This window comes from Streptomyces sp. NPDC032126 (assembly GCF_055580085.1).
This window is the reverse complement of the sequence record NZ_JBVIMA010000004.1, coordinates 640,974-698,644: the sequence shown is the minus strand read 5'-3', so window position 1 is coordinate 698,644 and position 57,671 is coordinate 640,974. Positions and strand designations below refer to the sequence as shown.

At 71.3% G+C, this 57,671-nt stretch carries 43 protein-coding genes (2 of these 43 cut by a window edge); 12 read left to right on the top strand and 31 right to left on the bottom strand.

Features of this window, described 5'->3' with window-relative positions; translation table 11 throughout:
• From infB to rimP, 4 genes are all read right to left on the bottom strand, one after another.
• Nucleotides 1-319 carry the 5' end (the start) of a translation initiation factor IF-2 gene (gene infB, locus ACZ5NW_RS19500; RefSeq protein WP_468745063.1) on the bottom strand. The gene continues 2,762 nt to the left of window position 1, outside the view, so 319 of the gene's 3,081 nt are visible here — the first part of the coding sequence; its start codon is at nt 317-319; the stop codon falls past the left edge of the window.
• A gap of 146 nt (nt 320-465) precedes the next feature.
• On the bottom strand, nt 466-762 hold the full coding sequence (locus ACZ5NW_RS19495) for a YlxR family protein (protein WP_468745062.1): 297 nt from the start codon (nt 760-762) through the stop codon (nt 466-468).
• A 90-nt stretch (nt 763-852) separates the two neighbouring features.
• Nucleotides 853-1,863: a transcription termination factor NusA gene (gene nusA, locus ACZ5NW_RS19490; RefSeq protein WP_468745061.1), complete on the bottom strand. Its 1,011-nt coding sequence runs from the start codon at nt 1,861-1,863 to the stop codon at nt 853-855.
• Nucleotides 1,864-1,865: 2 nt separating this feature from the next.
• Entirely contained in the window at nt 1,866-2,372 is a 507-nt protein-coding gene (rimP, locus tag ACZ5NW_RS19485; protein ID WP_468745060.1) for a ribosome maturation factor RimP, read from the bottom strand.
• 224 nt (nt 2,373-2,596) lie between these two features.
• Between rimP and ACZ5NW_RS19480 the strand changes: the two genes are divergently transcribed.
• The 3 genes from ACZ5NW_RS19480 to ACZ5NW_RS19470 are packed head-to-tail and all read left to right on the top strand — an operon-like array spanning nt 2,597 to nt 4,741.
• Nucleotides 2,597-3,331, top strand: a complete 735-nt coding sequence (locus ACZ5NW_RS19480) for a hypothetical protein (RefSeq protein ID WP_468745059.1) — start codon at nt 2,597-2,599, stop codon at nt 3,329-3,331.
• Complete coding sequence (locus ACZ5NW_RS19475) at nt 3,328-3,813, top strand: ferritin-like domain-containing protein (protein ID WP_468745058.1); 486 nt, start codon at nt 3,328-3,330, stop codon at nt 3,811-3,813. Before ACZ5NW_RS19480 ends, ACZ5NW_RS19475 begins: the two co-directional genes overlap by 4 nt.
• A 28-nt stretch (nt 3,814-3,841) precedes the next feature.
• Nucleotides 3,842-4,741 (top strand): aminoglycoside phosphotransferase family protein, encoded by a 900-nt coding sequence (locus ACZ5NW_RS19470; protein WP_468745057.1) that lies wholly within the window; start codon nt 3,842-3,844, stop codon nt 4,739-4,741.
• A 147-nt stretch (nt 4,742-4,888) separates the two neighbouring features.
• On the opposite strand, the gene ACZ5NW_RS19465 is transcribed toward ACZ5NW_RS19470, so the two are convergent.
• The 7 genes from ACZ5NW_RS19465 to ACZ5NW_RS19435 all read right to left on the bottom strand — a co-directional run bounded on the left by ACZ5NW_RS19465 (nt 4,889) and on the right by ACZ5NW_RS19435 (nt 14,366).
• Nucleotides 4,889-6,592 carry a proline--tRNA ligase gene (locus ACZ5NW_RS19465; protein WP_468745056.1) on the bottom strand — a complete coding sequence of 568 codons (1,704 nt, stop codon included), beginning with the start codon at nt 6,590-6,592 and terminating at the stop codon, nt 4,889-4,891.
• A 72-nt stretch (nt 6,593-6,664) separates the two neighbouring features.
• The gene (locus ACZ5NW_RS19460) at nt 6,665-7,198 is read right to left on the bottom strand and encodes a GNAT family N-acetyltransferase (protein ID WP_468745055.1); all 534 of its coding nucleotides are present in this window, start codon (nt 7,196-7,198) and stop codon (nt 6,665-6,667) included.
• Nucleotides 7,199-7,218: 20 nt separating this feature from the next.
• Entirely contained in the window at nt 7,219-8,067 is an 849-nt protein-coding gene (locus ACZ5NW_RS19455) for a GNAT family N-acetyltransferase (protein ID WP_468745054.1), read from the bottom strand.
• A 177-nt stretch (nt 8,068-8,244) separates the two neighbouring features.
• Nucleotides 8,245-9,402 carry a flavodoxin-dependent (E)-4-hydroxy-3-methylbut-2-enyl-diphosphate synthase gene (ispG, locus tag ACZ5NW_RS19450; RefSeq protein WP_468745053.1) on the bottom strand — a complete coding sequence of 386 codons (1,158 nt, stop codon included), beginning with the start codon at nt 9,400-9,402 and terminating at the stop codon, nt 8,245-8,247.
• A gap of 170 nt (nt 9,403-9,572) precedes the next feature.
• Complete coding sequence (locus ACZ5NW_RS19445; protein ID WP_468745111.1) at nt 9,573-10,865, bottom strand: M50 family metallopeptidase; 1,293 nt, start codon at nt 10,863-10,865, stop codon at nt 9,573-9,575.
• An 8-nt stretch (nt 10,866-10,873) separates the two neighbouring features.
• Nucleotides 10,874-12,307, bottom strand: a complete 1,434-nt coding sequence (dxr, locus tag ACZ5NW_RS19440; protein WP_468745052.1) for a 1-deoxy-D-xylulose-5-phosphate reductoisomerase — start codon at nt 12,305-12,307, stop codon at nt 10,874-10,876.
• A 118-nt stretch (nt 12,308-12,425) separates the two neighbouring features.
• Nucleotides 12,426-14,366 carry an acyl-CoA dehydrogenase family protein gene (locus tag ACZ5NW_RS19435; protein ID WP_468745051.1) on the bottom strand — a complete coding sequence of 647 codons (1,941 nt, stop codon included), beginning with the start codon at nt 14,364-14,366 and terminating at the stop codon, nt 12,426-12,428.
• A 356-nt stretch (nt 14,367-14,722) separates the two neighbouring features.
• Between ACZ5NW_RS19435 and ACZ5NW_RS19430 the strand changes: the two genes are divergently transcribed.
• Together ACZ5NW_RS19430 and ACZ5NW_RS19425 are read left to right on the top strand one after the other, a co-directional pair.
• Nucleotides 14,723-15,739 (top strand): LacI family DNA-binding transcriptional regulator, encoded by a 1,017-nt coding sequence (locus ACZ5NW_RS19430; protein WP_468745050.1) that lies wholly within the window; start codon nt 14,723-14,725, stop codon nt 15,737-15,739.
• 52 nt (nt 15,740-15,791) lie between these two features.
• The gene (locus ACZ5NW_RS19425; RefSeq protein WP_468745049.1) at nt 15,792-17,849 is read left to right on the top strand and encodes a glycoside hydrolase family 31 protein; all 2,058 of its coding nucleotides are present in this window, start codon (nt 15,792-15,794) and stop codon (nt 17,847-17,849) included.
• 45 nt (nt 17,850-17,894) lie between these two features.
• Here the strand turns inward: ACZ5NW_RS19425 and ACZ5NW_RS19420 are convergent, their stop codons facing one another.
• The 6 genes from ACZ5NW_RS19420 to ACZ5NW_RS19395 all read right to left on the bottom strand — a co-directional run bounded on the left by ACZ5NW_RS19420 (nt 17,895) and on the right by ACZ5NW_RS19395 (nt 26,770).
• Complete coding sequence (locus tag ACZ5NW_RS19420; protein WP_468745048.1) at nt 17,895-18,608, bottom strand: glycoside hydrolase family 12 protein; 714 nt, start codon at nt 18,606-18,608, stop codon at nt 17,895-17,897.
• A gap of 37 nt (nt 18,609-18,645) precedes the next feature.
• The gene (locus tag ACZ5NW_RS19415) at nt 18,646-20,850 is read right to left on the bottom strand and encodes a glycosyl hydrolase family 95 catalytic domain-containing protein (protein ID WP_468745047.1); all 2,205 of its coding nucleotides are present in this window, start codon (nt 20,848-20,850) and stop codon (nt 18,646-18,648) included.
• On the bottom strand, nt 20,847-22,838 hold the full coding sequence (locus tag ACZ5NW_RS19410; RefSeq protein ID WP_468745046.1) for a beta-galactosidase: 1,992 nt from the start codon (nt 22,836-22,838) through the stop codon (nt 20,847-20,849). Before ACZ5NW_RS19410 ends, ACZ5NW_RS19415 begins: the two co-directional genes overlap by 4 nt.
• A gap of 243 nt (nt 22,839-23,081) precedes the next feature.
• Nucleotides 23,082-24,017 carry a carbohydrate ABC transporter permease gene (locus ACZ5NW_RS19405; protein WP_468745045.1) on the bottom strand — a complete coding sequence of 312 codons (936 nt, stop codon included), beginning with the start codon at nt 24,015-24,017 and terminating at the stop codon, nt 23,082-23,084.
• Entirely contained in the window at nt 24,014-25,048 is a 1,035-nt protein-coding gene (locus ACZ5NW_RS19400; RefSeq protein WP_468745044.1) for an ABC transporter permease, read from the bottom strand. Before ACZ5NW_RS19400 ends, ACZ5NW_RS19405 begins: the two co-directional genes overlap by 4 nt.
• Before the next feature lie 27 nt (nt 25,049-25,075).
• A complete protein-coding gene (locus tag ACZ5NW_RS19395; protein ID WP_468745043.1) occupies nt 25,076-26,770 on the bottom strand; it encodes an extracellular solute-binding protein in 1,695 nt (564 codons plus the stop codon).
• Nucleotides 26,771-27,093: 323 nt separating this feature from the next.
• Here ACZ5NW_RS19395 and ACZ5NW_RS19390 point away from each other — a divergent pair, with 323 nt between their 5' ends.
• Nucleotides 27,094-29,925, top strand: coding sequence for a glycoside hydrolase family 3 C-terminal domain-containing protein (locus ACZ5NW_RS19390; protein ID WP_468745042.1), 2,832 nt, complete (start codon nt 27,094-27,096; stop codon nt 29,923-29,925).
• 134 nt (nt 29,926-30,059) lie between these two features.
• On the opposite strand, the gene ACZ5NW_RS19385 is transcribed toward ACZ5NW_RS19390, so the two are convergent.
• The 3 genes from ACZ5NW_RS19385 to gabT form a co-directional block, all read right to left on the bottom strand.
• Nucleotides 30,060-31,505, bottom strand: coding sequence for an aldehyde dehydrogenase family protein (locus ACZ5NW_RS19385; RefSeq protein ID WP_468745041.1), 1,446 nt, complete (start codon nt 31,503-31,505; stop codon nt 30,060-30,062).
• 17 nt (nt 31,506-31,522) lie between these two features.
• Nucleotides 31,523-32,209, bottom strand: coding sequence for a phosphatase PAP2 family protein (locus ACZ5NW_RS19380; protein WP_468745040.1), 687 nt, complete (start codon nt 32,207-32,209; stop codon nt 31,523-31,525).
• 426 nt (nt 32,210-32,635) lie between these two features.
• Nucleotides 32,636-33,970 (bottom strand): 4-aminobutyrate--2-oxoglutarate transaminase, encoded by a 1,335-nt coding sequence (gene gabT, locus ACZ5NW_RS19375; protein ID WP_468745039.1) that lies wholly within the window; start codon nt 33,968-33,970, stop codon nt 32,636-32,638.
• 253 nt (nt 33,971-34,223) lie between these two features.
• On the opposite strand from gabT, the gene ACZ5NW_RS19370 reads away from it, so the two are divergent.
• Together ACZ5NW_RS19370 and ACZ5NW_RS19365 are read left to right on the top strand one after the other, a co-directional pair.
• Nucleotides 34,224-36,587: a type IV secretory system conjugative DNA transfer family protein gene (locus ACZ5NW_RS19370; RefSeq protein WP_468745038.1), complete on the top strand. Its 2,364-nt coding sequence runs from the start codon at nt 34,224-34,226 to the stop codon at nt 36,585-36,587.
• A gap of 105 nt (nt 36,588-36,692) precedes the next feature.
• Nucleotides 36,693-38,351, top strand: coding sequence for a PucR family transcriptional regulator (locus ACZ5NW_RS19365; protein WP_468745037.1), 1,659 nt, complete (start codon nt 36,693-36,695; stop codon nt 38,349-38,351).
• Nucleotides 38,352-38,440: 89 nt separating this feature from the next.
• Here ACZ5NW_RS19365 and ACZ5NW_RS19360 read toward each other — a convergent pair whose 3' ends face one another.
• The 7 genes from ACZ5NW_RS19360 to ACZ5NW_RS19330 form a co-directional block, all read right to left on the bottom strand.
• Nucleotides 38,441-38,905 carry a bifunctional DNA primase/polymerase gene (locus ACZ5NW_RS19360; protein ID WP_468745036.1) on the bottom strand — a complete coding sequence of 155 codons (465 nt, stop codon included), beginning with the start codon at nt 38,903-38,905 and terminating at the stop codon, nt 38,441-38,443.
• 116 nt (nt 38,906-39,021) lie between these two features.
• Nucleotides 39,022-40,449, bottom strand: coding sequence for an NAD(P)/FAD-dependent oxidoreductase (locus ACZ5NW_RS19355; RefSeq protein ID WP_468745035.1), 1,428 nt, complete (start codon nt 40,447-40,449; stop codon nt 39,022-39,024).
• Between the two features lie 36 nt (nt 40,450-40,485).
• Nucleotides 40,486-41,286, bottom strand: coding sequence for an ABC transporter permease (locus ACZ5NW_RS19350; protein WP_468745034.1), 801 nt, complete (start codon nt 41,284-41,286; stop codon nt 40,486-40,488).
• Nucleotides 41,287-42,216, bottom strand: a complete 930-nt coding sequence (locus ACZ5NW_RS19345) for an ABC transporter permease (RefSeq protein ID WP_468745033.1) — start codon at nt 42,214-42,216, stop codon at nt 41,287-41,289.
• Nucleotides 42,216-43,364, bottom strand: a complete 1,149-nt coding sequence (locus tag ACZ5NW_RS19340; RefSeq protein WP_468745032.1) for an ABC transporter ATP-binding protein — start codon at nt 43,362-43,364, stop codon at nt 42,216-42,218. The genes ACZ5NW_RS19345 and ACZ5NW_RS19340 overlap by 1 nt, the downstream gene beginning before the upstream one ends.
• 4 nt (nt 43,365-43,368) lie before the next feature.
• Complete coding sequence (locus ACZ5NW_RS19335; protein WP_468745031.1) at nt 43,369-44,619, bottom strand: polyamine ABC transporter substrate-binding protein; 1,251 nt, start codon at nt 44,617-44,619, stop codon at nt 43,369-43,371.
• Nucleotides 44,620-44,672: 53 nt separating this feature from the next.
• A complete protein-coding gene (locus ACZ5NW_RS19330; RefSeq protein ID WP_468745030.1) occupies nt 44,673-46,214 on the bottom strand; it encodes a gamma-aminobutyraldehyde dehydrogenase in 1,542 nt (513 codons plus the stop codon).
• 211 nt (nt 46,215-46,425) lie between these two features.
• On the opposite strand from ACZ5NW_RS19330, the gene ACZ5NW_RS19325 reads away from it, so the two are divergent.
• Nucleotides 46,426-46,995 (top strand): NADAR family protein, encoded by a 570-nt coding sequence (locus tag ACZ5NW_RS19325; protein ID WP_468745029.1) that lies wholly within the window; start codon nt 46,426-46,428, stop codon nt 46,993-46,995.
• Between the two features lie 38 nt (nt 46,996-47,033).
• Here the strand turns inward: ACZ5NW_RS19325 and ACZ5NW_RS19320 are convergent, their stop codons facing one another.
• Complete coding sequence (locus ACZ5NW_RS19320) at nt 47,034-47,729, bottom strand: DUF4190 domain-containing protein (protein WP_468745028.1); 696 nt, start codon at nt 47,727-47,729, stop codon at nt 47,034-47,036.
• A 256-nt stretch (nt 47,730-47,985) separates the two neighbouring features.
• Between ACZ5NW_RS19320 and ACZ5NW_RS19315 the strand changes: the two genes are divergently transcribed.
• The 3 genes from ACZ5NW_RS19315 (at nt 47,986) to ACZ5NW_RS19305 (ending at nt 51,034) form a co-directional block, all read left to right on the top strand.
• Nucleotides 47,986-49,008, top strand: a complete 1,023-nt coding sequence (locus ACZ5NW_RS19315; protein WP_468745110.1) for an adenosine deaminase — start codon at nt 47,986-47,988, stop codon at nt 49,006-49,008.
• Between the two features lie 23 nt (nt 49,009-49,031).
• A complete protein-coding gene (locus ACZ5NW_RS19310; protein ID WP_468745027.1) occupies nt 49,032-49,715 on the top strand; it encodes a glycerophosphodiester phosphodiesterase in 684 nt (227 codons plus the stop codon).
• A 155-nt stretch (nt 49,716-49,870) separates the two neighbouring features.
• Nucleotides 49,871-51,034 (top strand): serine hydrolase domain-containing protein, encoded by a 1,164-nt coding sequence (locus ACZ5NW_RS19305; protein WP_468745026.1) that lies wholly within the window; start codon nt 49,871-49,873, stop codon nt 51,032-51,034.
• Here the strand turns inward: ACZ5NW_RS19305 and ACZ5NW_RS19300 are convergent.
• The 3 genes from ACZ5NW_RS19300 to ACZ5NW_RS19290 all read right to left on the bottom strand — a co-directional run.
• Nucleotides 51,027-51,548 (bottom strand): hypothetical protein, encoded by a 522-nt coding sequence (locus ACZ5NW_RS19300; RefSeq protein ID WP_468745025.1) that lies wholly within the window; start codon nt 51,546-51,548, stop codon nt 51,027-51,029. The genes ACZ5NW_RS19305 and ACZ5NW_RS19300 overlap by 8 nt on opposite strands.
• Before the next feature lie 67 nt (nt 51,549-51,615).
• The gene (locus tag ACZ5NW_RS19295) at nt 51,616-51,939 is read right to left on the bottom strand and encodes a hypothetical protein (RefSeq protein ID WP_468745024.1); all 324 of its coding nucleotides are present in this window, start codon (nt 51,937-51,939) and stop codon (nt 51,616-51,618) included.
• Nucleotides 51,940-52,117: 178 nt separating this feature from the next.
• Nucleotides 52,118-57,671, bottom strand: partial view of an RHS repeat-associated core domain-containing protein gene (locus ACZ5NW_RS19290; protein ID WP_468745023.1) — the 3' portion only. The gene runs 836 nt beyond the window's last position; 5,554 of the gene's 6,390 nt are visible here — the last part of the coding sequence; the start codon falls outside the window, past its right edge — the gene reads right to left on this strand; its stop codon occupies nt 52,118-52,120.

Below are 57,671 nucleotides of genomic sequence, written 5' to 3'. Positions count from 1 at the left end.
GTGCGGCGGGAGCCGCCGGGGCCGGGGCCTCGGGCGTCTGGGCCGCGGGGGGCTTGGGGGCAGCCGGCCGCGGCGCGGCCGGACGGGCCGCCTGCGCCGGGGACGGCGCCGCGGGCCTGGGGGCGGCCTTGCGCGGGGCGGGCTTGGCGGACTTGCCGCCGCCGCCCTGGAAGGCGTCAGTCAGTTTGCGGACTACGGGCGCTTCGATGGTTGAAGACGCCGAACGGACGAATTCACCGAGTTCCTGGAGCTTGGCCATGACGACCTTGCTCTCCACACCGAACTCCTTGGCGAGTTCGTATACCCGGACCTTAGCCACTTCGCTCCTTTTAGGTCCGGGTTGCGTCCGGACCGTCGCTACTTCATGGGCGTACTCATCGCGTGCTCATCGAGTGCTCATCGCAATCTCGACCTACTTCCAACTCGCGGGGTACCTAGCCGCGCGGACGTTCCGCGTGACGCTCCTTACGGTGTTGCCTGTTCAGCAACTGTCGTCTGCTCGACGTACTGGCGCAACGCCTTTGTGTCGAGCGCTCCCGGGGCACGGAGTGCCCGCGTGAACGCCCGGCGGCGCACCGCCTGGTCGAGACAGACCGAGGCGGGGTGCACGTAGGCACCCCGGCCGGGCAGCGTACCGCGAGGATCGGGGACGCAGGCGTCCTCGATCGCCACGATGCGCAGCAGATCGCTCTTGGCCGCTCGCTCCCGGCACCCCACACAGGTGCGTTCAGGGCATGCTCCGGCGTGCGTCCGGCCAGACACGGTTAAGTCTACCTCCCCGTACCGACCTCACCCGTTTGGGTAAGGAATCGAACGGTTGTTGTCGTGATCTCAGCGACCCGCGGCTTGGATCTATTCCCCCGGCTGGGCGCCGGCGGGCTCCGCGGCCTGCTCGGTGTCGGGCCGGATGTCGATGCGCCAGCCGGTCAGACGGGCGGCGAGGCGGGCGTTCTGGCCCTCCTTGCCGATCGCCAGGGACAGCTGGTAGTCGGGGACCGTCACCCGGGCGGACCGGGAGGCCATGTCCACGACCTCGACCTTGGACACCCGTGCGGGTGACAGGGCGTTCGCCACCATCTCCGCCGGGTCGTCCGACCAGTCGACGATGTCGATCTTCTCGCCGTTCAGCTCGCCCATGACGTTGCGCACCCGGCCACCCATCGGGCCGATGCAGGCGCCCTTGGCGTTCAGGCCCGAACGGGTGGATCGTACGGCGATCTTGGTGCGGTGACCTGCCTCACGGGCGATCGCGGCGATCTCCACGGACCCGTCGGCGATCTCCGGCACCTCCAGGGCGAAGAGCTTCTTCACCAGATTGGGGTGCGTACGGGAGAGGGTGACGGACGGACCGCGGACACCCTTGGCCACCCGGACGACATACGAGCGCAGCCGCATGCCGTGCGGGTAGGTCTCGCCGGGCACCTGCTCCTGCACCGGCAGGATGGCCTCCAGCTTGCCGATGTCCACGAGCACGTTCTTGGGGTCGCGGCCCTGCTGGACCACGCCGGTGACGATGTCGCCCTCGCGGCCGGCGTACTCGCCGAGCGTCGCGTCGTCCTCGGCGTCGCGCAGGCGCTGCAGAATCACCTGCTTGGCCGTGGTGGCGGCGATACGGCCGAAGCCGGACGGGGTGTCGTCGAACTCGCGGGGCTCCTGGCCCTCTTCGAGGTCCTCGGGGTCCTCCTTCGCCCACACGGTCACATGCCCGGTCTCCCGGTTGAGCTCCACGCGCGCGTGTCGGCGGCTTCCCTCGGTGCGGTGGTAGGCGATGAGGAGGGCCGACTCGATCGCCTCGACCAGCAGGTCGAAGGAGATCTCCTTCTCCCGTACCAAGCCCCGCAGGGCACTCATGTCGATGTCCACGGCTACGCCTCCTCTGCTTCCTCTTCGTGCTTGTCCTTGCGATTGAACTCGACCTGCACGCGTGCCTTGGCGATGTCCGAGAAGGCGAGTCTGCGTGCGGTGGGCTTGCGGCCCTTGACCCCGGGCACCTCCAGGTCGACGCCTTCGTCGTCGACCTTCAGGATCCGGGCCACCAGGTCGCCGCCCTCGGTGAGCTGGAACCTCACCAGGCGGTCGACCGCGCGCACGTAGTGCCGGTGCTCCGTCAGGGCGCGCTCGGCGCCGGGCGTGCCGACCTCCAGGTCGTACGCCGCCGTTCCCATCACGTCCGTCTCGTCGAGCTTCGCCGAGAGCGCGCGGCTCACATCGGCGATCTGGTCCAGGTCCGCCCCGGTGTCGGAGTCGACGACGACGCGCAGCACTCGCTTGCGTCCGACGGAGTCCACTGCGATCTCTTCGAGATCCAGGCCCTGGGAGGCGACGAGCGGTTCCAGGAGCTCTCGCAGCCTCTCGCTCTGGGTGGTGCTCATCCGGGTGACTCCTCGGCCGCGTGTGCTGTTGTGGGATGGGTCGCGTGTCTGGTCAAAGGGTATCCGGTCGCGGGGTGTGTTGCCGTCCACCTGTGTACGGACGGTGCCGGAGCGTGGCCCTCGGCGGTGCCGGTGAGTGGTCCCGGGCGGGGGCGCGGGTACCGTGATCACGGGCCCGCGGCCCGCCTTCCCTTCTTCGTACGAGACCCCCGAGGACGTCTGCAGTGCCGTACCCCCCGCCGCCGCGCACCCCCTCGGGGCCGCGCAGAAGATCCCTGCTCGCCTCGGCCGCCGGGGCCGCCCTGCTCGTGGGCTGCTCGTCCGGGGGCGACGGCTCGACCCAGGAGGAGAGCGAGGGCGCCGGGCCGTCGCCGGCCGAACGCGCACGCGCGCGTGCGGCGCGGGACAGCGCGGGGCTCGCGGAGCACTACGACGCCGTCCTCGCCGCCCATCCGGCACTGGCGGCACGGCTGACACCGCTCAGGGCGGAGGTCGCGCGACACTTGGAGGCGTTCGGGGGCGCACCGGTCTCGGCGTCGGCCTCGGCTTCGGCGCCGGCTTCGTCCTCGGCATCGGCGTCGACATCGGCACCGGCGTCAGCGGGGGCTTCGAGCCCGCCCTCGGCATCGGCTCCGGCATCGCCCACGTCGTCGGCTCCGCCGGGGGCATCGGCGCGGGCGGGGGCTTCGTCACCACCCTCGGCCTCGGCTCCGGGCTCGCCCGCGGCCTCCGCTCCGGTCCCGCCATCGCCCTCGGCCTCCGGCCCCGCCGCCGTCTCCCCCGCCGTGCCGGTGGATCCGAAGAGCGCTCTCGTCGCGCTCGCCGGGGCCGAGCGGGCGCTGTCCGATGCGCGGATGGCGGCACTGGCCGGTGTCCCGGGCGAGCTGGCGCGGCTGCTGGCCTCGGTGGCCGCGGCCGGGGCGGCGCACGCGTTTCTGCTGACGGAGGGAGCCAAGTGAGCGGCACGGACGAGGAGCTTCGAGCGCTCCAGGCGGCGCTGGCGGCCGAACACGCCGCCGTGTACGGGTACGGCGTGGTCGGCGGGCGGATCCGCGAGGGCCGGCGCACGGAGGCGCGGGGGGCGTACGACGCCCACCGGGCGCGCCGGGACGCGCTCACGCGCGAGCTGCGCGACCGGGGTGCGACCCCCGCCGCGGCGAGCGCCGCGTACGCGCTGCCGTTCGCGGTCCCCGACTCGGCCGCGGCGGTCCGGCTCGCCGCCGAGATGGAGGACCGGGTGGCCGGTGTGTACTCCGACCTGGTGCGGGCGACGACGGGCGCGCGGCGGCGGGAGGCGGCCGGGGCGCTGCGGGAGGCGGCGGTCCGGGCGGTGCGCTGGCGCGGTGGGAGCGTAGCCTTCCCTGGGCTCGCCGAGCGTGCGGGCACGGCCGCGGCCGGGGCGTCGGCCCCGGTGTCCCCGTCGGCGACGCCGTCGGTGTGACCTGGACCAGGAAGGGAACGACTCGCGCATGGCTTTCGAACCGCCGCAGCGTCTGGTCAGGGCGCTCGGCGAGACGGCACCCGACGGTGACGACTGGTTGGAGAAGCTGCCGGAGACGGTGCGACAGGCCGTCTCGCTACGCGAGTTGACCGTGGAGCGGGTGCAGGTCCCCGGGGGCCGCAGCAGCCTGGTCGTCCTGGTCCGGCGCGCGGACGGCAGCCCGGCGGTGCTGAAGCTGGCGCCGCCGCGGTTCCGGCCCGAGGCCGAACGGGCCGCGCTGGCGCACTGGGGCGGGCTGGGCGCCGTGGAGCTGCTGGAGGAGCGGGCCGGGGACGGGGCGCTGCTGCTGGAGCGGTTGCAGCCGGACGTGTCGGTGCGGTCGCTGCCGGAGGCGAAGGCGCTGCTGGAGGCGGCGGGGGCGCTGCGGCGGCTGTGGGTCGAGCCGCCGGTCGGTCATGGGTTCGAGACGGTGGCCGCGCGGACCGGGCGGCAGGCGGAGGCCATGCGGGCGTCCGCGGCGGCCGACGCGGACGTGGCGCCTCTGGTGGACGTCGCCCTGGCCGCTCGGGAGGAGCTGCTGGGGGCGCCGCCCGAGGAGCGGTTGCTGCACGGGACGTTCCGGCAGAGCAAGGTGCTGGCCGGGGAGCGGTCGCCGTGGCTCGCCGTGGGCGCGGATCCCGTGGTCGGCGAGTGTGCCTTCGATCTGGCTCGGCTGGTGCGGGACCGGGTGGAGGATCTGATCGCCTCGCCCTCGGGGGCGGCTGCCACTCGACGGCGGGTGAAGAAGCTGGCCGAGTCGTTGGAGGTGGATCAGGAGCGGCTGCGGGGGTGGACGCTGTTCCGGGCCGTGGAGTCGGGGGTGCGGGCGAAGCGGGTGGGGCGGGCCGTGGATGCGGAGCTGTTGCTCGAATTCGCCGGGTGGCTTTAGGGGTTCGGTTGCCGGGTGCGGGTGTGTGGGGGCTTGTCGCGTTGTTCCCCGTGCCCCTTTGCGCGCCGGGCGTTCGACCTCGGCCGTTCCCCTCCGCAGTGACGCTGTGTCATGTCCTGCGGTCGGGGAACGGCCCCAGTGATTCCGTTACGCGGTCAGGCGGGCGATCGCCTCGTCGACGGTGAGCTCCTCGCGCTCGCCGGTCCTGCGGTCCTTCAGCTCCAGCACGCCCTCGGCGGCACGCCGGCCCGCCACCAGGATCTGCGGTACGCCCATCAGCTCGGAGTCGGTGAACTTCACGCCCGGCGAGACGCCCGCCCGGTCGTCCACCAGGACGCGCAGGCCGGCCGCCGCGAGCTTCTCGGAGACGTCGAGGGCGAGTTCGGTCTGCAGGGCCTTGCCGGCGGCGACGACGTGCACGTCGGCCGGGGCGACCTCCTTGGGCCAGCACAGGCCCTTGTCGTCGGCGGTCTGCTCGGCGAGGGCCGCGACCGCGCGGGAGACGCCGATGCCGTAGGAGCCCATGGTGACGCGGACCGGCTTGCCGTTCTGGCCGAGGACGTCCAGCTTGAGGGCGTCGGCGTACTTGCGGCCGAGCTGGAAGATGTGGCCGATCTCGATGGCGCGGTCCAGCTTGAGGCCGGTGCCGCACTTCGGGCAGGGGTCGCCCTCCTGGACGACGACGACGTCGACGTACTCGTCGACCTCGAAGTCGCGGCCCGCGACGACGTTCTTGGCGTGCATGCCCTCCTTGTTGGCACCGGTGATCCAGGAGGTGCCGGGGGCGACGCGCGGGTCGGCGAGGTAGGTGACCTTCTCGCCCAGGCCCTGCGGGCCGACGTAGCCGCGGACCAGGTCCGGGCGGCCCGCGAAGTCGGCCTCGGTGACCATCTCGACGGTCTTCGGGGCGAAGTGCGCCTCGACCTTGTCCAGGTCGACCTCGCGGTCGCCGGGGACGCCGACGGCGACGATCTCGCCGTCGACCTTCACGAGGAGGTTCTTCAGGGTGGCGGAGGCCGGGACGCCGAGGGAGGCGGCGAGGGTCTCGATGGTGGGGGTGTCCGGGGTCGGGATCTCCTCGGCGGCCGCGACGCCGGAGCCGTCGACCGGCTTCAGCTCGTAGGTGATCGCCTCGGTGTTCGCCGCGAAGTCGCAGTTCGGGCAGTCCGCGAAGGTGTCCTCGCCGGCGCCGGCCGGGGCGAGGAACTCCTCCGACTTCGAGCCGCCCATCGCGCCGGCGGTGGCGGCGCAGATGCGGTAGTCGAGGCCGAGGCGCTCGAAGACGCGCTGGTAGGCCTGGCGGTGCAGGGCGTACGACCGGGCGAGGCCCTCGTCCTCCGTGTCGAAGGAGTACGAGTCCTTCATCAGGAACTCGCGGCCGCGCAGGATGCCGGCCCGCGGGCGGGCCTCGTCGCGGTACTTGTGCTGGATCTGGTAGAGGATGACCGGCAGGTCCTTGTAGGAGGACGCCTGGTCCTTCACCAGCAGGGTGAAGATCTCCTCGTGGGTGGGGCCGAGGAGGTAGTCGCCGCCCTTGCGGTCCTTGAGGCGGAACAGCTCCTGGCCGTACTCGTCCCAGCGGCCCGTGGCGTCGTAGGGCTCACGCGGCAGCAGGGCCGGGAGCAGCACCTCCTGGGCGCCGATGGCGTCCATCTCCTCGCGGACGATGCGCTCCACGTTGGCCAGGACCTTCTTGCCGAGCGGCAGCCAGCTCCAGATCCCGGCGGCGGTACGGCGGACGTAGCCGGCGCGGACGAGGAGCTTGTGGCTGAGTACCTCGGCGTCGGCCGGGTCGTCGCGCAGCGTCTTGGCCATCAAGTTCGACATGCGCTGGACCGGTGCGTTCGCCATGGTTCTCGTACTCCTGCTGGTTTTGGGTGATGGCAAGGAGGTTAGCCGGGCGCCGGGCCCCGCCGGAAATCGTTACTTCCGCAGGAGGGGAAGGGGCGCGCCCATCACGGCGTACGGGCGGGGGGCGCTGGGGAAGAGGACCTGGCGGGCGAGGTCCCGGTAGCCGAGGGAGCGGTAGAGGGCGCGGGCGGGGCTCTCCGTGTCGATCGCCGAGAGGATCGAGCGGGGCTGGGCGGCGCCGTCGGTGATCGTGGTGATCAGGGCACGGCCGGCGCCGCGGTTCTGGTGGGCGGGGTGGACGTGGAGTTCGGTGATGACGAAGGAGTCGTCGAGCCAGTACTCGTTGTCCCGGGCGCGCAGATAGGGCTCGACGACGGTGGACCACCAGTGGGTGCGGTCGTTGGGCATCCCGTAGACGAAGCCGACGAGGCGGCCGTCGGCCGTGGTGGCGCCCAGGGCCCGGGAGCCCGGGAAGGTCATGTGGCGCAGCACGATCTGCCGGCGCACGGCCACCTCGTCCGGGCCCAGTCCGAAGGCCACGGCTTGGACCGCCAATGCCTCGTCCACGTGTGCCGAGAGGTCCAGGGGGCCGATGACGAGGTCCATGCGGGGAGCGTACAGGTGAGTCAGAACAGCACACTCATGAAGGCGCCGACCTCCTGGAAGCCGACTCTCGTGTACGTCCTGCGCGCCGCGGTGTTGAAGTCGTTCACGTAGAGGCTCACCACCGGGGCCACGTCCGCGAGGGCGTAGCGCAGGACCGCCGCCATGCCCGGGGCCGCCAGTCCCCTGCCCCGGTACTCGGGGGCCACCCACACACCCTGGATCTGGCAGGCATGGGGGGTCGCCGCGCCGATCTCCGCCTTGAAGACGACCCGGCCCGCGTCGTCGAGGCGGGCGAAGGAGCGGCCGGCGCCGACCAGTTCGGCGACTCTCGCCTGGTAGAGGAGGCCGCCGTCGCCGGCCAGCGGGGAGATGCCGACCTCCTCGGTGAACATCGCCACGCACGCCGGCATGATCGTCTCCATCTCGTCCTTGCGGACGCGGCGGACGTACGGATCCGGGGCGATGTCGGCCGGCATGCGGTCGGTGATCATGAGGGGCTGGTGGGCGCGGACGTCGCGGGCGGGGCCCCAGTGGGGTTCGAGCAGGCGCCAGAGCGCGGCGGTGGGGCCGGCGGGGCCGACGATCGAGGAGCAGCGGCGGCCGGCCCGTCGCGCGCGGTCGGCGAAGGCGCGGACCGCGCGCGGGGTGGCGCAGATCGGGACGAGGTTGGCGCCCGCGTAGCACAGGGACGTCAGCAGGCCGTCCTCGTACCAGCCCCACATCTCGCCGCCCAGGCGCCACGGGTCGAGGCCGGCGACCTGGACGCGGGAGGTCACGAAGGCGTTCGTGACGGGCTCGCGGTCGAGGACGGCGAGCGCGGCGTCCAGGTCGCTCGGTTCGAGGACCCGGGAGGTCGTCTGGGTCAACACGCGCGGGGCCTCACGGGTGGGGTCTGCTTGATTTCCGCACTATAGCCGCGCTGCTTGGGCCGTGCGCCCTCCAGCTCGGTGGGCTTGTGTCTTCGGGCGGGTGCGGGTTGTTCGTGGCTGATCGCGCAGTTCCCCGCGCCCCTTTCGGGGCGCTCCAGAACTCGTGCGCCGATGGCTTCAGCCCGCTACCGAGACCGTCGGTTCGCCGGACTCCGCGCCCTCCGCCTCCATCTGCTCGGCGATCTTCATCGCCTCCTCGATGAGGGTTTCCACGATCTTGGACTCCGGGACCGTCTTGATGACCTCGCCCTTGACGAAGATCTGGCCCTTGCCGTTGCCGGAGGCGACGCCGAGGTCGGCCTCGCGGGCCTCGCCCGGGCCGTTCACCACGCAGCCCATGACGGCCACGCGCAGCGGGACCTCCATGCCCTCCAGGCCGGCGGTGACCTCCTCGGCCAGCTTGTAGACATCGACCTGGGCGCGGCCGCAGGACGGGCAGGAGACGATCTCCAGGCGGCGGGGGCGCAGTCCGAGGGACTCCAGGATCTGGTTGCCGACCTTGATCTCCTCGACCGGCGGCGCGGACAGGGAGACGCGGATGGTGTCGCCGATGCCCTGGGAGAGGAGGGCGCCGAAGGCGACGGCCGACTTGATGGTGCCCTGGAAGGCCGGGCCGGCCTCGGTGACGCCGAGGTGGAGGGGGTAGTCGCACTGGGCGGCGAGCTGCTTGTAGGCCTCGATCATCACGACCGGGTCGTTGTGCTTGACCGAGATCTTGATGTCGCGGAAGTCGTGCTCCTCGAAGAGGGACGCCTCCCACAGGGCGGACTCGACGAGCGCCTCGGGGGTGGCCTTGCCGTACTTCTGGAGCAGGCGCCGGTCGAGGGAGCCGGCGTTCACGCCGATGCGGATCGGCGTGCCGTGGTCCTTCGCCGCCTTGGCGATCTCCTTGACCTTGTCGTCGAACTGCTTGATGTTGCCGGGGTTGACGCGCACGGCCGCGCAGCCCGCCTCGATGGCGGCGAAGACGTACTTCGGCTGGAAGTGGATGTCGGCGATGACCGGGATCTGCGACTTGCGGGCGATGGTCGCGAGGGCGTCGGCGTCGTCCTGGGTGGGGCAGGCCACGCGGACGATCTGGCAGCCGGACGCGGTCAGCTCGGCGATCTGCTGGAGCGTGGCGCCGATGTCGGACGTGCGGGTGGTGGTCATGGACTGCACGGACACGGGCGCGTCGCCGCCGACCGCCACGGACCCGACCTGGATCTGCCGGCTCTTGCGGCGCTCGGCGAGCTTGGTCGGAACGGACGGCATGCCGAGAGAAATCGCAGTCATCTGCTGTCAAACCCCAAGTCGTGGATCAAGGCCCCGGTCCCGTGAGCAGCGGGCTCCGGCCTTCGAGATTACGGCACGGCCCCCGTCCCGGGCACATCCCTCCCGTCAAACCCCCGGAACGGACGACGGCCGGGCCCCAGGGGCGCCCGGCCGTCGTGAACAGTGGATGGCTAGGAGATTCTCACCGGGTTGACCACGTCCGCGATCAGGACGAGCACGGTGAAGCAGATGAAGATCCCGGCCACCACGTACGCCACCGGCATCAGCTTCGCCACGTCGAACGGGCCCGGGTCCGGGCGGCGCAGCACCCGCGCCAGGTTGCGGCGCAGCGACTCCCACAGGGCGCCCGCGATGTGCCCGCCGTCGAGCGGGAGCAGCGGGAGCATGTTGAACAGGAACAGGGAGAGGTTGAAGCCGGCCAGCAGCATCACGAACATGGCGAGCTGCTGGGAGGCGGGGATGTCGAGGGTGGCGATGTCGCCGCTGACGCGGGCGGCGCCGACGATGCCCATCGGGGAGTCCGGTTGGCGCGGTCCGTCGCCGAAGGCGGCGTCCCACAGGGCGGGGATCTTCGAGGGCAGGGCGGCGAGGGAGTCGATCGCGTCGCCGACCCGGTCGGTCATCCAGGTCACGGACTGGCCGAAGTCCTGCTGGACGACGCCGGTGGCGGCGCTGAAGCCGAGGAAGCCGGCCTTGACGTACTTGCCCTGGACGTAGGCCCCGCTGGAGTCCTTCTTCGCGACCAGGTTGGTGGCGATGGTGGCGTGCAGGGTCATTTCCGTGCCGTCCCGGTCGACGACGATCGGCACGTTCTTGCCGGCGCTGTCGCGGATCAGGTCGGAGAGCTTGTTCCAGTCGTCGGTCCGGACGCCGGCGAAGGCGACGATCCTGTCGCCGGCCTTCATGCCCGCGGCGGCGGCCGGGGAGGGCGGGTCGGACTTCTTGCAGTCGTCGCGGTTCTCGCTCTGGGAGATCACACAGGGGGAGACGGACTCGACGCTGGTGGTCTGCTGCTGGATGCCGAAGCCCATCAGCACGGTGAGGAACAGGCCGAAGGCGAGGATCAGGTTCATGAACGGGCCGGCGAACATGACGATGACCCGTTTCCACGGCTTGCGCGTGTAGAACAGGCGGGTCTCGTCACCCGGCTGGAGCTCCTCGAAGGCGGCCGAGCGGGCGTCCTCGATCATGCCGCGCCAGGGCGAGGTGGAGCGGGCCACGATCCGGCCGTCGTCGCCGGGCGGGAACATGCCGATCATGCGGATGTAGCCGCCGAAGGGGATGGCCTTGACGCCGTACTCGGTCTCGCCCTTCTTGCGTGACCAGATGGTGGGTCCGAAGCCGACCATGTACTGGGGGACGCGGATGCCGAAGAGCTTGGCCGTGGACAGGTGCCCCAGCTCGTGCCAGGCGATCGACGCCAGCAGGCCGAGCGCGAAGACCACTATGCCGAGGAAGAACATCAAGGTCGTCATGCACGGGCCTCCGCCGTCTGTGCCGCCAGTTCCCGGGCCCGGCCACGGGCCCAGGTCTCCGCTTCGAGGACGTCCGACACGGTGAGCGGGGTTCCCGTGACCGGGGTGCCGTGCTCCTCGACCACCCGGGTCACCGTCTCCATGATCCCGTTGAAGGGCAGCGCGCCGCGGCGGAAGGCCTCGACGCACTCCTCGTTGGCCGCATTGAACACCGCGGGCGCGGTGCCTGCGAGCTCGCCCACGCGGCGGGCGAGGTTCACGGAGGGGAAGGCCTCGTTGTCCAGGGGGAAGAACTCCCAGGTGGAGGCCGTGCTCCAGTCGAAGGCGGGCGCGGCGTCGGGGATGCGCTCGGGCCAGCCGAGACCGATGGCGATCGGCCCGCGCATGTCGGGCGGGGTCGCCTGGGCCAGTGTCGATCCGTCGGTGAACTCAATCATCGAGTGGACATACGACTGCGGGTGCACGACCACCTCAATGCGGTCGAAGGGAATGTCGTAGAGCAGGTGTGCCTCGATGACCTCCAGGCCCTTGTTGACGAGGGTCGCGGAGTTGATCGTGATCACCGGGCCCATGGCCCAGGTGGGGTGCGCGAGGGCGTCCTCGACGGTCACGTCCGCCAGCTGTTCCTTCGTACGGCCGCGGAAGGGGCCGCCGGAGGCGGTGACGACGAGCTTGCGGACGTCGGCGCGGGTGCCGGCGGCGAGGGCCTGGAAGAGGGCGGCGTGCTCGGAGTCGACGGGGATGATCTGGCCGGGCTTGGCGAGCGCCTTCACCAGCGGGCCGCCCACGATGAGCGACTCCTTGTTGGCGAGCGCGAGGGTGCGGCCCGCCTCCAGGGCGGCGAGGGTGGGGGCGAGGCCGATGGAACCGGTGATGCCGTTGAGCACGGTGTGGCAGTCGGAGGCGGCGAGCTGGGCGGCCGCGTCGGGACCGGCGAGGATCTCCGGCAGCGGCTCCCCCGGGCCGTACGCGGCGGCGAGGGCCTCGCGCAGCGCCGGTACGGCGTCCTCGCGGGCGACCGCGACGGTCCGCGCCCGGAGCTGGTGCGCCTGCTCGGCGAGGAGGGCGACGCGGCCGCCGTTGGCGGACAGGGCGGTGACCCGGAAGCGGTCGGGGTTGCGCAGCACGAGATCGATGGCCTGGGTGCCGATCGACCCGGTGGAGCCGAGGATCACCACGTCCTTCGGACCGTCACCCGCGACGGGGTCGTAGACGAGATGCGGGTCGGCGAGGGGGCGGGGCGGAAGCCCCGTCGTCCGCCCGGAGGGCGGGCCCAGCGGCGTCAGGTGCGTGCTCTCGGCGTGCCGGGCGTCGCCCCACGTACTGGATGTACTTGGGGTGGCGCCCGGTGCGGCGAGAGTGCGTGCATGGCGTCGGGGGGCAGACGGGGCTTCCGCTCCGTGCCCTCGGGGGGCTGGACTGTCGCTCATCCCCCCATTGTGGCCGCACGTCCCGGGCGGACGGACAGGGTGTCCCCCTCACGGGTGGGGGACACCCCGCCGGGACAGTGTCACCGGATCGGGCGGGGGACACCCCGCCGGGACGGTGTCACCGGATCGGGCGGTGCAGGTTCTCCTTCTCGCTGGGGCCGGGGGTGGCGTCGGCGATCCAGGCGCCCTCGCCGGAGAGGTCGACGATGCCGTCCTCCAGCCATGTGTACGTGCCCGCCATGACGCCCTTGACGACCTTGCCGTCGAGGGTGTCGGTGTTGGTCCACAGGCGGGCGAAGAGTTCCTCGACGCGCAGCCGGGACTGGTGGCAGAAGGCGTCGGCCAGCTGGTACGCCTCGCGGCCGTGGTCGCCGCGCGAGCGGAGCAGTTCGGCGCGGACGCAGACGGCGCTCATCGCGAAGAGTTCGGCGCCGATGTCGACGATCCGGCCGAGGAAGCCCTGCTTGGTCTCCATCCGGCCCTGCCAGCGGGACATCGCGTAGAAGGTGGAGCGGGCGAGCTTGCGGGCGTGCCGTTCGACGTAGCGAAGGTGCGGGGCGAGGTCGACGCCGTGCTTGAACTCGCTGTACGAGGAGGGGAGTTGACCGGGCCCGGCGACCAGCTTCGGCAGCCACTTGGCGTAGAAGACGCCCGCGTTCGCGCCCGCCTTCGCCTTCTGCTGGAGGGACTTCTCCGGGTCGATCAGGTCGCCCGCCACCGACAGGTGGGCGTCCACGGCCTCACGGGCGATCAGCAGGTGCATGATCTCCGTGGAGCCCTCGAAGATGCGGTTGATGCGCAGGTCGCGCAGGACCTGTTCGGCCGGGATGGCGCGTTCCCCGCGCGCCCGCAGCGACTCGGCGGTCTCGAAGCCGCGGCCGCCGCGGATCTGGACGAGTTCGTCGGCCATCAGCCAGGCCATCTCGGAGGCGTACAGCTTGGCGAGCGCGCCCTCGATGCGGATGTCGTTGCGGTCCTCGTCGGCCATCTGGGAGGCGAGGTCGGTCACCGCCTCCAGGGCGAAGGTGGTGGCCGCGATGAAGGAGATCTTGGCTCCGACGGCCTCGTGCCGTGCGATCGGCTTGCCCCACTGCTCACGGGCCGCCGACCACTCGCGGGCGATCTTCAGGCACCACTTGCCGGCGGCCACACAGGACGCCGGGAGCGAGAGCCGACCGGTGTTCAGCGTGGTGAGGGCGATCTTCAGGCCGGCGCCCTCGGGGCCGACGCGGTTGGCGGCGGGGACGCGGACCTGGTGGAAGCGGGTGACGCCGTTCTCGATGCCCCTGAGGCCCATGAAGGCGTTGCGGTTCTCGACGGTGACGCCGGGCGAGTTGGTCTCCACGACGAAGGCGGTGATGCCGCCCTTGTGGCCCTCGGACCGGGGGACGCGGGCCATGACGACGAGGAGGTCGGCGACGACGCCGTTGGTGGTCCAGAGCTTCACCCCGTCGAGGACGTAGTCGTCGCCGTCGGGGACCGCGGTGGTGGCCAGGCGGGCGGGGTCGGAGCCGACGTCGGGCTCGGTGAGCAGGAAGGCGCTGATGTCGGTGCGGGCGCAGCGCGGCAGGAAGCGCTCCTTCTGCTCGGGGGTGCCGAACAGTTTCAGCGGCTGCGGTACGCCGATCGACTGATGCGCGGAGAGCAGCACGCCGATCGCGGGGCTGGCCGAGCCGACGAGGGCGAGGGCCTTGTTGTAGTACACCTGGGTGAGGCCGAGCCCGCCGTACTTGGGGTCGATCTTCATGCCGAGGGCGCCGAGTTCCTTGAGCCCGTCGATCACCTCGTCCGGGATGCGGGCGTCCCGCTCGATGACGGCCGGGTCGATCTTCGTCTCGCAGAAGTCGCGCAGTTTGGCGAGGAACTCCTCGCCGCGCTGCACATGCTCGTCGGCGGGGAGGGGGTGGGGGTGGATGAGGTCCAGCCGGAAGCGGCCGAGGAACAGTTCCTTGGCGAAGCTGGGCTTGCGCCATTCCTGTTCCCGGGCCGCCTCGGCGACCTGCCGGGCCTCACGTTCGGTGACGGCAGGGCGCGTCGGAGGGGTACTGGGGGCGGACATGAGTCTCACCTCACCGCGAAGAGGGATCAAGGGTTACCGACCGGTGCTACTGGATCGTTGGTACCCGAATCCGGGCGGACCCACCACCCCTCGCGCATCCGTTCAGCCGATCCGCGCCGGGAGGGGCCGGGTGTCCGGCGGTGTTGCGCGGGGCTCCTTCCGAGGGGACCGTTCGGGTGAGGGCCGGGTGAGGGCCCGGCCTCGGGGGAAGGGCCTCGGGGAAGAAAGCTGTCGAAGCGCTTCGACAACCTATGGACACCGACCCGTGCCGAGGCTACTGTCGAACCACCCCCACACCTCGCCCCCGTTCGTACGGCGCTCTGTCGAAGCGCTTCACAAAGCTTGGAGAGCTCTGGATGGTCACCCTCGCCGAGGTCGCCCAGCACGCCGGAGTCTCGGCGAGCACGGTGAGCTATGTCCTCAGCGGCAAGCGGTCCATCTCCGCCACCACCCGGCAGCGGGTCGAGCAGAGTATCCGGGAGCTGGGATACCACCCGAACGCCGGCGCCCGCGCGCTGGCCAGCAGCAGGTCGAACATCATCGCGCTGATGATCCCGCTGCGCACCGACATGTACGTACCGGTGATGATGGAGATCGCCATCGCGGTCGCCACGACGGCCCGGACACACGGGTACGACGTGCTGCTGCTGACCGGCGAGGAGGGGCCCGACGCCGTGCGCCGGGTCACCGGCAGCGGACTCGCCGACGCCATGATCCTGATGGACGTCGAACTCGACGACGAACGGCTGCCGTTGCTGCGGCGGACGGACCAGCCCTCGGTGCTGATCGGTCTGCCCGCCGACACCTCCGGGCTGACCTGCGTCGACCTGGACTGGAGCGCGACCGGCGCGCTGTGCGTGGAGCATCTGGCGACCCTCGGCCACCGCGACATCGCCGTCATCGGCGAGGCCCCCGCGGTCTACGAGCGGCACACCGGATTCGCCGAGCGCACCCTCGACGGACTGCGGGCGCGGGCCCGGGAGCTGGGGCTGCGGCTGCTGCACCGGCCCTGCGAGGGCGGGTACGACGCGATGGCCCTGACACTCGCCCGCGTCCTCGACGAACGCCCGGGCACCACGGGCTTCGTCGTGCAGAACGAGGCGGCGGTGGAGCCGCTGCTCGCCCTGCTGCGCCAGCAGGGCCGGGCGGTGCCCGAGGACATGTCGGTGGTCGCGATCTGCCCCGACCAGGTCGCCGTCCAGGCGTCGGTGCGGCTGACCTCGGTCGCCATCCCGGCCCAGGAGATGGGCCGGCACGCCGTGGAGCGGCTGATGGCCAAGCTCGACGGGCGCGGATCCGACGAGGTCGTCCTCATCTCCCCCGAACTGACGGTCCGCACGAGCTCGGGCCCGGCGCCCTCGGGCCCCTCCTGACCCGCTTTTCCCCCGCCCTTCGGGCACCTCATGTCTTTCGGGAGCACCCTTCGTGAATCAGCCTGCCGAAAACCGGACCGGTCATGGCGCGGTCAGCCTCGCGCAGTCCTCCCCGACCGTCGGCACGTTCCGCGAGCGCGACGGCGCGCTGGAGTGGAGCGGCCGCCAGGAGATCCTCCGTATCGAGCCATGGGGGCCGGACGCGGTCCGGGTGCGGGCGCGGCTCGGCGGCCCGGTCCTGGACACCACTCCGGGCGCGCTGCTCGACGGCGCCCCCGCGACGCCGTCCACGGTCAAGATCGAGGACGGGCGGGGGCGGCTGACCGTCGGCGGGATCACCGCCGAGGTGGACGCCGAGGGCCTGATCCGCTTCCTGGACACCGCGACCGGCGAGGAACTGCTCGCCGAGCAGCGCGCCCACTTCTGGTGGCCGGGCTCGCGCCTCTACACGGCCGTCGGCAACGGCCACCACCGCCTGGAGCAGCGCTTCGCCGCCTACGACGACGAGAAGCTGTACGGCCTGGGCCAGCACCAGCACGGGCGGCTGGACCAGAAGGGCCTGGTCCTGGACCTGGTGCAGCGCAACGCCGAGGTCACGATCCCGGTGCTCACCTCCAGCCGCGGCTACACCCTGCTGTGGAACAACCCGGCGATCGGGCGGGTGGAGCTGGCGCACAACGGCACCCGCTGGGTGGCCGACTCCGCCCGGCAGATCGACTACTGGATCACCGCGGGCGCCCCCGCCGAGGCACAGCGCCGCTACAGCGCGGTGACGGGCCGCTCCCCCATGCTGCCGGAGTGGGCGGCGGGCTTCTGGCAGTGCAAGCTGCGCTACCGCACCCAGGACGAACTCCTCGCCGTGGCCCGGGAGTACAAGCGCCGGGGCCTGCCCATCGACGCGATCGTCTGCGACTTCTTCCACTGGACGCATCTGGGCGAGTGGAAGTTCGACCCGAAGGAGTGGCCCGACCCGGCGGCGCTCGTGCGCGAGCTGGAGGAGCTCGGGATCAAACTCGTCGTCTCCGTCTGGCCGTCGGTGTCCCCGCTGTCGGAGAACCACCCGGTGATGGAGCAGCGCGGCTACTTCATCGGCACCCAGTACGGCCCGATGGCGCACGCCGACTGGCCCGACAAGGAGGTCGCCTCGACGGTCCAGGTGGCCTTCTACGACGCGACGAACCCGGAAGCCCGTGCCTTCGTGTGGGAGCGCGTGCGCGACAACTACCTGACGCCGTACGGCATCACCGCCTTCTGGCTGGACGCCTGCGAGCCGGAGCTGAAGCCGGGCTTCCAGGAGAACCTGCGCTACTGGGCGGGGCCGGGCCTGGAGGTCGGCAACCTGTACCCGGCCGAGAACGCCCGCACCTTCTACGAGGGCCTGCGCGCCTGCGGTCTCGCCGACGACGAGATCGTCACGCTCAACCGCTCGGCGTGGGCGGGCAGTCAGCGCTACGGCGCCGCCCTGTGGTCGGGTGACATCGGCACCGACTTCGCGACCCTGCGCCGCCAGATCGCGGCCGGGCTGAACACGGCGCTGTCGGGGATCCCGTGGTGGAACACGGACATCGGCGGCTTCCACGGCGGCGATCCGGACGACGAGGCGTACCGGGAGGTCATGGTGCGCTGGTTCCAGTTCGGCGCGCTGTCGCCGCTGATGCGTCTGCACGGCTTCCGCGACCCGGGCATGCCGCTGGGCCCGGACATGACGGGCGGCCCCAACGAGGTGTGGTCGTACGGCGAGCGGGCCGGCGCCGTCCTGGAGAAGTACCTGCGGCTGCGCGAGCGCCTGAAGCCGTATGTCCTCCAGGTCATGCGGGAGGCGCACGAGGAGGGCCTGCCGGTGATGCGGCCGCTGTTCCTGGAGTTCCCGGACGACCCCGCGGCCTGGTCGGTCGACGACGCGTATCTGTTCGGCGGGGACCTGATGGTCGCCCCGGTGCTCACGGCCGGCGCCACGACCCGTACGGCGTATCTCCCGGCGGGCGCGTGCTGGACGGACGCGTGGACCGGCGCGGTGTACGAGGGCGGCGCGGCCGTGACCGTGGACGCCCCGCTGGACCGCCTCCCGCTGTTCCTGCGGGACGGGGCGAGGCTGCCGATCGCCGAGTGAGCGAGGCGGGCCGGCCCCCGGCGGGGCGGGGACCGGCCCGGTGGCTCAACTGCTGCTGACGGTGAGGTTGTTGGCCTGGAAGTTCAGGCCGCCCGAGGACGAGGTGATCTCGAAGCCGAACTGGACGTCACCGATGGTCTCGTTGCCGAACCAGCCCTTGGTGTCCTTGATCCACTTCAGGATCGGCAGGATGTCGACGGTGCCGGACGACGAGTTCGAGGTGCGCACGAAGGAGAAGACCTGGTTCGCCCCGTTGGTGCCCTTGTAGACGGTCCAGGTGTGGCCGCCCAGCGTCACAGTGCCCTGCGAGGTGCCGAGGGGGCCGACCGGTCCGGTCTTGTTGACCCAGAGCATGATCTCGTAGTCGTAGTCGGTGTCCCAGATGTCGTACGAGGTGTTGTACGCGCCGGAGGACGGGACCGTGACGTTGTAGTTGCTGGTGAGCGAGCCGAGCGAGGTGATCGACCTGTTGACCACCTTCTTGGCGTCCGGGTAGGACTTGATGCCGCCGGTGTTGGGGTGGTTGGCCCAGACGCCCCAGCTGGTGCCGGAGTTGGCCCAGATGCACTGGCTGCCGGCGCCGGAGCCCCAGATGTTGTTGTAGAGGGTGTAGCCGTTCAGCGAGGTGGAGCCCCACTGGTCGCAGGAGCTCCAGACGGCGGCGGAGGCGGGCGCCGAGGCGAGACCGACGGTGGCGCCGAGGGCCAGGGCGGGGGCGAGCAGGGCCTTCATCACCCTGCCGAGCGTTCGAGGTGCCATGGTGTCCCTTCCATGGGTGGGGGGATGGTGCGGGGAGTCACCACGTCCCCAGCGTGAGGACGTGGTCTTCTCCGGCGACGAGGTCGAGCGGCTGTGCGCCGGAGGAAGTCCGGAGTTCGACCCGGTGGGTGCGGTGGGGGCGCAGGACGGCCCGGGCGCCGTCCGGGTCCCAGGCCAGGTCGAGTTCGGCGCCGAAGCGGGTGCGGACGCCGGTGAGCCGGCCCGCGGCGAGTGCGGCGGGCGGTGCGGGCAGCAGGACGAGCCGGTCGGGCGTGGACTGCACGAGTGCCTCGATCAGCACGGCGGGCAGGGTGTGGGCGGCGTCCGCGTTGTAGACGTCGCGGTGGGGGTAGTGGGCGCTCATCAGGGACGCGTGGAAGAAGTCGCCCTCCAGGACGCGGGCGAGGGCCTGGCCGACGCGCCGGCCGTCGCGCAGCCGCGCCGCGATCAGGGCGTGGTGGAGATGGCCGTGCGCGGAGTCGTTCTCGGCACCGCGCAGGCAGAGGGCGCGGTGGGCGGCCGCGGCCAGGCCGGGGGTGTCGTAGGGGTTGATCTCGTCGAGCGGCCACACGCCGTAGAGGTGGCTGAGGTGGCGGTGGTCGTAGGAGTCGTCGAGGCCGGGCCAGGCCCATTCGGCGAGCGCGCCGTCGGCGTTGATCCGGTGCGGGGGCAGCCGATCGGCGAGGGCGCGCCATCGGTCGGCCTCCGGGGTGCCGGGGTGGTAGTCGGCGGCGGTGCGCAGGGCGTGCCGGGCGGCCGAGAGGTCCATGGCCGCGTTGAGCGCTCCCCAGCTGCCGTTCGCGGGCCGGTTCTCGGGCGAGTAGGAGGGGACGATCACGAGCCGGCCGTCGGGGTCGGTGCGGGTGAGGAAGTCCTCGTAGAAGCGGGCGACCTCGGCGAGCGTTGCGGCGGTCCGCGGGTCGCGGGTGCCCTGGGTCTCGTCGTGGTCGACGAGGGGCTTGAGCAGCCAGTCGGCGCCCGCGGTCCACAGGTGGAGGGGGTATGCGCGGCTGAAGTGGTACGCGTGTCCGGACTCGCCGTCGCTGTGGGCGGGGGCGACGGCGCCCCGGGTGCCGAAGACCGCGCGGGCGTTGTCCCGCCAGTCGGCGAGCTGACGCTCTATCAGGGTGGCGTGGGCGGCGGTGACTTCGGGGAGGGCGGCGGCCGCGGCGGAGGCGGTCTGGAGGTTGAGGTTGGCGTCGTGGGTGAACGCCCCCGACCAGGCCGTGTCCCAGTCGCCGGTCCACAGGCCGGTGAGGCGGGGCGGGAAGAGGCCGCCGGCGGACAGCAGGTGGTAGCGGCCGGCGGCGAAGAGGCGTTCCAGGAGGGCCGGGCTGCCCGGGTGCTTCAGCAGCTCCGAGCCGGGCAGGGCGCGTTCCTCGGCGTCGGCGCGCAGGTCGAGGGTGACGCGCTCGTAGGCCGTGCGATGCAGCACCAGGTGGCGGTCGAGGAGGTCGTCGAAGGAGCCGGAGGCGAGCAGGGCGCGCAGGGCCCGTCCCTCCGCCGTGACGTCGAGTTCGCCGGTGTGGCGGCGGACCCGGGTGAGCAGGAGGACCGCCTCGGCGTTCTCGATCCGCACGCCCTGAGCGCCCAGTCGGGTGGTGCCGCCGGTGACGGCGACCAGGGTGACGCCGGTGTAGGCGAGGTCGCTGTCCGGGTAGCGGGCGCGCAGGGTGAGCCGGGCGCCCTCGGGGGTGAGGACGGCTCCGTGGCCGACGCCCAGCGCGGGGGGAGCGCCGGGGAGGCGGTGGTCGAGGCAGAGGTCGAGGGCGGGGCCGGGAGCGGTGACGTGCTGGACGATCACGTCGTCGGCGCGGGAGACGAAGACCCGGCTGCGCCAGTCCCCGCAGGTCGCCTCGGTGACTCCGGTGGTGAAGTCGACGGAGCGCCGGTAGGCCGCCCGTCCGCCGTCGGGGGGCCGTACGAGCTCGGTCCGGAAGGCGGGGTGGAAGGGCTGCACCCACTGCAGGGGGCGGCCGTCGGTGAAGCGCTCGGCGGCGGTCAGATCGCCGGCCAGCAGCCGGTCCTGGAGCGCGGGGAGTTCGGCGGCGAGCCGGGGCGCCCGGGCGTGCTCGGCGCCGTTGGGGCGCACGAGGGTGTGATGGGTGACGACGACACGGTCGGTGTTCGGGTCACCGGTCACCACAGCGCCATGGTGGCCGTTGCCGCTCAGGAAACCGTCCTCCCAGCGGGCGGCCGGCTCGGGCTCCCAGGTGCCGTGGACGGGCGCGGTGCTCCTCATGGCCGCAGCACCGCCACGCCGTGGCGGCCCAGGGTGAGCCGGTCCGTGACGGTGTCCCCGGTCAGCAGGTCGCGGTGGATGCCCGGGACGTCGACCGTGACCGGCTCGCGCCCGTGGTGGAGCAGGAACAGCAGCTCGCCGCGGCGCACGGCCTCGACACCGGCGGGCAGGCCGTCGAGGACCGGGCGGACCCCGGCGTCGGCGGCGATCCGGGAGAGCAGGGCCCGCAGGGCGGCGGGCTCGGGGAGGGTGGAGACGTACCAGGCGCGGCCCCGGCGCAGCACGGCGGGCAGGCCGTCGAGGTCCCCGCCCCGGTACGGGATCGTCTCGTCCACGCCGTCCGGGTCGGCCTCGATCTCCTCGGCCCACAGGGTGCCGTCGAAGCCGTCGCACGCGGCGGCCTCCCCCTCCTCCAGCGGCCACCACTCGTGCAGGGTGCGGATGCCGAACAGCTCACGCAGCCGCCCGTCCATGCCGCCGGGGCGGATCCGGCCGTCGTGGTCGGCGACGCCGGTGAAGAACCCGCAGACGAGCGTGCCGCCCTCGCGCACATACGCGACGAGGTGGTCGATCGCCGCGTCGGTGAGGGCGTACAGCTGCGGGACGACGACCAGCCGGTAGCCGGTGAGGTCGTGCCCGGGGTGGGCGAAGTCGGTGGTGTACCCGCCCTCCCACAGGGCGCGGTGCCAGGCGTGGAGGAGGTCGGGGAGGGCGACCCGCGCGGAGGGGCGGGCCTCCTGGTCGCCCGCCCACCAGGAGTGCCAGTCGAGGAGGACGGCGATGTCTGCCTTGACATGACGTTCCGTCACCTCTGGTGCGACGGCGGCGAGTTCGGCGCCGATCCGCTTGACCTCCTGGAAGGTACGGCCCCGCTCCCCCGCGTGGGAGAGCATGCCGGAGTGGAACCTCTCCGCGCCCTGGCGGGACTGGCGCCACTGGAAGTAGCAGACGGCGTCGGCGCCGCGCGCCACGGCCTGGAAGGACCACAGGCGGTTGAGGCCGGGCGGCTTGGGGTGGTTGACCCCGCGCCAGTTCACCGGTCCCGCGGCCTGTTCCATGAGCATCCAGGGACCGCGTGCCTGGGAGCGGGTCAGGTCCTGTACGAGGGCGCCGTGATGGGCGCCGTCGGGGCCGAGCGGCTCGCGCGGGTCGGGATAGATGTCGACGGAGACGGCGTCCTCCTCCTCGGCCCAGCGCCAGCCGTCCTGGCCGCTCCACAGCGACATGAAGTTGGTGGTGACCGGGAGGTGCGGGGAGTGCCGGCGGACGATGTCGCGCTCGGCGGTGAAGCACTCCAGGAGCATGTCGGAGGTGAAGCGGCGGAAGTCCAGCACCTGCGCGGGGTTCTTCAGGTAGTGGGGGGTGCGCGGGGGCAGCACGCCGTCCCAGCTGTCGTAGCCCTGGCTCCAGAAGGCGGTGCCCCAGGCCGTGTTGAGGGCGTCGAGGGTGCCGTAGCGCTCGCGCAGCCAGCGGCGGAAGGCGGCGGCCGCCTCGTCGCCGTGGTCGGCGGTGCAGTACTCGTTGTTGATGTGCCACATCGTGAGGGCCGGGTGGGTGCCGTAGCGGGCGGCCAGGTCCTCGGTGATGGCGGCGGCGTAGCGGCGGTAGGTGGCGCTGGAGTGCGAGAAGTGCTGGCGGCCGCCCCACCACTCGGTGCGGCCGTCCTCCGTGACGGGCAGGGTGTCCGGGTGCAGCCGGCCCATCCAGGGCGGGGGCGAGGCGGTGGGGGTGGCGAGGACGACGCCGATCCCGTTCCCGTGCAGCAGGTCCATCAGCCGGTCCAGCCAGCCGAAGTCCCGCTCCCCGGGCCGGGGTTCGAGCTTCGCCCAGGAGAAGACGCCGAGGGTGACGGAGTTGACCCCGGCGTCCCGCATCAGCCGGACGTCCTCGTACCAGGTCTCCTCGGGCCACTGCTCGGGGTTGTAGTCGCCCCCGAAGAGGATGCGGCCGCGGGTGGCGTCGGCGAGGGCGGTGCGGCGGGAGAGCATGGGGGGTACCTCGGATTCGTGAGTGAGCGATGCCGTCGAGGCGCGGGTGCGCTGCTGCGGGCCGGGGGCGGTTGCGCAGCCCGGCGCCCCGGGGTACCGCTGCGCCCACCCGTGCCGCCCCAGCGGCACGATTCCCCGCACCTCAACGGGGTTGAAAGGGGCGCGGGGAACTGCGCGACCAGCCACGACGAAACCCGCAGCCGCCAACCGATCCACGCACCCCCACCGCCGAGGCGCAGCGGCTCACCCCTTAACCGCGCCGGTCAACATCCCCTTCTTGAAATGCCGCTGCACGAACGGCGACAACACCGCCACCGGCAGCAACGCCATCACCATGACCGCCATCTGAATGGCCAGCCCCGACAGCTGCCCGGTCCTGATCGCCTGGCTCAGACCCACCGGCGCCTCCTGCCGCTGCACCAGCTGGATCATGACGTTCTGGAGCGGCATCATGTCCTGCTGGTTCAGATACAGCGACGCGTTGAACCAGGCGCTCCAGTACCCCACGGCGTAGAACAGCGTGATCACCGCGAGGACCGCCCGCGACAGCGGCATGACGATCCGCAGCAGGATCCTGAAATCCCCCGCACCGTCGATGCGCGCGCTGTCGATGAGTTCCTGCGAGATCCCCATGAAGAAGCCGCGCAGCACCAGGATGTTGAAGACGCTGATCGCGCTCGGGAGGACCAGCGCGAGATAGCTGTCGGTCAGGCCGAGGGACTGCACCAGCAGATACGTGGGAATGAGGCCGGCGCTGAAGAACATGGTCGCCAGCAGCGTCATCAGGATCCAGCGGTGGCCGAGGGTCCCGCTGCGGGACAGGCCGTAGGCGGCCAGGACGGACACCGTCATCGAGAACAGCGTGCCGAACAGGGTGACGAAGAGGCTGACCAGGGTGGCGCGGGTGACCTGGCCGCCGCTGAGCAGTTCCTGGTAGGCGATGAAGGTGATGCCCTTGGGCACCAGCACCAGGCCGCCGGCCTCGTTGATGGTCTTGCGGGAGGAGAGGCTGGTGACGACCACGATCCACAGCGGGAAGAGGACCGCCAGGCAGGCGAACGACAGGGCGATGCCCTTGGCCGCGAGGCCGGCCTTGGAGGGCTCCTCCTCCCAGGTGGGCCGGGGCGGGGCGGCCCAACGGCGCGATGTGGCGGCCGGTTTGTCGATGACGGCGGTCATTTCTGGTACACCCCCTGCTCGCCCATGAGATGGGCCACCTTGTTCGCGGCGAGGACCAGGCCGATGCTGACCACGCCCTTGATCAGACCCGCGGCGGCCGCGTAGCCGAAGTCCTGGTTGCGGACGCCGTTCCACCACACGAAGGTGTCGAGGACTTCTCCGGCGCCCGGTCCGACGCCGTCGCGTTGCAGCAGGATCTGCTCGAAGCCGACGGTCAGGGCGTCGCCGACGCGCAGCACCAGCAGCAGGGCGATCACCGGCCGCAGGGCGGGCAGGGTGATGTGCCACATGCGGCGCCAGCGTCCGGCGCCGTCCATCGCGGCGGCCTCGTACAGGTCCGGGCTGACCGAGGCGAGCGCGGCGAGGAAGACGATGATCCCCCACCCGGCGTCCTTCCACACGCTCTGCGCGGTGAGCAGGAAGGGGAAGGTGTCCGGGTTGGTCATGATGTTCAGGCCGTCGTGACCGTGCTGCCGCAGCAGCTGGGAGAGCATGCCCGCGCCGCCGAACATCTGCTGGAAGACGGCGATGACCAGCACCCAGGAGAAGAAGTGCGGCAGGTACAGGACGGCCTGCGCGACGGCCCGCACCCGGGGCCTGACCACGCTGTTGATGAGCAGCGCGAGCAGGATCGGGATCGGGAAGAACAGCAGGAGCTGCACGAAGAACAGCACCAGGGTGTTCTCGACGGCGTTCCAGAAGGCGGAGTCCTCGAACATCCGCTGGAAGTTCTCCATGCCCACGAAGGGGCTGTGCAGGATGGAGACGATGCCGTTGTCGCTGATGTAGGGGTCGTAGTCCTGGAAGGCGACGACGTTGCCGAGGATGGGCAGGTAGTTGAAGATCAGGAGGAGCACGACGGCCGGCAGCGTCATGAGGATCAGGACGCGGTCGCGCCGGAACCTGTGCCGCAGGCTCAGTCCGCCCGTGACTCGTTTCTCCCGGGGGCGGGCGGCGTCGCCGGACGCCCCCGCGGTCTTCACCGGTGTGCCGGCCTCGGCGCTGCTCCGAGGCACCGTGCTGTGGGACACGGTTGTTCTCCTTGCCTCAGAGTGGGGTCAGCCCGCCGCGGAACCGTTGTCGTCGAGCAGCTTCTTGTACCAGTCGCGCAGCTTGTCGCCGCCCTTGCTCTTCCAGTCGGATATGGCCTGCTGCATGTCGCTGATCTTCTTGTGCCCGCGGATGATGTCGTCCTCGAGCTGCTCGAAGTTCGTGGCGAGGTTGGTGTAGCGGGAGGGCTCGGTGATCTGGAGGCCCCAGAACGAGGACTTCTTGGTGAAGGCGCCCATCCGCTGCTGCCACTCGACCATGGCCCGGGTGTAGTCCGGGAGGTCGGGGTGGGCGATGGTCGCGGCGGGGCTCGCGACCATGACGTAGGCGTTGACGACTTCGTTGTTGCCCTTGTCGTTCTTGACCGGCACGCCGTCCTTGAGCGTGTAGTGGACGCCCTCGACGCCGTACTGGGTCATCATCCACTCCTTGGTGCCGTACGGCGCCGCGGTGACGTTGGCGACCGCCAGCGCGTCGCGGATGACGGACTCGGAGGCCTTCTTGTTGACGAAGGAGAAGATGTTGGCCGGGTTCGTGGCGTACAGCGTCGGGTGCCCGCCGTCGTGGCCCCAGATGTCCATGCCCCAGATCTTGACGTCGGGGTCCTGGGTCGAGAACGAGGACTGCCGCCCCCACCAGTTGGAGATGTCGTCGGGGTAGACCAGGAACTCACCGGCGGCGAACATGGGGGCCGTGTCGCCGATCTGGCCCTTGCCCAGGTAGAAGTTGGGGTGGACGACCTTGGCGGCGAACAGCTTCCGCGTCCACTCGATGGCTTCCAGGTACTGCGGGGTCTCGATGCGGTTGATCAGCTTGCCGTCGACGAGGTTCCACCACAGCGGCTTCTCACCGCCCCCGAGCACCCCGAAGTTCGCGAACGCGGTCCACTTCATGTCGCCGCAGGCCCACCGCTTGGCCCGGGCGTTGGTGGCGTCCTTGCACCAGGCCATGAACTCGTCGGAGGACCGCGGGACTTCGTAGCCCTCCTTCTCGAAGATGTCCTGGCGGTAGATCGGCACGATGTTGCCGACGTATCCGGCGGGCATCGGCAGGCCCATCAACTTGCCGCCGAAGATGGAGCGTTGCCAGGCGTCGCTGGGGATCGCCGCGAGGTTGGGGTACTCCTTGATCTTGTCCCCGGACAGGTAGGGGCCGAGATCGGCGAACTTGCTGATGATGGCGTTCGGTATCTTGCCCATCATGTTCCAACTGGGCACGACCACCATGTCCGGGACGTCGCTGGAGGCGAGGACCGCGCCGAGTTTCTGGTCGTAGGTGTTGCCGTCCTGGTTGCGCCACTGGACGTCGACGCCGATCAGGTCGTTCATCGCCGTGTAGTAGGGGTTGTTGTCCTTGGGCGGCGAGCCCCAGAACGGCGACATGATGGTGACCTTGCCGCCCTTGCCGAGCTTCTTGGGGACCGAGGTCTTGAGGCCGGCGATGTCGAGCTTGGACGTGAAGCCCATCGCCGAGCCGTTCTTGGACGGGATGTCCGGCTGCACCACGTTGCTGGCCACGTACGCCGGGAGGATCTTCGTGGCGTTCTTGCCCGACGTGGTCCCCTCGCGTGACCCGCCGCCCGAACCACCGCAGGCGGACAGCAGTGGCATCCCTCCCGCCACCGCTGCGGTGGCGACCGCGGTGGAGGCGAGAAAGCTTCTCCGGCTCGGTCCGGAGGAGTTGGAGGCGGCGTTCAGCGTCATCGCGTCAACCCTTCGTGGCGCACCTGGACACCCGGCGGAGGCCGTCGGCTGCGGTGTCGAAAGTGGAACTCGGCTGAGCTGAAGCGTTCCTTCGACGAATGAACGAGATTCGAGTCGAAGCGCTTCGATGTTGCTGTGAGGTTAAGTGAACACCCAGGGGCGCACAAGGGTCGCTTCCAAGATTCCTCCGAGCCGTGCGTTGCCCTCTTTTCTTATGCACTGCTTGAAGTAAGGGTGTCGATCTCTTGACACTCACCCCCGAGTCGAATGAGCATCGAAGCGCTTCGAAAGAGCCCGACCGATCCACGCAAGGGGATCCAAACGTGACCGCACACACGCCGCAGACGCCGCCTTTTCGCGATCCGCACCTGCCCTTCGCGAAGCGCATCGACGACCTTCTGTCGCGGCTCACCCTCGATGAGAAGATCGGATTCCTGCACCAGTTCGTCCCCGCCGTCGAGCGGCTGGACATCCCCGCGTTCCGCACCGGCCAGGAGGCGCTGCACGGCGTGGCCTGGATGGGCCCGGCCACGGTCTTCCCGCAGGCGGTCGGTCTCGGCGCGACCTGGAACCCGGACCTCGTACGACGGGTCGGCGAGGCCGTCTCCAAGGAGATCCGCGCGATGCGCTCCCGTGACGACCGCGTGGGGCTCAACGTCTGGTCCCCGACCGTCAACCTCCTGCGCCACCCGCTCTGGGGCCGCAACGAGGAGGGCTACTCGGAGGACCCGAAGCTCACCTCGGCCATCGCCACCGCGTACACGGACGGCCTGCGGGGCGAGCACCCGACGTACTGGCGCACGGGGCCGGTCCTCAAGCACTGGCTGGCGCACAACAACGAGACGAACCGCGACACGACGTCCTCCTCCGTCCGCCCCCGCGTCCTGCACGAGTACGACCTGCGCGCCTTCCGCGAGACGGTCGAGGCGGGGGCGGTGGCCGGGGTCATGCCGGCGTACAACCTGGTCAACGGCCGCCCCAATCACGTCTCCCCGTATCTGCGCGAGCACCTGCGGAATTGGACCGACGAGGAGCTGATGGTCTGCTCGGACGCGGGGGCGCCCTCCAACCTGGTCGACTCCGAGCACTACTTCGACACCCACGAGGAGGCGACGGCGGCCGCGCTCGTCGCCGGCGTCGACAGCTTCACCGACCACGGCGAGGACGGCTCGAAGATCACCGCCCGGGTGCGCGGGGCCCTGGAGCAGGGCCTGCTCACCGAGTCGGACATCGACACGGCCGTACGCCGCCAGCTCTCGGTGCGTTTCCGCCTCGGCGAGTTCGACCCGCGCTACGACCCGCACGCCGGCACCGGGGAGTTCGACACCCCGGCCCACCGCGAGCTCGCCCGGGAGGCGGCCGAGCAGGCGGTCGTCCTGCTGCGCAACGACGGTGTGCTGCCGCTCGCCCCCGACGCCCGGATCGCGGTGGTCGGCCTGCTCGCCGACGAGAGCAAGCTCGACTGGTACAGCGGCACGCTCATCCATCGCTCGACACCGCTGGAGGGCCTGTACGAGCGGTTCGGCGCCGAGCGCGTGGAGTTCGCGGAGGGGGTGGACCGGGTCCGGCTGAAGACCTCCTCGGGAACGTATCTGCACGTCCCCGAGGCCGACGCCCCCGACGAGGTGCGCGGCGCCGAGGGCGCCCTGGACCCGGCGCTGCTCACCGGCCGCACCGATCTGCCCCCGCTGACCACGCACCCCGAGGGCACCGAGTTCGCGCTCGTCGACTGGGGCGAGGACGTCCTCACCCTGCGCGCCCCCGACGGCCGCTATCTCTCGGTCGCCGAGGACGGCTTCCTGCGCGCCTCCGCCGACCAGCCGGGCGGCTGGTTCGTGCAGGAGACGTTTCGCCTCGAACCCCACGCGAACGGTCACCTCCTCCGGCACAGGGGAACGGGTCGCCCCGTGTCAGTCGGCGCGGACGGCGTGAAGGTTGCCGCCGAGAACGAGGAACCTGCGGAGATCTTCGAAGTGGTCGTCGTCGAGCGCGGCGAGGACGCCGTCGCCCGGGCCGCCGCCGCGGCCGACGTGGTCCTGGTGATCGCGGGCAACGACCCGCACATCAACGGGCGCGAGACCGAGGATCGTACGACCCTGCGGCTGCCCGCCCACCAGGAGCGGCTGCTGGCGGCGGCCGGGGCGGCGAACCCGCACACGGTGCTGGTGCTGGTCTCCGCGTATCCGTACGCCTTCGAGCCGGGCCGGCTGTCGGCCGCCCTGTGGACCGCGCACGGCGGCCAGGCGGCGGGCGCCGCGCTCGCCCGGGTGCTGGCCGGTGACGTCTCCCCCGCGGGCCGGCTGCCGCAGACCTGGTACGCCGACGACGCCGACCTGCCCGATCTGCTCGACTACGACGTGATCGGCGCCCGCCAGACCTACCTCTACTTCGAGGGCACCCCGCTGTACCCCTTCGGGCACGGACTGTCCTACGCCTCCTTCACCTACGCCGACCTGGCCGTACGGACCGGACCGGACACGGCCACGGTGTCCTTCACCGTCACCAACTCCGGTGACGTGACGGCGGACGAGGTGGCCCAGCTCTACACCCGCGCGGTGGACCCCTCGGTCCCCCGTCCGCGCCGCGAGCTGCTCGCCCACCGGCGCCTGACGCTGGCCCCCGGGGAGCGGACCGAGGTGGCGTTCGAGGTGCCGCTGAGCGCCTTCGCGTTCTGGGACGTGGCCCGGGACGGGTGGCGCCTGGAGCCGGGGCCGTACGAACTGCTCGTGGGTGCCTCCAGCGAGGACGTGCGGCTGCGGACGACGGTCACGCTCGACGGCGAGCCGGCGGCCCCGCGCCCGGTGCGCGAACGGGGCCTGCCCGCCGCGGACTTCGACGAACAGAGCGGCGCGCGGATCGTCGACCGCACCAAGGTCTCGGGCGACGCGATCACGACGGCGGGCCCGGGCGGGGCCGATCTGGTCTACCGCGCGTGCGACTTCGGCGCCGGGATCTCGGGCGTCCGCGTGGAGGTGGCGGGCGAGGGCACGGTGGAGGTCCGCGTGGACGGCCGCTCGGTCACGCTCGCCGCGCGCACGGCCGGGCCCTACGACTACACCACCGTCGGGACGGCGCTGACCGCCGACGGCGTGCACGACGTGCACCTCGGACTGCGCGGCCCCCTGCGGCTCGCGCACGTCGGCTTCTCCGGTTGAGGGTCCGGACAGGCCGACGCTGTGAGGGGGCCCGGCATCGGAGGGCATGGTGGCCGGGCCCCCTCGATCAGGAACGACGACGGCCGGAGCCCCCGCACAGCGGGCTCCGGCCGTCGTCCGTCAGCGGCTGGGACTCAGAGCGCGAGACCCGTGAGGACCAGCACCCGCTCGTAGGTGTAGTCGTCCATCGCGTACTTCACGCCCTCGCGGCCCACACCGGACTGCTTGGCACCGCCGTACGGCATCTGGTCGGCGCGGTAGGACGGCACGTCGCCGATGACGACACCGCCGACCTCCAGCGCGCGGTGGGCGCGGAAGGCGGCCTGGACGTCGTGGGTGAACACGCCCGCCTGGAGGCCGTACTTGGAGTCGTTGACGGCGGCGAACGCCGCGGCCTCGCCGTCCACCTTCTGCACGGTGAGGACGGGTCCGAAGACCTCCTCGCAGGACAGCGTCACATCGGCCGGTACGTCGGTGAGGACCGTCGGCGCGTAGGAGGCGCCGTCGCGCTTGCCGCCGGCGAGCAGCCGGGCGCCCGCGGTCACGGCCTCGTCGACCCAGGACTCGACGCGCCGGGCGGCGTCCTCGCTGACCAGCGGGCCGACGTCGGTCGCGTCGTCGGACGGGTCACCGGTGACCTGGGCCTCGACGGCGGCCACGACACGCGGCAGCAGCCGGTCGTAGACGGACGCGTCGGCGATCACGCGCTGCACCGAGATGCAGGACTGGCCGCCCTGGTAGTTGGAGAAGGTCGCGATGCGGGTCGCCGCCCAGTCGAGGTCGGCGTCGCTCGCCCAGTCGCCGAGGACGACCGCGGCGGCGTTGCCGCCCAGCTCCAGGGTGAGGTGCTTACGCGGCACCGCGTCCATGATCGCGTAGCCGACCTTGTCGGAGCCGGTGAAGGAGATGACCGGCAGGCGCTCGTCCTGGACCAGGGCGGGCATGCGGTCGTTGGCGACCGGCAGGACGCTCCAGGAGCCGGCGGGCAGCTCGGTCTCGGCGAGCAGCTCGCCGAGGATCAGACCGGACAGCGGCGTGGCCGGGGCCGGCTTGAGGATGATCGGCGCGCCGACGGCGATGGCCGGGGCGACCTTGTGGGCGCACAGGTTCAGCGGGAAGTTGAACGGCGCGATGCCGAGCACGACGCCCTTAGGGAAGCGGCGGGTGAGGCCGAGCCGGCCCACGCCGCCGGCGTCGGTGTCGAGCCGCTGGGCCTCGCCGCCGTTGAACCGGCGGGCCTCCTCGGCGGCGAACCGGAAGACGGAGACCGCCCGGCCGACCTCGCCACGGGCCCACTTGACGGGCTTGCCGTTCTCGGCGGAGATCAGCCGCGCGATCTCCTCGGTGCGCTCGGCGAGCCGCTTGCTGACGTGGTCGAGCGCGGCGGCGCGGACGTGGGCCGGGGTGGCGGCGAACTCCTCGCGCACGGCGTACGCGGCGGCCACGGCCTCCTCGACCTGCGCGTCGGTGGGCACGCTCACCGTGCCGACGAGACGGCCGTCCCACGGGGAGGTGACGTCGAAGGTGTCCTCGCCGGTGACCTGGCGGCCGGCGAGCCAGAAGGCGTGGGTGGAAGTCATGTCCCGGCCCTTCCGCGTTAGGGGTGATGTTCCGGGTCAACGGTAGGTGCGCGAGGACCGCTCGGTGTTTGTCCGGGACGTAGCAGTGGGCGGCGGGGGTACTCCGCTTTGGACATCGCCCGGCGTAGGACCTCCCGGAGCGCCCCGAGCAGCGTCGCGCACAGACACCAGCCGGCCACCACGTCCAGCGGCCAGTGGTAGCCGCGCCGCACGAGCCCGTACGACACGCCGAGCACGAGGACAGCGGCGGTGACGACGGCCAGTCGACGGGCGAGCGCGCCGGCCAGCCAGGGCAGGAGGATCAGCGCGCCTGCCCCGTAGGCGATGCCGGCGGTGGTCGTGTGGCCGGACGGGAAGTAGCCGACGGCGGGCGGCACGGCCGGCGTCCCGGGCCGGTCGGTCCACTCCTTCACGGGGACGACGATCAGCGGCACCAGCGCCATGAGCGTCAGGGCGGCGACCGGTGGGAGCCACCAGCGCGCGAGCCCGGCGGTGCGGCCCCGCCAGGCGGCGTAACCGGCGACGAACACCAGGACGGGCAGGGCGACCTGGACGTTCCCGAGGTCGGAGAGCAGCTCGGAGGCCCGGTCGGGGTGGATGAGGGCCCGGCTGAGGCGCTCGTCGAGGCGCAGCAGGGGGCCGTCGACGGCGACCTGCCAGGTGAACAGCGCGAAGAGGAGGCCGGACAGGCCGAGCAGCAGCATGCCGACCAGCCTGTCAGGTGAGGGCGGGGCATGAGAAAGAGCCCGGACTGTGCCGGGCTCCATCAGGGTGCGTGTCAGGCGGAAGGAGGTCGGCCACCTCGGAACAGGGGGGGGTGGTTCCGAGGTGGCCGTCCGGATCGGAACGCCGGCCGCCCCGGGGGGTTTGGGGCGGGCGACCGTCCGATCGGTGAGGAGATTCCGGAGCCTTGCGGTTCCGGTGTGCGCGAGGGCACGACCAGGTCGAAGCTGGGGAGGCCTCGGCCTGTGTCGCCCGCAGTCACCTGTGGGCGGGTGTATCTCTCATCTGCGTCGAACCTACGGCAGGGCCCCGCCGGAAGACAGGGCCCATTCCGTCCCGCCATCCACCTCGCACACGTTCTTCACACGGTCGGCTGTCACCGCGTGCCAGGTGGGCGGGGTGGTCGCTCAGATGCGCGCGAAGGCCTGCTCGATGATGTCCAGACCCTCGTTCAGGAGGTCGTCGCCGATCACCAGCGGGGGCAGGAAGCGCAGCACATTGCCGTAGGTGCCACAGGTCAGGACCAGCAGGCCCTCCTGGTGGCAGGCCTTGGCGAGCGCGGCGGTGGCCTCCGGGGCGGGCTCCTTGGTCGCCCGGTCCTTGACCAGCTCGATGGCGATCATGGCGCCGCGCCCCCGCACGTCACCGATGACATCGAACTTCTCGGCCATGGCGCCGAGGCGGGCCTTCATGATCGCCTCGATGTTCTTCGCCCTGGCGTTGAGGTCGAGCTCCTTCATCGTCTCGATGGAGCCGAGCGCGCCGGCGCAGGCGACCGGGTTGCCGCCGTACGTGCCGCCCAGGCCACCGGCGTGCGCGGCGTCCATGATCTCGGCGCGGCCGGTGACGGCGGCGAGCGGCAGACCACCGGCGATGCCCTTGGCGGTGGTGATCAGGTCCGGGACGATGCCCTCGTCCTCGCACGCGAACCACTGACCGGTCCGGCAGAAGCCGCTCTGGATCTCGTCGGCGACGAAGACGATGCCGTTGTCGGCGGCGAACTGGCGGATGGCCGGCAGGAAGCCCTTCGCGGGCTCGATGAAGCCGCCCTCGCCCAGCACGGGCTCGATGATGATCGCGGCGACGTTGTCCGGGCCGACCTGCTTGGTGATCTGGTCGATGGCCTGCGCGGCGGCCTCGGGGCCGGCGTTCTCCGGGCCGGTGGGCCAGCGGTAGCCGTAGGCGACCGGCACGCGGTAGACCTCGGGCGCGAACGGGCCGAAGCCGTGCTTGTACGGCATGTTCTTCGCGGTGAGCGCCATCGTCAGGTTGGTGCGGCCGTGGTACCCGTGGTCGAACACGACCACGGCCTGCCGCTTGGTGTACGCACGCGCGATCTTGACGGCGTTCTCGACGGCCTCGGCGCCGGAGTTGAACAGGGCCGACTTCTTGGCGTGGTCGCCCGGGGTCAGCTCGGCCAGCGCCTCCGCGACCTCCACGTAGCCCTCGTACGGGGTGACCATGAAACAGGTGTGGGTGAAGTCCGCGAGCTGGGCGCTCGCGCGGCGTACGACGGCCTCGGCGGAGGCGCCGACGCTGGTCACCGCGATACCGGAACCGAAGTCGATGAGGCGGTTGCCGTCGACGTCCTCGATGATGCCGCCGCCCGCGCGCGCGGTGAACACCGGCAGCACCGAGCCCACGCCCTGCGCGACCGTGGCGACGCGGCGGGCCTGCAGCTCCTGGGACTTCGGACCGGGAATGGCGGTGACGACGCGGCGCTCCTGCGGAAGGGCGGTCATGAGGGGCTCCTGGGGGTGGTGCGGACTCTTGGTGTGACGGACACTTTCCTCTTTTCTCGCAGGCTAGGCCGGGGGTGGAGGGGTCGGCATGCTCCATGTGGGCGTTTTCGTGGGCCCCGGTTGTCCGCGATGGACATAGCGCCCCGCACCCCGTCTGGCGCGTCCCCGGCCGCGTACCGGTGAACTCCCCTTGCGGGGGCGTTAGATTGACCGCTGTTGGCGTACGGAACGGCTGGCCAGGGGGCAACACCGGATGGACAGGGACGGCACACAGGACACCCGCGGCACCAGCGACCGCCCGGTGCCCCGACCTGCGGGTCCGCCCGAGATGCCCGCCGTACCCCCGCGTCCGGCCCGGGCGCCCGGCGCCACGGCCGCCGACTGGCTGAACACTCCCCGCCCGTCCGCCCGCCCCGGCATCTGGAGGTTCGGCCATCGGCCGGCGCAGCCCGCGCGGACCGCGGAGCGGCTGGCCCCGGTCACCCTCGTCGGCATCCTGGTCCCGCTGGCGGCCGCGCTGGTGCTCTGGTCGCTGTGGCGGCGCGGCACCCTCCCCTACCAGTTCTCGGTGCTGCGCCTGTTCACCCCCGACGACTGGTGGTGGGGCGGCACCATCGCCTCCCCCCGGACCAATGAGGGCGCCGAGGCCCGGGTGGTCTACGACGGGGTCTTCTTCGGCCTCCTGATCTACACGATGGGCCGCCTCGGCAGCTGGCCGGCCACCCTGCGCCACCTCGTCGGCCGCCGGCCGCAACCCGCCCGCGCGCTACTCGCCGCCCTGGGCGCCCTGATCACGCTGAGCTTCCTCTTCCCGGACGCCTTCCCCGGCGTCGGCTGGAACGCGCTGCCCGTGGTCGACCCGCTGTTCTCCCTGATCGTCCTGATCACCGGCAGCTACGACCTGTTCGCCTCCGTGGTCTTCACCGACTCGCTGTACGCCGTCGTCACCCTGCTCGTGGTCTGGCCGTTCGCCCGCCTCGGCGGCTGGTTGCCGTACGGGAAGGATCTCCTCGCCGCCCGCAGGGCCGGCCCCGCCCCGGCCGCCGCTCCCGCCCGCCCCCGCTCCCAATGGCCCGCCCTCCACGAAGCAGGTCTCCCCGAGGCGGCCGAGGTGCTTGGTGGGGAGGTGCGGGGTGGGCGGATGAATGATGTGGACTGTGCTCGGGTCGAGCGGGCCTTCGGGGTCGCGCGGCGCGCGGGCGGGCTCGCCGCCTTCCGGGACGCCGTGCTGCGGCAGGGCGGCGCCGCCTGGACGCACCCCTCCGGCCAGCGTGACCTCCCCCGCCGCACCGCACGGCACGATCTCCTCGTCGGACAGGTGCGGATCGGACGGTTCGTGGCCGCCGAGCGGACTCCGCCGGCGTATCACGACGCCGGCGCGGCCCTCGGCCCGGACGTGCTCGGCACCTCGCTGCTCGCCGTCGGCCCCTCCGGCTCCGGCAAGACCCGCACCCTCGTCGAGCCGGTGACGGAGGCACTCGCGCTCCAGGCGCTCACCGGCGGCTGCGCGGTCGTCGCCGTCTCCGCCCCCGGCACTCCCCTCGGCTCCGACGACGCCTTCGACGTGATCGTCCGCATCGGCGACCCCGCCTCCGTCCACGACCTCGACCCGTACGCCGAGTCCGACGACCCCGACGAGGCCGCCGCGATCCTCGCCGAGGCGCTGGTCGGCGACCTCGACACGGTCGGCGGGCAGAGCGCGGCGACCGCGCTGGCCCAGCTGCTCGGCCCCCACCGCGCGGTGCACGGCCGCTTCCCGACCCTGCCGGAGCTGCGCGAACTGCTGGAGGGCGAGCGGTCGGCGCTGGACGCGCTGCGCGACGCGCTCGCCGTGCGCGGCGACGACGTGATGCGCCGCGAACTCGACGCGCGGATCCGCCAGACCGGCGCCCCGGGCGACGCGGGCCGCGCGCTGGCCGACCGGCTGGCGCTGCTGAACCGCCCGGTGTTCGCGGACTTCTTCGGCGGTGGCGGCACTGCCCGCCCCTTCTCGCTGCGGGCGATCGCCGACCATCCGCTGCGCGTCCGCGTCGACCTGCCCGAGCGGGGCCACGAGGAGGCCGGCCGGCTGATCACCCGGCTCGTCCTCGCGCAGTTCCACGCCGTCGTGCGGGAGGGCCGGCGTGACCATTTCGCGTGTCTGGTCCTCGACGACGCGACCGGCGCGGTCACCGCCGGTTCGGTGCGCGGCATCCAGCGGCTGCGCTCGCTGAACGCGGGTGTGCTGCTCGCCCTGCGCACCGTGGGCGACGTCCCGGAGGCACTGCACGGGCCGCTGTACGGGGCGGTCGGCTGCCGGATGGCGTTCTCGGGGGTCACCACCTGGGACGGCAGCCGGTTCGCGCAGGCGTGGGGCACGGAGTGGGTGGAGACGACGGAGGTCGCCAAGCACACCGTCTTCGCGGACCAGCCGATGACCCGGGCCATCCACGCGCTGCGCAAGCTGGTGACCGGCAAGGCGGTGACGACGGACGCGGTGACGGTGCGGGAGGTGGAGCGGGAGCGCTGGTCGGCGTCCCAGCTGGCGCACGAGGTGCCGCCGGGGCACGCGGTGCTGTCGCTGACGAGCGTCGAGGGCGAGCACGCTCCGCCGCTGCTGGTGGATCTGCGGGGCTGAACGGGCACAGGGGACCTCTACAGTGAGGCAGAATCGCCATAGGCCGTTCATACGCGACGGCCAAATGATCACCCCTCGTGTTCGAGTCCCCGACCTGAAGGCCCCATGCCGCCCACCCTCGCCTCGCTCGTCCACCATTCCGCGCTCAAGCTGACCGTGCGCGCGGGCGAGGACCGCCTCGACGTGCCCGTGCGCTGGGCGCACGTCAGCGAGCTGGCCGACCCCGTGCCGTACATGGAGGGCGGGGAGCTGCTGCTGATCACCGCGCTGAAGCTGGACGCGGAGGACCCCGAGGCGATGCGGCGCTATGTCCGCCGCCTGGTCGGCGCCGGGGTGGTCGGGCTCGGCTTCGCCGTGGGCGTGAACTACGACGAGATCCCCGGCGCGCTGGTCGACGCGGCCGAGCAGGAGGGACTGCCGCTGCTGGAGGTGCCGCGCCGCACGCCGTTCCTGGCGATCAGCAAGGCCGTCTCCGCGGCGATCGCCGCCGACCAGTACCGCGCGGTCACGGCCGGGTTCGCGGCCCAGCGCGAGCTGACCCGGCAGGCGCTGACGTCCGGCCCGGAGGGGCTGCTCGCCGCGCTCGCCGCGCAGGTCGACGGCTGGGCGGCGCTCTACGACGCCTCGGGCGCCGTCGTCGCCACGGCACCGGAGTGGGCGGGCCGGCGGGCGGCGCGGCTGACGGCCGAGGTGGAGCGGCTGCGGGAACGGCCGGCGCCCGCGTCGGCGGTGGTCGGCGGCGCGGCGGACGCCGAGCACGACGACCGGGTGGAGCTGCATTCGCTGGGCACGGGCCGTCGTCCGCGCGCCGCGCTGGCCGTGGGCACGGCGGCCGCCCTCGGCACGGCCGAGCGGTACGCGGTCCACTCGGCGATCGCCCTGCTGACCCTGACGACGGAACGCTCCCGCTCGCTGCACGCGGCCGAGCAGCGGGTGGGCACGGCGGTGCTGCGCATGCTGCTGGCGGGCGAGCCGGACCACGCGCGGGCGGTGGCCGGGGATCTGTACGGCGAGCTGCTGGACGCCCCGTTCCGGATCATCGTCGCGGAGTCGGGCCCGGCGCGGGCCGGGTCGGCGCCGGGCGGCGGGACCCACCCGCGTACGGCCCCGGCGGAACCGCACGAGAGCCGGTCCCCGGGTGCCGTGCTGGACGCCGTGGTGGAGGTGGTCGAGTCGGCCGCCGCGCGTTCCGGCGAGGCGGTGCTGGTCGTGCCGGAGGGCGAGCGGCTGGTCGTGCTCGCGGCGGACGAGGGCGCGGCGGTGGCCGCGTGCGCCGAATACGCCGCGGCGCTGGAGGCCGCGCGGGCGTCGGGCGCCGTGCGGGAGGCGGCCGAGGACGCCGAACTGATCGTGGGGCTGTCGGCGCCGGCCGGTCCGATCGCGGCGGCGACCGCGTACAAGCAGGCCGATCAGGCGCTGTCGGTGGCCCGGCGGCGGGGCCGGGTGTGTGTGGAGCACGAGCAGCTGGCGGCGGGCTCGGTGCTGCCCCTGCTGGCGGACGACGCGGTGAAGGCGTTCGCGGACGGGCTGCTGCGCGCCCTGCACGAGCACGACGCGACGGGCCGCGGGGATCTCGTGGCGTCGCTGCGGGCCTGGCTGTCGCGGCACGGCCAGTGGGACGCCGCGGCCGCGGACCTGGGCGTCCACCGCCACACCCTGCGCTACCGGATGCGCCGCGTGGAGGAGATCCTGGGCCGCTCGCTGGACGACCCGGACGTGCGGATGGAGCTGTGGCTGGCGCTGAAGGCGACGGCGCCGGAGTGACGTCCCGCGCCGGCCGCACGGACGGCCGGCGTGAGCGGAGGCGGGTGCCGGGGCCCCGGCCAGGTCGGTGGTCGGGGCGAGGGGGTGCCCTAGGACTGGCCCTGGTCGGTGCTTCCGTCCGCCAGGCCCGCCGCCGCCTCGTGCAGGGCCAGTTCGAGCAGTGCCGGGTCGGTGAGGGTGCCGGAGCCGTCCGGCGCGACGAGCCAGCGGACGCCGCCGCCGGCCCGGCCCGGGTACGGCACGACGATCCAGGTGCCGGCGCCGGCGGTGCGGATTCCGGTGCCGACCCAGCGCGCGGCGGTCCCGGGCGGTACGAAGAAGCCCATCCGGTCGTCCCCGAAGTCGACCAGGACCGGCCCGGGCCGGTCGAGGATCCGGGTCAGCACGTCGAGGGTGGGATGGCCGAGGTCGCCCGGCAGGATCAGGACGTCCCAGGCCTTGCCGGCGGGGAGGAGCGCGACCCCCAGGGGGTTGCGCTCCCACTCCCAGCGGCAGGCCTCGGGATCCGGTGCGACGGATGCCAGCCATTCGACCGCCGTCTTCGCCCCTGTCATGAGAAGACCTCCCTCTTTCTGTCGTGGACGCGGTCGCGTCACGCAGGGAAGAGGGAGGTCGCCCGGCGGGCATTACGCGGGTTCGCCGCACTTTTTGACGGTGACCCGAGTCACCGTCAGCTGTCGAAGCCCAGGCCCAGCCGGTCCATGGTCCGCAGCCACAGGTTGCGCCGCCCGGCGTGCGCGTCGGCGCGGGCCAGCGACCACTTGGTCAGCGCGATGCCGGTCCACGCGAAGGGTTCGGGCGGGAAGGGCAGCGGCTTGCGGCGGACCATGTCCAGGGAGGTCCGCTCGGTCCGCTCCCCCGCCAGAAGGTCGAGCATCACCTCGGCGCCGAACCGGGTGGCGCCCACTCCGAGCCCGGTATAGCCCGCCGCGTACGCCACCTTGCCGTGATGGGCGGTGCCGAAGAACGCCGAGAAGCGCGAGCAGGTGTCGATGGCCCCGCCCCAGGCGTGGCTGAAGCGCACCCCCTCCAGCTGCGGGAAGCAGGTGAAGAAGTGCCCGGCGAGCTTGGCGTACGTCTCCGGCCGGTCGTCGTACTCGGCGCGCACCCGTCCGCCGTACGGGTAGATCGCGTCGTAGCCGCCCCACAGGATCCGGTTGTCGGCGGACAGCCGGAAGTAGTGGAACTGGTTCGCCGAGTCCCCGAGGCCCTGGCGGTTGTGCCAGCCGATCTCCTTGAGCTGGTCGTCGGTCAGCGGTTCGGTCATCAGCGCGTAGTCGTAGACCGGGACGGTGTACGCGCGCACCCGCTTGACCAGGTTCGGGAAGATGTTCGTGCCGAGCGCCACCTGCCGGGCGCGGACCCGGCCGTACGGGGTGGTGACGGCCATGCCGGCGCCGTACGGCTTCAGGGTGAGCGCCGGTGTGTGCTCGTAGACGCGGACACCGAGCCGGACGCACGCCTGCTTCAGGCCCCAGGCGAGCTTGGCGGGGTGCACCATGGCCACGCCCCGGCGGTCGTACAGGCCGGCCTCGAAGGTCGGGGAGTTGACCTGCTCGCGGACCGCGTCGGCGTCGAGGAACTCGACGCCCTCGGCGAGGCCCTTGCGTTCGAGCTCCTCGTACCAGTCGCGCAGTTCCCACGCCTGGTACGTCTCGGTCGCGACGTCGATCTCGCCGGTGCGTTCGAAGTCGCAGTCGATGCCGTACCGGGCGACGGCCGCCTCGATCTCGTCGAGGTTGCGCTCGCCCAGCTCCTGCAGCCGGTGGATCTCGTCGGGCCAGCGGGCGAGGCCGTTGGGCAGGCCGTGGGTGAGCGAGGCGGCGCAGAAGCCGCCGTTGCGGCCCGAGGCGGCCCAGCCCACCTCGCGCCCCTCCAGAAGGACCACGTCCCGCTGCGGCTCGCGCTCCTTGGCGACGAGCGCGGTCCACAGTCCGCTGTACCCGCCGCCGACGACCAGCAGATCGCAGGTCTCGGGGCCGGTGAGCGCGGGCTCGGGGCGGGGCTTTCCGGGGTCTTCCAGCCAGAACGGCACCGGCTGGGCTTCAGAGAGTGCCTTGGTCCAGTGATTGCCAGAGCTCATGGCGCTTGGGGCCATGATTTCAACTCCCTACAGAGGATTTCCGAAAAGGACTTACGCCTTTTGCTTGTTGCGGCGATTGCCGATGACCATGGAGGTCAATACCAGCAGTACGGCGACCAGGAACATGGCCGTACCGATGACGTTGATCTGAACGGGCGTACCGCGCTGCGCCGAGCCCCAGACGAACATGGGGAAGGTGACGGTCGAACCCGCGTTGAAATTGGTGATGATGAAATCGTCGAAGGAGAGCGCGAAGGCGAGCAGCGCGCCCGCGGCGATTCCGGGGGCCGCGATGGGCAGGGTGACGCGCAGGAAGGTCTGCACCGGGCCCGCGTAGAGGTCCTGTGCCGCCTGCTCCAGCCGCGGGTCCATCGACATCACGCGCGCCTTCACCGCCGTGACGACGAAGCTGAGGCAGAACATGATGTGGGCGATGAGGATCGTCCAGAAGCCGAGCTGCGCGCCCAGGTTGAGGAACAGGGTGAGCAGCGAGGCGGCCATGACGACCTCGGGCATCGCCATCGGCAGGAAGATCAGCGAGTTCACGGCGCCGCGGGCGCGGAAGCGGTAGCGGACGAGCGCGAAGGCGATCATCGTGCCGAGGGCGGTGGCGCCGAGGGTCGCCCAGAAGGCGATCTGGAGGCTGATGGAGAGCGAGCCGCACATGTCGGCGACGCCGCACGGGTCCTTCCAGGCGTCCGTGGAGAACTGCTGCCACTCGTAGTTGAAGCGCCCCCTCGGCTTGTTGAAGGAGAACACCGTGACGACGACGTTGGGCAGCAGCAGATAGGCGAGCGTGACCAGGCCGGCGATGACGACGAGATGGCGCTTGAGCCAGTTGACGAAGGGCATTTAGACCAGATCCTCCGTCCCGGCCCGGCGGATGTAGAAGGTGACCATGAGCAGGATTCCGGCCATCAGGATGAAGGAGAGGGCGGCGGCCGTCGGATAGTCCAGGACGCGCAGGAACTGCGTCTGGATGACATTGCCGATCATGCGGGTGTCGGTGGAGCCGAGGAGTTCGGCGTTGACGTAGTCGCCGGACGCCGGGATGAACGTCAGCAGCGTGCCGGAGACCACGCCCGGCATCGACAGCGGGAAGGTGACCTTGCGGAAGGTCGTCCAGGGCCGCGCGTAGAGGTCGCCGGCGGCCTCGTGCAGCCTGCCGTCGATGCGCTCCAGGGAGGTGTAGAGCGGCAGGATCATGAAGGGCAGGAAGTTGTACGTCAGACCGCAGACCACCGCGAGCGGGGTGGCCAGCACACGGTCGCCGGAGGTCATGCCGAGCCAGCTGGTGACGTCCAGGACGTGCAGCGAGTCCAGGGCGCCGACGACCGGGCCGCCGTCCGCGAGGATCGTCTTCCAGGCGAGCGTGCGGATCAGGAAGCTGGTGAAGAAGGGCGCGATCACCAGGATCATGATCAGGTTGCGCCAGCGGCCCGCGCGGAAGGCGATCAGATAGGCGAGCGGGTAGCCGAGCAGCAGGCACAGGACGGTCGCGGTGCCCGCGTAGAGCACCGAGCGCAGGAATTGCGGCCAGTAGTCGCTCAGGGCGTGCCAGTACGTCGCGAAGTGCCAGGTGACCTTGTAGCCCTGCTCCAGGGAGCCGGTCTGCACGGACGTGGAGGCCTGGTAGACCATCGGCAGCGCGAAGAAGACGATCAGCCAGAGCATGCCGGGCAGCAGCAGCCAGTACGGCGTCCAGCGGCCCCGCTTGCGCGGCGGCTTCTCCTCGGGTGCCGTCGGGGCGAGAGGCGGTGGCGCCTCGGTGAGGGTCGACATCAGGCGGCCGCCTCTTCCTCGGTGCCCGCGTCGATGTCCTGGGCCGCGTCGAGGCCGAAGGTGTGCGCCGGGCTCCAGTGCAGGACGACCTCCGCGCCGGGGACGAGCCGGCCGTCGCGCTCGACGTTCTGGACGTAGACCGCGAACTCGGGGCACACGGGCGTGTCGATGACGTACTGCGTCGAGACACCGATGAAGCTCGCGTCGGCGATCCTGCCGGTGACGCGGTTGCGGCCCTCGGCGATCTCGCCCGCGTCGTCGGCGTGGGTGAGGGAGATCTTCTCGGGGCGCACGCCGACCAGCACCCTGCCGCCGGCCGTGGTGGGCGCGGCGCAGCGGGCCTCGGGCAGGACGAGCTTGCCGCCGCCCGCCTTGAGGACGATGTCGTCGCCGCTCTTGGTGTCGACCTCGGCCTCGATGAGGTTGGAGGTGCCGAGGAAGTTCGCGACGAAGGTCGTCTGCGGGTTCTCGTACAGGTCGGCGGGCGAGCCGAGCTGCTCGACGCGGCCCGCGTTCATCACGGCGACCGTGTCGGCCATGGTCATGGCCTCCTCCTGGTCGTGCGTGACATGTACGAAGGTGATGCCGACCTCGGTCTGGATGCGCTTGAGCTCCAGCTGCATCTGGCGGCGCAGCTTGAGGTCGAGGGCGCCGAGGGGCTCGTCGAGGAGGAGCACCTTGGGGTGGTTGATAAGAGCGCGGGCCACGGCGACACGCTGCTGCTGGCCGCCGGAGAGCTGATGCGGCTTCTTGCGGGCCTGCTCGCCGAGCTGGACGAGCTCCAGCATGTCCTCGACCTGCTTCTTCACGCTCTTGATGCCGCGCCGGCGCAGGCCGAAGGCGACGTTCTCGAAGATGTCGAGGTGCGGGAAGAGGGCGTAGGACTGGAAGACGGTGTTCACCGGGCGCTTGTACGGCGGCAGGGCCGTCACGTTCTGGTCGCCGAGGTGGACGGTGCCCGTGGTGGGCTCCTCCAGGCCGGCGATCATGCGCAGGGTGGTGGTCTTGCCGCAGCCGGAGGCGCCGAGCAGGGCGAAGAAGGAGCCCTGGGGCACGGTCAGGTCGAGCGGCTGGACGGCGGTGAAGGCGCCGTAGGTCTTGCTGATACCGGAGAGGCGGACGTCGCCGCTGTGGTCTGTCGTCGTCATCTCGTCACGCCCCAGTGAGCTTCGCGAACTTCTCTTCGAACGCCGTCTCTTCCTTCGCCGTCAGCGAGCGGAAGGAGCGGGACTTGGCCTGCATGGCCTTGTCGGGGAGGATCAGCGGGTTGTTCGCCGCGTCCTCGTCGATCTTCGCCAGCTCGTCCTTCACACCGTCCACGGGACACACGTAGTTGATGTAGGCGGCGAGCTCGGCGGCCGGCTGCGGCTCGTAGTAGTAGTCGATCAGCCGCTCGGCGTTGGTCTTGTGCCGTGCCTTGTTGGGGATCAGCATGTTGTCGCTGGACGTCATGTAGCCGCTGTCGGGGATGACGAAGTCGACGTCGGGGCTGTCCGCCTTGAGCTGGACGACGTCGCCGGCCCAGGCGATGCAGGCCGCCAGGTCGCCCTTGGTGAGGTCGGCGGTGTAGTCGTTGCCGGTGAAGCGGCGGATCTGGCCGTTGTCGACGCCCTTCTGGAGGCGGGCGATGGCCGCGTCGTAGTCGTCGGCGGTGAAGGTGCCCGGGTCCTTGCCCATGTCGAGCAGGGTCATGCCGATGCTGTCGCGCATCTCGGTGAGGAAGCCGACCTTGCCCTTGAGTTTGCGGTTGTCGAGCAGGTCGGAGACCGACTTCACCTCGACGCCGTCGAGCGCCTTCTTGTTGTAGGCGATGACGGTGGAGATGCCCTGCCAGGGGTACGAGTAGGCGCGCCCCGGGTCCCAGTCGGGGCTGCGGAACTGGCCCGACAGGTTGGCGAAGGCGTGCGGCAGGTGCGACGGGTCGAGCTTCTGCACCCAGCCGAGGCGGATGAGGCGGGCGGCCAGCCAGTCGGTGAGGACGATGATGTCCCGGCCGGTGTCCTGGCCGGCCGCGAGCTGCGGCTTGATCTTGCCGAAGAACTCGTTGTTGTCGTTGATGTCCTCGGTGTACTTGACCTTGATGCCGGTCCGCTTGGTGAACGTGTCGAGCGTCGGGTGGTGTTTCCCGGCGTCGTCGACGTCCATGTACTCGGTCCAGTTGGAGAAGGAGAGGGTCTTCTCCTTGGCCGAGCGGTCGTCGGCGGACGTGCCGCCCTCGGTCTTGCCGGCCGCGGGGATGCCGCAGGCGCTCAGCGCCCCGAGTCCGCCCAGCGTCAGCGCGCCGCCCGTGGAGGCGCGCAGCAGCGACCGGCGGGTCAGGGCCGCCCGGCCGTTGCGGAGGCTGCGCCGCATCGCGGCCACTTGGGCCGGTGACAGGCGGTCGTCGGGCTCGTACTGCTCCATGCGCGTGGTGCCCTTTCGGAGGGTGGGCGGCCGCGGGTCAGGCGGCCGGTCTGCTATCGGTCCCCGAAGACGGTGCGGTGCCAGGGTTTCCGAGCGACCGCGGTGTTGTCGAACATGACGTGCTTGATCTGCGTGTACTCCTCGAACGAGTAGGCGGACATGTCCTTGCCGAAGCCGGACGCGCGGTATCCGCCGTGGGGCATCTCGCTGATGATCGGGATGTGGTCGTTGACCCACACACAGCCCGCCGCGATCTCACGCGTGGCACGGTTCGCCCGGAAGACGTCCCGGGTCCACGCGGAGGCGGCGAGGCCGTAGGGGGTGTCGTTGGCGAGCCGGATGCCCTCGTCGTCGCTGTCGAAGGGCAGGACGACGAGCACGGGACCGAAGATCTCGGACTGGACGACCTCGCTGTCCTGGGCGGCGTCCGCGATCAGGGTGGGGAGATAGTACGCGCCGTCCTTGAGATCGCCCTGGGGGGCCTCGCCGCCGGTCACCACGCGCGCGGAGGAGCGGGCGCGGTCGACGAAGGCGGCGACGCGGTCGCGCTGGACGTGCGAGATGAGCGGGCCGATGTCGGTGCCGTCGGCGAAGGGGTCGCCGACGCGGACGGTCTCCATGAGGGCGGCGGTGCGCTCCACGAAGGCGTCGTAGAGGGGCCGCTGCACGTACGCGCGCGTGGCGGCGGTGCAGTCCTGCCCGGTGTTGATGAGGGAGCCCGCGACCGCGCCGTGGGCGGCGGCTTCCAGGTCGGCGTCGTCGAACACGACGAAGGGGGCCTTGCCGCCGAGCTCCAGGTGGAGGCGCTTGACGGTGGCGGTGGCGATCTCGGCGACCCGCTTGCCGACGGGGGTGGAGCCGGTGAAGGAGGTCATGGCGACGTCGGGGTGCCCGACCAGGTGCTCACCGGCCTCGCGCCCGGTCCCGGTGACGATGTTGACGACCCCGTCGGGGATGCCGGCGTCCGTCGCCGCGAGGGCGAAGAGGAGGGAGGTGAGCGGGGTGAGCTCGGCCGGCTTCAGGACGATGGTGTTGCCCGCGGCGATCGCCGGGAGGATCTTCCAGGCGGCCATCTGGAGGGGGTAGTTCCAGGGCGCGATGGAGCCGACGACGCCGATGGCCTCGCGCCGTACGTACGACGTGTGGTCGCCGGAGTACTCCCCTGCGGACTGGCCCGCCAGATGCCGGGCGGCGCCCGCGAAGAAGGCGGTGTTGTCGATGGTGCCCGGGACGTCGAACTCCCGGGTCAGCTTCAGCGGCTTGCCGCACTGGAGGGACTCGGCGCGGGCGAACTCCTCGGCGCGGTCGGCGAGGACGGCGGCGAAGCGGTGCAGGGCGTCGGAGCGTTCGCCGGGGGTGGCGCCGGACCAGCCCGGGAAGGCGGTCCGGGCGGCGGCGACGGCCGCGTCCACGTCGGCGGTGCCGGCCAGTTCGTAGGTGTGGACGGCCTCACCGGTGGCGGGGTCGATCACCGAGTGGGTACGACCCGAGGTGCCCCGCACGAGCCGTCCGTCGATGTACTGCGCGCCTGCCGCGAGGCGTTCCGGCACGGTACATCGCTCGCGGTTCCGCTTGGCGCTGTCCGGGTTCTGCATGTCGCTCTCCTCCGCCGTCGCCCCGCTGTCCACGGGGGCGGCTGGCGTAGCTCCAGCTCGATTTGAGTGCCGATCCTGACAGAGCAATAGCCCCCCAACAAGTGATTCCGTTGTTGCCTTTTGGTTACGCGACGGAATCTGTAGACCAGGTGTCGAGTCGGCAGGGAAAAGCCGGGACGGTGTGTCAGTGGCGCGTGCCACACTCGCCGGCATGGAGACGAACACGGGGACCATCGATTCTCGGGAGGCCCTGGTCAGGGCGGTCGACGCGGGGGAGAGAATCAAGTATCTGCATTTCTGGGGGCACCGCCCGCGCCCCGACGGCAGCCTGGGCCCGAGCTGTCTGAGCCAGTGGTGGCCGTCACCCTTCGTGGTCGACGACATCGTGTACGCGACGGCCGAGCACTGGATGATGGCGGGCAAGGCGCGGCTCTTCGGGGACGCCGAGGCGGAGCGGAAGGCACTGGCCGCGGACCATCCGTCGCTGGCGAAGAAGGCGGGTCGCCTGGTGCGCGGCTTCGACGAGAGCGTGTGGGAGCGTGAGCGCTTCCGCCTCGTCGTGGAGGGCAGCGTCCACAAGTTCTCCTCCGACCCCGCCCTGCGCGCGTTCCTGCTGGGCACGGACGAGCGGGTGCTGGTGGAGGCCAGCCCGGTGGACCGCGTGTGGGGCATCGGCCTGGCGGCGTCCGACGAGGAGGCCCAGGACCCGAGGCGCTGGAAGGGACCGAACCTGCTGGGCTTCGCGCTGATGGTGGCCCGGGAGCGGCTGCGGGAGGGGTGAGCCGGGGGCCTGCGGTGCGGCCCCCGCGTCGTACACCGTCAGGCCGCGATCACCAGGATCGCCATCCCGATGCCCAGGACGAAGCCCGCGGCGCCGCAGATGATCCCGGCCAGCGCGTAGCCGGGATTGGACGCCTCGCCCCGCTTCACCTTGGCCCGGCCGATGACACCGAAGATCACGGCCAGCACGCCCAGGACGATGGCGAGGGGCCACAGACAGAAGGTGGCGGCCGCGACGATGCCGCACACCAGGGAGGCGATCCCCATGCCGTTGCTCTCGGGCCGCGCCCCGGGCCAGCCGTAGTAGCCGGGCACTCCGGGGCCGACCGGCTGGGCCGGCGGATACCCGTAGCCGGATCCCGGGGACTGGGGCGGCGGATACCCGTAGCCGTACCCGGCCGGATAGCCGTACGGCAGCTGCCCCGGACCGTCCGGCGCTATGGGCGGCGGGGGTACGGCACCGTCCTGGGCGTAGGGCAGGGGGTGCGGCGGGGGGTACGAGCCGAGCGGGGCGGGCGCGGGCGCGGCGACGGGACTCGCCCAGGGACGGGGAGCGCTGTCCGAGGGGGGCGAGGGCTGGGAGGCGTCGGGGAGAGAGGTGACCGTCTCCTGGTGGTGGACGGAGGAGGGCGCCTGGGCCGACGGCTCCACTGCCGTCTCCCCCTTCTCCAGTCGCACCTCAGGCTTCTCCAGCCGTATCTCCGGCACCCCCGGCGTAGACGCGTCCTCGGCCATGCCCACCATCCCCCTTCGTCCTCCGCCTCATGCTAGGGCCCCGTCCCCCGCTCCCCCCGCGCGGCCTACGATGATCCCCGAGTCATCGATCAGCCGATCACCCGCGTCCCGCCCGCCGGACACCGGCCGTCCGGGGCGCCGTCCCGGGGAGGACCCCTTGACCGACCGCACCGACGCTTCCCACGACGTCCCCGCCGCGCAGCCCGCCACGCCCCCCGGCCCCACCACTGCCGCCGCCTCCGCGGCCGGCCGGGACCTGCACGCCTTCATCGCCGGGCTGCCCAAGGCCGAACTGCACGTCCACCACGTCGGCTCCGCCTCCCCGCGGATCGTCTCGGAGCTGGCCGCCCGCCACCCCGACTCCAAGGTCCCCACGGACCCCGAGGCCCTCGCCGACTACTTCACCTTCACGGACTTCGCGCACTTCATCGAGGTGTATCTGTCCGTCGTGGACCTCATCCGCACCCCCGACGACGTACGGCTGCTGACCTACGAGGTGGCCCGGGAGCTGGGCCGGCAGCAGGTCCGCTACGCCGAGCTGACCATCACTCCGTACTCCTCCACCCGGCGCGGCATCGACGCCCGCGCCTTCATGGACGCGATCGAGGACGCCCGCAAGGCGGCGGAGACCGAGTTCGGGACCGTGCTGCGCTGGTGCTTCGACATCCCCGGCGAGGCCGGCCTGGAGTCCGCCGAGGAGACCGTCCGGCTCGCCACCGACGACCGGCTGCGCCCGGAGGGGCTGATCTCCTTCGGTCTCGGCGGACCGGAGATCGGCGTGCCCCGGCCGCAGTTCAAGCCCTACTTCGACCGGGCCATCGCCGCCGGCCTGCGCTCCGTGCCGCACGCCGGGGAGACCACGGGCCCGGAGACGGTGTGGGACGCGCTGACCCACCTCGGCGCCGAGCGCATCGGGCACGGCACCAGCTCCGCGCGGGACGAGAAGCTGCTGGCGCATCTCGCCGAGCGCCGTATCCCGCTGGAGGTGTGCCCGACCTCCAACATCGCCACCCGCGCGGTCCGCACCCTGGACGAGCACCCGATCAAGGACTTCGTCGAGGCCGGCGTCCTGGTCACGGTCAACTCCGACGACCCGCCGATGTTCGGCACCGATCTGAACAACGAGTACGCGGTCGCCGCTCGCCTCCTCCGGCTCGACGAGCGCGGCGTCGCCGACCTCGCCAGGAACGCGGTCGAGGCGTCCTTCCTCGACGGGCCCGGCAAGGCGAGGATCATCGCGGAGATCGACTCGTACACCGCGAACTGGCTGGCTCCCTGAGCGGGTCCCCGCACAATGGGCCCATGCAGACGCTGACTGCCGTGGCTCATCGCGGCGACCCGTACCGCTTCCGCGAGAACACGCTCGACTCGCTGCGTTCCGCGCTCCGCCTGGGCGCGGACGTGGTCGAGGTCGACGTACGGCTCACCAAGGACGGCGTGCCCGTCCTGCTGCACGACGAGACGCTGAAGCGGCTGTGGGAGCGGGACCGGCCGCTGCGGGAGCTGAGCGCCGCCGAGGTGCGCGCTCTGACGGACGGTGCGGTGCCGACGCTGGCGGAGGCGCTGGCGGCGGCCGACGGCGCCCGGCTCATGCTCGATCTGCCGGGCACCCGCGAGGTGCGCACGGCCCGCCGGATCGTGGACGTCGTACGGGAGGCCGGGGCGGCGGACCGCGTGTACTACTGCGCGGACGCCACCGCGATGCTCGCCGTGCGCGGCGCCGACCCGTCCGCCGAGATCGCCCTGACCTGCACCAGCGTGGCGCCTCCGCGTCCCGTCCTGCTCGATGTGGTCCGTCCGCGCTGGCTCAACTACCGCTGGTCGCTGGTGGACCGGGATCTCGCGGCCCGCGTCCACCGCGGCGGCCGTCTGCTGTCCGTGTGGACCCCCGACACCCGCCGCGCCATGCGCCGCCTGATCGACCTGGGCGTCGACTCGATCACCACCAACCGCGTCGACGTCCTCTGCGCCCTGCGCCACGCCTGAGAACCTTAGGGGCTGTCCCCCACAACTCCCCTGCTGTGCGGTCGGATCGCTCGGGGCCGTCTCAGGGACGCATGCCCTCCTCGGCGACGATCCCCCCGGGCTCCCCGGCCCGGAGGATGATCACGAACCCTTCACCGACGCCTCAGGAGTCCCGCATGCGCCTGCCCCGCCGTACGACGGTCCTCGCCGCCTCGCTCGCCCTGCTGACCACCGCCGGCCCGCTGGCCGCCACCGCGACAGCCGCACCCGCGCCGGTCGTCAGGGCCGCGGCGCCGGCGGCCTCGACCGGGCCGGACGCCGAGGCGCTGAGCGCGGCCCTCGCCGGTCTCCCCGACGCCGACGCGACGGCCGCGCTCGTGCGGGTGGGCGGAAGCGACGGCAGGTGGCGCGGCAGCGCGGGCGTGCACGACCTGGTGAGCGGCTCGGCGGCGGACCCGGACGCCCGTTTCCGGGCGGGTTCGACGACGAAGGTGGTGACGGCGGCCGCGGTGCTGCGACTGGCGGCGGAGCACCGGATCGACCTCGGCGCGCCCGTCCAGCACTACCTGCCCGGGCTGCTCGGCGAGGCGTTCGAGCCGGTCACCGTGCGGCAGTTGCTCAACCACACCAGCGGCATCCCGGCCGGTGACGGCTTCGGCGACTCCTTCGAGGACCAGTACGCGCATCGCTACGACACCCTCACCCCGCGGCAGGTCGTGGCGTCGGCGGTGGCGAAGGGACCGGAGTTCCGCCCGGGCACGAAGCAGCACTATCTGAACATCAACTACACGATCCTGGGCCTGCTGATCGAGAAGGTGACCGGGCGGCCGTACGCCGCCGAGGCCACCCGGCTGGTGCTGGCGCCCGCCGGGATGCGGGACACGTACTTCCCCGGCACCGACCCGTGCATCCTGGGCCCGCACAACCACGGCTATCAGGCGGTCGAAAAAGCCGACGGATCCACGGAGTTGGTGGACGTGACCGAGTGGAACCAGGCCGACAGGTTCGCCGCCGGGGACATGATCTCGACGACGGCGGACCTGGAGCGGCTGCTGGTGTCCCTCTTCCGGGGGCGGATCGTGCCCGGACCGCAGCTGCGCGAGATGTTCACGGTCCCCTCGGGCATCGAGGGCGCCACGTACAGCGCGGGGCTCCAGCGGTTCGAGTACGGCGGGACGGTGTACTGGATCAAGTCGGGGGCGCGGTACGGCTACAGCGCGGTGATCGCCGGCACCCGGGATCTGAGCCGCACCCTGGTCTACTCGGTGAACGCGACGGACGCGAAGGGGGAGGCGATGAACCCGGTGGCCCGGCGGATCGCCCTGGCGGCGCTCAAGTAGCGGCCAGAGCGGGGGTGTTCGGGGTCAGGCTCTCCAACAGCTTGATCTTCCGCCGGACGATGTACAGCGGGATCACTCCGAACACCCCGAAGGACATGTCGATCAGGCTCCACCAGAAGGGGATTCCCCGGATCGGCCCGCAGATCAGGGCCAGCGGGATGATCCCGGCGCAGGCGATCATGCCGAACTCGACGACCCAGATGTTGCGGACGGGGTCGCGGTAGGGGCCGTAGAAGGCGACCGCGATGACCAGGTGGGCGAAGGCCAGCCAGTCGGTGCCGTAGAGGAGGAAGGGGTAGTCGGCGTCGGCGGTGTCGATTCCGCGGCGTACGCGCTCGATCCACTCCATGAGCCCGGGGAGGTGGTCGGGCGCGGACAGGGCGCGCAACAGGTCCTCGGTCCAGCGCAGTTCATGGACGAGGGGGAAGGCCGTGGCGCCGCTGAGCACCAGGCAGACGACGAAGACCACGAGCCATGCGCGGATGCCCTGGAGCAGGGCGGTTCTGTCGCTCATGGGAAGAGCGTACGCCTGATTTGAACATGTTCAAAAGCACCCCGGCGGCGGCCTTCGGCGCCGTCTCTCAGAATCCGGGCGTCGGGACGAAGCCCGGCCACCACGGCGGTACGCCGCTGGGGCAGTGATAGGTGTCGGCCTCCCAGAAAAGCGAGAGGGCACACCAGGAAACGGCGAGCATCAGCGCCCCGAGGACCAGGGCGCGCACCAGGGGGCGTTCACCCAGAAACGCGCCGGCGCCCAGCCAGACGAGCATCAGCACGATCCAGAGCGCGGGAATGAACAGCAGCAGGAGAAAAGCGCTGTTGGCCGAATTCACGCCCGCGTCACAGGCGTTCCAGGCCCGGCCCAGAATCATGGCGGTCAGCAGGGCGACGGCCAGCACGACCACCGAGCCGAGACACCCGTGAAGCCGTCGTCGGCCGCTCGTGCGCCCGCTCGGCTCCTCGACCGAATCAAGAACCACAGGACATCCTCCTGATCGCCACTCTACTCATTCTCCGGATATTCCCCGAAGGGGCCCGATCCGTTCCCCGCGGAACGCATCGGGCCCCTGAAGGGATATCGCCTTACTTCTTCTTCACCTGGTCGACTCCCTTCGAGTACATCTTCTCGACCGTGTCGACGACCGCGGCGTGGAACTGTTCCCTGGTGAGGTCGAGGCCGTACTTGTCGAAGAGGTCGACGCCGGCCTGCATCGTCATGTGGTCACCCTGGTCGTCCTGTCCGACCAGGAGAGGATCGGCGACCGTGGCTCCGTCGATGAGCGTCTTGGCGTCGAATCCCGCGGCCCGGCCCACATATCCGTAGTGGATGTTCGACCACATGTCGTAGAAGACCTTGTAGTCGGTCCCCGGAACGTCGATGAAGTAGCCGTTCTTGTCGAGGTCGAACTTCTTGGCCAGCTTGGGCTTGTGGTCCCAGTCGCAGATCTTGGGGCAGACCTTGCCGGCCCACATGGCCAGCGCGGCGGTCGTGTCACGGCCCATGTCCCGGCCGGCCAGTCCGTCGTACCACTTCCACGGACGCAGCAGCCCCTGGATTCCCTTCACCGCGTCGGACCGGGAGTTGTTGTGCAGTTCGTCGAACATGTAGCTCTCCATGTCGTTGAACCGCTTCTCCCCTTCCTTGAGAGCGGGCTTGGGGTCGGGACCCTCCTTGTAGACGGCCTTCGCGGAGATCTTGCCGCCGTCGTTCTTCACGGTGACGGTGATGACTCCGCCGTATCCGCCGAAGTACACGGGCAGGTCATAGGTCTTCGTGGAGTGGTAGACCCACTTACCGCCCGAACCCATCGTCATGTAGTCGTGGTACGTGCCTCCATGGCCGTCGCTGCACCCGCGCTCGCAGTCCGTGATCGGCCGCAGGCCGCTGGGGTCGGACTTGGTGACGGGGGTGTTGTTGGAGTAGGCGTAGCCGTTGAGGGACTCGTGGTCGTCGGGGGCGAGGACGGGGTCGAGGGACAGGAAGCGTCCGGTGGCCGGGTCGTACTCGCGGGCGCCGACGTGGGTGAGTCCGGTGTCCGTGTCGGTGGGCTTGCCGAGGAAGCCCTTGTCGTCGGGCCACACCGAGGGGGTCGTGCCGCGGGCCTCACCGAAGGGCTTGGTGTAGCGGCGGGTGACGGCCTGGGTGGTGGCGTCGACCGACATCGAGGCGGTGCCGTGGTGGTCGTCGACCAGCCAGGACAGGCCGGTCTCGGTGCGCACCGCGGTGGCGTCGCCGGACGGGTAGTAGCGCTGGCCGGTGAACTTGCCCGAGGCCGCGTCGTAGTGCAGTTCCTGACCGGCCAGGTAGAGGACGGTCTGCGCGGGGCCGCGGCGGATCAGGAGGTCGCCGTTGGCGTCGTTGAGGTAGTCGGTGGTCTTGGTGCCCTCGGTGAGGCGGGCCAGTTCTCCTTCGATGTCCCACAGGAGGCTCTGGGCCGTCCCGGAGGGGCTGTAGCGCTGGGTGGTGTCGCCGTGCTCGTCGTAGGTGTACGACTTGGCGGTGCCGCCGTTGACGGCGACCGAGGTCAGGGTGTGCGGCTGGCCGGTGCCGTCGGCCTTCAGGGCCGGGTAGCCGTAGGCGGTCGTGGTGTCACCGGCCGCCTTGTGCTCGACCTGGGTGTCGCGCAGGCCGCCGGTCTTGTAGGTCCAGCTGTTCCAGTACGGGGCCGGGCCGCCGAGCGCGCTCGTCGAGCGGGCGGTGGCGCAGTCGTTGGAGGACGGGGTCCAGGCCTCGGTCAGACGGCGGTAGCCGTCGTAGGCGAAGCACTGGGTGTCCTTGCCGTTCGCGTTGTCGGTGACCGAGGTGACGTTGCCGGTGGCGTCGTAGACGTAGTCGACGTCGCTGGTGTAGCCGGCGTTGGTCTGGTCGACGGTGTGGGAGTTGGACAGGCGTCGGGTGCCGTCCTCGTAGCGGTTGAGGATCTGGAGCTGCTTGGCTCCGGTGGAGGTGCCCAGGCGGGTCTCCTCGATCTCGCCGTACGGGGAGTAGCCGATGTTCTGGACGTAGTCGGTCATGCCGTCGGTGCCGGTGAGCAGGCCGAGGCCGTTGTAGCTGTTGACGACGGTCTCGGCGGGCAGTCCGGCCACCGCGGGCATCGAGGTCGACTGGAGCGTGCCGTCGATGTTGTACGCCATGGACGTGATGTACGTCTGCGGCGCGCCCGCGACGACGAGCGGGTCGGTCGCGGCGATGACGGTCTTGGTGCCCTTGGGGCGGCTGAGCACGTCATAGCCGGTGACGACCTGCGAGTAGATCTTGCCGGTGGTGCCGCCGACGTACCGGATCGAGGCGGTCGGCTGTCCCTTGGCCAGGGTGTCGAAGGTGAACTTGGTCAGCTGGTGGGCGGTGTCCTGCACGCCGTCCCAGGTGCCGATCTTGCGCCCGAGCTCGTCGTAGTCGGTGATCAGGGTGCGGGAGGCGCCGTTGAGCGTGGTGGTGACCGTCACCGGCTGGTCGGCGTCGTTGTAGGTGGTGTCGGTGCGGCCCTTGTCGGGGTCGACGGCCCATTCCTGGCGTCCGCGCAGGTCGTAGCCGTACGTCCAGACCGCACCGTCGGGTCCGGTCATCTTCTTGACCTGGCCGCCGGGGCTGTACTCGAACAGGGTGCGCGTGTAGGCGGTGCCGGTCGGGACCGGGCCGCCGTACTCACGGCGCTCGACGGTCCGGCCGCGGGCGTCGGTGATCGTCAGCGTGCCGGTGCCGCCCGCCGCCGCGGTGACCGCGGTGCGGTCGCCCTGGTGGTCGGTCTTGGTGCGCCACTTCTCCTGGTCGTAGACCCGGAAGATGGACTCGGTGGCGCGGCCCGCGGCGTCGAAGACCGTCTCGGTGGAGGCGGGCACGGAGCCGGGGAAGGTGTTGGCGAGGGTGCCCGAGGGGGCGAGGTTGTCGTGGACCTGGGTGTTGGACATGAACGCCAGGCCGCGGTCGTCGTACAGGGTCTCGGAGATCACCCGGCCGCCGTTCGGCGCGGGGACCTGCTTCTGCCGGGAGCGCAGCAGGCCGTCGAAGATCTCGTAGGAGCTGTTGTAGGTCTGTCCGTCCGCCTTGAGGGCGTCGGTGCGGACCCAGGTCTCCTTGTCATTGTTGACGCTGTAGGCGTAGACGATGCTCGCGGCGTCGTTGAGGGCGCGCGAACGGTCGGGCTTCCAGACCGACTTCAGGCGGCCGAGCGCGTCGAAGGCCCACTCGGTGATGTTGCCGTTGGCGTCGGTGGACTTGGTGACCGAGCCCCACGCCGGGTCCACCTCGGCGACGGTGGTGTAGAGCTTGGGGTCGGTGGTGGTCTTCGACGTCAGCGGGCCGTAGCCGGTGTCGTCGGGGACGTAGGTGGTCTTGACCGTGCGGTTGAGGGCGTTGGTCGCGGTGAGCGGGCGGCCCAGCTTGTCGTAGGTGGAGCTGGAGACCTGCTGGTAGACGGGCGTCTTGTCCACCGGGTTGTAGCTCGCCACCCGGTAGGAGGCGGTGGTGTCGCCCTTGGTGGGCGCGACGCCGACGGCCTGCTGGTCGAAGGCGGTGGTGACGTCGGAGATCACGTCGTCGGGGAGCGCCGGGACGGCCGTGCAGGTGGTGGCGTAGGTCTCCACCCGGGAGGCGAGGGAGACGATCCAGGCGGAGGTGTTGCGGGCGTAGCTCTTGCGCGTGCAGGTCTCGTCACCGGTCTTGGCGGCGTCGCCGCTGTCCTCCACGGTGAGCGGCATGCCGTAGGTGGTGTCGTACGTGGTCTTCTGCGTGACCGTGCGGCTGCCGGTGGCGGTCTTGGTGCGGGTGTCGACCTGGCCCGGCTGGACGATCCAGCCCTCGGTGGTGCCCCAGCTGTAGGTGTGGCTACCGGTCTTGTAGGACCACGGCGTGTTGATGGTGCCGCTGACCTCGTCGGCGCCGTTGTAGACGATCGTCTCGCGCACGAAGCCGGCGTACTGGCGGGAGTCGTCGATCGCGGTGCCGGTGGAGTCGGTGACCTTCTCCACGCGGGCGGTGCCGTCGAGTTCCTTCTCGCCGTTCAGACCGCGCATGAACAGGGTCGACTTCTTGGAGCGCGGGCCCTCGGAGTCGCCGGAGGTCTCCACGACCTTGCCGTAGCCGCGCCACTGCGACCAGGTGCGGTTGGACGCCTTGGTCAGGCCCTCGTCGTCCGCGTACGCCCAGCCGGCGCCGCCCTGGTAGTCGTAGTACTTCTCCATGGTGTCGTTGTGGCCGTACGGGTCGTCCTGGAAGACCGAGGTGACCACGTACTTGTGGAACCAGTCGAGGACCGGGTCGGCGCCGGACTGCGACCACTTCACCGGGAAGCACCGGCGGGAGTTCTTGTCCACGGCCGACGGCATGCTGGAGCCCCAGATGCAGTCCGGGTCGGAGTAGTTGACGGTGATCGTCGAACCGGTCTCGGACTTGATGGTGCGCACCCGCCACTTGATGTAGCGCAGGGTGTCCGGGCCGCTGCCCTCGACGTGGTTGGACATCTGGACGCCGCCGAAGACGATCGCCGGCATGGCGGCCGTGGTGGTGTTGGCCTTGCCGGTGTTCTGGATGGACTTCAGCCACAGGCTCGCCGAGGAGGCGTCACCGGTGTCGGGGAAGCTCTGGTCCAGGTGCCAGGTGTCCACGTCCCGCTGGGTGGTGCCGCTGCCGGTCCACACCGAGGTGGTGATGTCGGTCAGGCGCTTGCGGGTGAAGAAGGACGGGCCGATCTGGGTGGTGCACTTGGTGCCCGACGCGCAGATCATGTCGTACGGCACGTCCGGCCAGTTGGCCTTGGTGGACTCCGTCAGGCTGGTGCACGAGGACAGGCAGCGCTCGGCGTAGGTGAAACGGACCTGCTGGGCGGCGGGCTTGCTGTAGATCAGGTCGCTGCGCAGGCCGTAGTCGATGCGGTTGAGGTAGCCGCCGCGGGTGTAGCTGGTGCCGTTGACGGCGGTGTCGGCGTTCTTGGAGTAGTAGTTCGTCTCCTTGCTGTACCAGTACGTGGAGGCGTTGCCGTGGGTGTCCACGACGTAGTCCAGGTTCCAGCGCCACGCCTGGTAGCAGGAGGAGTCCGCGAAACCGGTCGACTTGTAGCAGGGCTCACCCGCGTCGTCGCCGAACACCGGGACCGTCCACACGGAGTTGGTGACCGGGTCGTCGTCGGAGGTGTCCGTGGTTCCCTTGTCGCTCCAGCCGGGCAGCCGGTGCTTGCCGAAGAAGTACTGGATACCGTCGGGGCCGGTCACCTTCCAGTACTCGGTGTTGTCGTCGCCGTTGCCGGTGGCGCCGGTGAGGTGCTCGACGCGGGTGCCGTCCTCGTTCTTCACCTTCCACGAGCCGCCGGACGCCTGGGACAGCGCGGCGGTGTCACAGGCCGCCTTGTCGGCGCAGGCGTTGACGAGCTCGACGGCCTTGCCGTTGAGGACGAGGGTGGCGTTGGCGTACTTCCAGCACTGGTCGCCCTTGCCGGACTGGCCGTCGTCCTTGCAGGAGGCGTACTTGCGCTCGATGTAGGACTCCGTGATGGAGAAGCCCTCACCGATCACCGAGGTCTGGTTGTTCTCCCCCGCGGTACGGCCGTCCACCGAGCCGGAGTCGTAGGAGATGGACAGGTTCGGGGCCGGTCCCGCCGTCGCCGGGGGAACGCGCAGCGGGTAGTTCCAGGTGAAGTCACCT

Excerpts from the sequence above, each read along its gene's own strand:
- ACZ5NW_RS19370 (WP_468745038.1), top strand. The coding sequence starts at position 34,224 with ATGGACAGGGACGGCACACAGGACACCCGCGGCACCAGCGACCGCCCG.
- ACZ5NW_RS19410 (WP_468745046.1), bottom strand. The coding sequence starts at position 22,838 with ATGCTCTCCCGCCGCACCGCCCTCGCCGACGCCACCCGCGGCCGCATC.
- ACZ5NW_RS19340 (WP_468745032.1), bottom strand. The coding sequence starts at position 43,364 with ATGACGACGACAGACCACAGCGGCGACGTCCGCCTCTCCGGTATCAGC.
- ACZ5NW_RS19310 (WP_468745027.1), top strand. The coding sequence starts at position 49,032 with ATGCAGACGCTGACTGCCGTGGCTCATCGCGGCGACCCGTACCGCTTC.
- ACZ5NW_RS19365 (WP_468745037.1), top strand. The coding sequence starts at position 36,693 with ATGCCGCCCACCCTCGCCTCGCTCGTCCACCATTCCGCGCTCAAGCTG.
- ACZ5NW_RS19320 (WP_468745028.1), bottom strand. The coding sequence starts at position 47,729 with ATGGCCGAGGACGCGTCTACGCCGGGGGTGCCGGAGATACGGCTGGAG.
- ACZ5NW_RS19430 (WP_468745050.1), top strand. The coding sequence starts at position 14,723 with ATGGTCACCCTCGCCGAGGTCGCCCAGCACGCCGGAGTCTCGGCGAGC.
- rimP (WP_468745060.1), bottom strand. The coding sequence starts at position 2,372 with ATGAGCACCACCCAGAGCGAGAGGCTGCGAGAGCTCCTGGAACCGCTC.
- ACZ5NW_RS19305 (WP_468745026.1), top strand. The coding sequence starts at position 49,871 with ATGCGCCTGCCCCGCCGTACGACGGTCCTCGCCGCCTCGCTCGCCCTG.
- ACZ5NW_RS19300 (WP_468745025.1), bottom strand. The coding sequence starts at position 51,548 with ATGAGCGACAGAACCGCCCTGCTCCAGGGCATCCGCGCATGGCTCGTG.
- ACZ5NW_RS19360 (WP_468745036.1), bottom strand. The coding sequence starts at position 38,905 with ATGACAGGGGCGAAGACGGCGGTCGAATGGCTGGCATCCGTCGCACCG.
- ACZ5NW_RS19380 (WP_468745040.1), bottom strand. The coding sequence starts at position 32,209 with ATGCTGCTGCTCGGCCTGTCCGGCCTCCTCTTCGCGCTGTTCACCTGG.
- ACZ5NW_RS19335 (WP_468745031.1), bottom strand. The coding sequence starts at position 44,619 with ATGGAGCAGTACGAGCCCGACGACCGCCTGTCACCGGCCCAAGTGGCC.
- dxr (WP_468745052.1), bottom strand. The coding sequence starts at position 12,307 with ATGAGCGACAGTCCAGCCCCCCGAGGGCACGGAGCGGAAGCCCCGTCT.
- ACZ5NW_RS19465 (WP_468745056.1), bottom strand. The coding sequence starts at position 6,592 with ATGGCGAACGCACCGGTCCAGCGCATGTCGAACTTGATGGCCAAGACG.
- ACZ5NW_RS19445 (WP_468745111.1), bottom strand. The coding sequence starts at position 10,865 with ATGTTCTTCCTCGGCATAGTGGTCTTCGCGCTCGGCCTGCTGGCGTCG.
- ACZ5NW_RS19460 (WP_468745055.1), bottom strand. The coding sequence starts at position 7,198 with ATGGACCTCGTCATCGGCCCCCTGGACCTCTCGGCACACGTGGACGAG.
- ACZ5NW_RS19470 (WP_468745057.1), top strand. The coding sequence starts at position 3,842 with ATGGCTTTCGAACCGCCGCAGCGTCTGGTCAGGGCGCTCGGCGAGACG.
- ACZ5NW_RS19405 (WP_468745045.1), bottom strand. The coding sequence starts at position 24,017 with ATGACCGCCGTCATCGACAAACCGGCCGCCACATCGCGCCGTTGGGCC.
- ACZ5NW_RS19385 (WP_468745041.1), bottom strand. The coding sequence starts at position 31,505 with ATGACTTCCACCCACGCCTTCTGGCTCGCCGGCCGCCAGGTCACCGGC.
- ACZ5NW_RS19395 (WP_468745043.1), bottom strand. The coding sequence starts at position 26,770 with ATGACGCTGAACGCCGCCTCCAACTCCTCCGGACCGAGCCGGAGAAGC.
- ACZ5NW_RS19355 (WP_468745035.1), bottom strand. The coding sequence starts at position 40,449 with ATGGCCCCAAGCGCCATGAGCTCTGGCAATCACTGGACCAAGGCACTC.
- ACZ5NW_RS19420 (WP_468745048.1), bottom strand. The coding sequence starts at position 18,608 with ATGGCACCTCGAACGCTCGGCAGGGTGATGAAGGCCCTGCTCGCCCCC.
- ACZ5NW_RS19330 (WP_468745030.1), bottom strand. The coding sequence starts at position 46,214 with ATGCAGAACCCGGACAGCGCCAAGCGGAACCGCGAGCGATGTACCGTG.
- ACZ5NW_RS19345 (WP_468745033.1), bottom strand. The coding sequence starts at position 42,216 with ATGTCGACCCTCACCGAGGCGCCACCGCCTCTCGCCCCGACGGCACCC.
- gabT (WP_468745039.1), bottom strand. The coding sequence starts at position 33,970 with ATGACCGCCCTTCCGCAGGAGCGCCGCGTCGTCACCGCCATTCCCGGT.
- ACZ5NW_RS19325 (WP_468745029.1), top strand. The coding sequence starts at position 46,426 with ATGGAGACGAACACGGGGACCATCGATTCTCGGGAGGCCCTGGTCAGG.
- ACZ5NW_RS19350 (WP_468745034.1), bottom strand. The coding sequence starts at position 41,286 with ATGCCCTTCGTCAACTGGCTCAAGCGCCATCTCGTCGTCATCGCCGGC.
- ACZ5NW_RS19435 (WP_468745051.1), bottom strand. The coding sequence starts at position 14,366 with ATGTCCGCCCCCAGTACCCCTCCGACGCGCCCTGCCGTCACCGAACGT.
- ispG (WP_468745053.1), bottom strand. The coding sequence starts at position 9,402 with ATGACTGCGATTTCTCTCGGCATGCCGTCCGTTCCGACCAAGCTCGCC.
- ACZ5NW_RS19415 (WP_468745047.1), bottom strand. The coding sequence starts at position 20,850 with ATGAGGAGCACCGCGCCCGTCCACGGCACCTGGGAGCCCGAGCCGGCC.